The following is a 57671-nucleotide window of genomic DNA, read 5'->3' as shown; positions in this document are numbered from 1 at the left end:
GGTGGAGTCTGCCTCAGCACAACTGGTGGGCTCTGGGCGCAATGCAAGTATGTTGCAGGTTGCCTTAAACAGCGGTTTTAATGGCACCAGCCAGTTTTCACGGGCTTTTAAAGAGGAGATGGGGATCACGGCGTCTGAGTTCGTAAAACAAACTTTCGCTGAGAAGAATGATTTACTCGTATTGGAAGAGTAGCTTTAGAATTTGGGGATTACATCCCAGCGCTATCATAATCTTATCTTAGGTCCCTTGGAGTGCTTTAAGACGGAAGCAAGGGGGGCATCAGCCACCTTTAAGTATGTGAAATATTCCTATGGAAGAAAGCGCAGGCATGCCGGTTCAGAGGACTCAGCTGTATTGTTACCCCACTCATTGGCAAGATTAAGGCATGTTGGGTCGGCACCTGGTGAACTTAGGTCATAGTTCATATTACCCAGTGCGGTGTTTCCTCTAATGATGTTGCTCTCACTACTGGTTTCTTCTATAAGTATGCCAACAGTTTGGTTGCTATTGGCGGTATTTCCCCTAACAATATTATTGGAGCTGTCATCGGCTATTTCTATGCCTTCAGCACCATTATAATTGGCAGTGTTTTGGCTTACTGAGGCATTGTTAGTATCGATTAATATTCCATCCCCGGAATTGTGCTCAGAAGTGTTAAATGAAACTACGCCTCTGGTTCCATCCAGGTCAATACCATCATCACCACTGTATGATATGTAGTTATGTAGTACTGTTGAGTCCTCTCCATCAATTAGTATCCCTTCATCTCCGGCATATTTTATCGTATTGTGTGTAATTAAATTGTAATTTCCATTTGAGTCTATGCCATCATCACCACTATATAACGGGTTTCCAGTGATCGTATTACCTTTGATGATATTGTTGTCACTATTGATCTTTATACCGTCATCCAGGTAGTAATTTTTTATCTCCATATTCAAAATGGAGTGCGAGCCGGAGCCAGAAACAAGGATACCCCCGGGGCAGTTTTCTATAATTCCTCCGCGTACCTGCCGGCCAGTTCCCTCGATTAGTAAGCCAAACTGGTCTTCCATATCTGAATTGCCGGTGCAAGTTATTCCTCCATCCCCCTGTATTTGTAAGTTGCCGGAAGGTCCGCTGACAATTATCGCGTAAGGATTTTCTGATGTTAATTCACAGTGGAGGTTTTCAGTGAGGAAGGCTGTAGTTGTGACGGTTTCATAGCACTCTACAGCGAATGCAGGGGAGATTGAAAGCGCATTGGCTACAACTATGGTAATAGATGAAGGTATGGTATTTAAGTCTATAAGTTTCATCATAATCCCCCTTTAAGTCAGAGTTAAAGTCAATCTATAAGCTGTTGTTCTGGAGTGCTTGTTAAAGCTGAGCTTTAAAACCAATTTGGTTTTTGTTGCTTAATGTGTCTTAAATGGTTTTATAAGGCTATGGTCTGGCAATTTTTGTTAATAAACAAATGATATTTTTGAGTATAAGAGGTATTTTAATTATTTTTAATTATATGGGTTGTTTTGAATCTTTGGTGGTATTTTGTGCTCGTTGCTCTTGATGACTTTTATACTATAGGTTCTCCCAATTTATCCCATGCGTCGAGTAAAATATTAATTAATTTGTTTGTATGGTGATCTGCGGTTAGCACTGAAAAATCAGGGTCTTCCGGCAAGCCAAAAGCTTCAGCACGCCTGCATTGAAATAACCAGTTGTTATTGATTTTTATTAACTTGTCATCGTATTGTCCGGCCATGATGGTGCGATAGCCATGACGTGTGGCGGCGATTACGAGGGTGGTTGCTTTCCCTGTAGCGCTTTGCCCATCAGAAGAAATGGTATACAGAGGCGAGGAGGTTATATGTCGAGTTCCAAGCTGGCTGTGTATAATCAGATATTGACGCAGTTTTTCTCGCCCTCTTATCATCAGGTTTCCATTCTCAAAGCGCCCATTTTCTGTAAAGAGCGATGCCCACCCCTCAGCATCATGGTTGTCGGCTGTGAGGGTGTACTGGGCCAGCAAATCTAAGATTGCTAGTTTCTCAATATTTTTCTGTAGATTATCCATCGCAGATGCCAGTTCAAAATTTATCTGTTGGGGTCAGAAGCATATCTTGGGATTAGTTGGTTATTTTTTCGTGAGTTTAATTGATTTTTTATTTGAGTAATTGCTGCTTCGTAATTTCTCGTTAAAGTGCAATTCCTATTTTTTTTGATTATCGGTTCTCGGGTTTTTGTTAAGCCTTCAAGTGGAGTATATCAGGTAGTTTCTGTTGAGCTACCAGGTATACGTTTTTAGTTTATTAAAATAAAATTGTGTTTGTTATAAATTGGATGTCTGTAATTCTGGATGTGCAACAATTCCGATGTCTTGAAGTCTAAAAGTATATGATTCTCACTGTAACGCTATTTTTGGCGTTAAAAAAGGCTTCTCTGCCTGGTTAGGTGAAATTAACTTAATTGACTTTAATTATTAATAGAGGGGATTTTGCTATGAGTCGTGCTACAGATATTGCTGATGATGCAGAAGTAGATGCAAATAATCACCAACAATATACTTGGGGTCCCACCGATAGAAATATTACTACCTGGGGAGGAGGTACGGGACCTCATGCCCTGTTAGGAAGTCCTGCCCAGCCTATCAACTGTTGGAGTTATCCAATACTGCTTGCAATAAGGCGCGGCTACCTCAATAGGCAAGGAGCTTTAAATCTAGTTCAGGATCTCAATCTAAAGTCACCATCACTTAAGCCCTATGCTTTTAATACTAGTGACCTGACAACCATGTGGACTGACTGGAAAGATTTTCCAGGTTCTTTGTGGCGCCCAAGAAGGGGGGACCTTGTATTTTTCCGGTCCTTTATGGGCGGATTACTAAATCACGTAGCTATATCAACTGGGAGAATACACCCAATGCTGGGTCATAGTGAGATTATTAGTTTTGGTGAAGGTAGAAGTACAGGGGGGCTCGCGACAGTAAATCGAACATCAATTGAGCTGGTTATGCAAACCCATCATACAGAGGTAAAATTTATTGCTCCTAGCTGGGATCATTAGCCTGGCTAATGTTGTTGTCTAGTATTTATACGATTGATGATTTCGTTTGAATAAATGGCGATTGAGGAACAAAATTATAAATTTTTCTTGGCTTTGAAGCTGGTTAGACAATTAAATAGAGTACAAGCAGAGGTTGTTTGTTTTGAGCAAGCAACCTTTGCTTTTGCTATTCATTTTTATGTTTGAGATCTTTCTGTTGGGCGTATTCCCTTAGGTTGTTCTCAAATTTTTTTGAATGTCAGCCTGCAGGTAATGGCGGCGTTTACGAATGATTTATTATGGCAGGTTAAAATAAATCAGTAAGTTGATCATGAGGCAGCCTAAAGCTGATGGTTATCTTTATCTGAATATTTCAGTTGGTCTTTTACCGATTTTATAAATCTCTGGACTTTAACAGGAGGCTTCTTTGGGTAAAGGTGCATATAATGTATAGGGGTTGAGCCGACTTCAATCACCCGCTTCAATAGACCTTTTTCGATACTTTGTGATGCAGTAATATCTGGAATTCTGGCAATCCCTAACCCCATCTCCGTCATTTTTAAAATATCATGTAAAGAGTTGCAGCGAATTTTTGGTATGACTCGTATTTTTCTTTTGCTGCCTAACTCATATTTAATTGGGATACCCTGCCAATCATTAGCGATATGTCGCCAATGGATCAATGTGGAGAGGTCCTCTGGTAAACCACCCTGCTCATCCATATAAGTTTTGCTTGCATAGAGACTTTCCCGAAGTATGCCTAGCTTGGATACTTTGGCTGATTGCATATCGAGGCTGCCCACTCGGATTGCAAGGTCTACTTGAGACTCAATCAGGTCTATGGGGGCATCGTTCGCCAGTAATCGTATTCCAAGCTGTGGATGCTGTTCCGCGAATTGTGCAATTGCCGGAACAATAACTGGCTCACAGAGTGCGTGAGGTGCAGTAATCGTCAGCGTGCCTGATAACTTTTCATTGGTGCTTTTTAAGTCTGCCAAGGCGGAGTTATAGATATCCCGGATTTCGCGGCAGTGAGTGTAGAACTGGGTGCCAGCTTCCGTTAAAGAGAGTGCCCGTGTACTTCGGTAGAGCAGCCTTGTACCAAGATCTCCCTCCAGCCGGGTAACCGCTTGGCTAATTGCCGACTTGGTACGGGTAAGGTTATCTGCCGCAGCTGTAAAACTACGGGCTTCTACTACGGCCAGGAATACTTGCATATCCTCAAGATTAGGCTTCATTGTTTAATTTTACTAAACAGTTATTTGATTGAATACCTGTTTATCATAAGGTAGTAGCTGGGGCAATATGCTTGCAGAAATTCAATACTTAGTTTTTGTGAAGAGGAGTCTGATATGAGTAAGGTGCTAATCGAAAAAACTGTAGTAGCCAGCGAGCAATGGAAGTTGTTTTTCAATCAGGGTAATGCTGAAGGCTGTGCGTCTATGTATGAAAAGGATGCCCAAATGGTGGCCAAACCGTTCGGCCTGTTTCAGGGAAGGGAGCAGATACAGGCCTTTTGGGAAAATCTGGTAGCCCAGGGGTTCTCAGAAGTGTCCTATCTGGATACTAAAATTGAGGTCGTAGATGATGTTTCAACTGTACTTTCTAGCAATTGGAAAATGAACAAGGCGCAAGGGGTGATCACGCGGGAACTCTGGGTTCTACAGGAGGATGGCACTATGCGCCTGCGCGAGGATCATTTTGAAGCTTTAGACCCGAGTGTGAAGTAAAGGAATATAAGATGAACGAATACTGGAATAGTTTTACACGGGAAAAAACAGACGAACAATACAACCCAACGCTGTGGACCCATCGGTTGCCTACAGAGGAGTTACTACCAGCCCATGTGGCATTCACCGAGAGTCATAGCTCCATTTACCGTCAAAAGGTAAAAGATGGGTTGCAAACTGTTCACTTTGGAGAGGGAGAGTTATTGGGTTCTATGGATGTCTTCAGGCCTGGGAATGTTCCTGAAGATGCACCCATCGTAATTTATATTCATGGTGGTTGGTGGCAGTGGTTCTCAAAGGAACAGTTTTCCTTTCTAGCTGAATCTTTTAATAAAAAGGGGGTTGCTGTCTACATGCCTGGATACCGTATGGCCCAGGATTGGAATAATGGCCAGCCAATGGAATCCATTGTAAAACAGATGCAGTGTGCGATGGCTACGGTACTTATAGAAGCTGAACAGAGAGGCTCGTCGGCAGTTTACCTGGTAGGGCACTCGGCGGGTGGTCAGCTTGTAGCGATGCTTCACCAGACCGATTGGGAACAGTTTGGTGTTTCAAAATCCGCACAGAGCAAATTCAAGGCTGCATTTTCCTTAGCCGGGCTTTTTGATATCCGCCCCCTGGTAAAGAGCTTCGTCAATGACACAATTAAGATGTCGATGGACTCAGCGGAGAGGGTAAGTCCACAGTTAATCCCGCTTAGAGAGGGGAGAAAACTCTGCCCGCTACATCTAATAGTGCCTGAGTTTGATACTCCTGAGTTTTTTCGCCAGACAAAGGAGTATCAGGAAAAACTGCTTAAGTCAGGAATCAACTGCTCTTTTTCTCTGGCCAATGACCGAGATCATCTTAATATTCTTGAACGATTGAATAATGTTGATGACAAAGTTTTAAAATATATGTTAGAAAATATGGATTGCCATGGTTGATTACTTTCAGTTGGTTTGGGGTTGATCCAACAGGATAGTTTTAAAGCTTCGAGATCTCTGAGTTATTTTTAAGGGCTTAAATGCCTTTATTAGGTCAATTTATTTTTGGAGAGTATTGATTTCTAAGTTGTGATTTGAGTACAACAGCCATTCAAGGAGAGAGAAATGCCTTTTACAATGCATCAAAGCAGAAGGTTTGTCCGTGAATTTGAAGCTTGTAATGCTTATAGACAGCAAACAGGTGGGGTGAATGAGTATTTGATTTACAGATTTGACAGTGATGACAGCACCCTCAGTAACATATTCTCGATTGACTACAAAACCCCTGTTCGAAGTTCACCTTTACCTGGAGGAATTTACCCTGCTCAAAGGGGTAGGCTTAATAGCAGTAAGACAAAAGTGACCAAGCCACAAAATTATCAAGGTGGTGGGCATGCTGAAGAAATTTTCTTACGGTCACTGGATAAGTTTACTAGTTATGGGCCGGTAGGGAGAATAGAAATGTATATTTCAAAGATTCCATGTAATTATTCATCTGCAATGATGGTGAATGTAAATGGGTCAAATCATCACGTCCCATCTGGTTGTGGGAATAAGCTTCAATTGATGATCGAAGCCTTTACCAATATAAATTGGTATATTTGTTTTGATAGAGAGTACTCAGGTGCGACTCAAGGGCGTGAAACCAAGCAGAAAATGCTGGTGTTAGATGCAAAGATGAATTGTGAAGTTTACCGCTACAATAATGGCGCGCTGAATCGAGTTTCGGCGAATTAGGGGGGGAAGCTGTATCACGTTAACTTAAGAGAGTTATTTGTCAATCCAGATGACTTTCTTGGGTGTGTCGAGTGAGTTTATGACTTTTCCTGACCTGTAATATTATATTTTTTATGAGATTCTTACTCTAAAAATATGTATTGGTTATTGGCTTGGCGAAAGTCAAATCTGATAATTAAAATATTATCTGTTTATTGGTAATAGGCAGAGCCTCTCTTTCTCACTAGATAAACACTATTTGCTGCAGGGCAATGTCGTTATAGTCGTTGGTAGCAATATAGAGGTATCGCTAAGCGCCGCTTGCCGCTTTGTGGAGGCGGGCTAAGGGTAGCTATTCTGATGAATTGTGAGCTGGAGGACGAAAATTCGAATAAGCCTTCTTATACTTCCACCGATGCTGACCAGGTTGGGTGTTTGCCGCTGTTTCCAGTGCCTGCTGTCTCCCTGGCATCTGATAACCCCCTCTTTATGCTGCGGATATGATCAATCTGAATATTGGTTGGGTAACCAAGGTATGTGATGCCGCAGTAGGGCGTTCACCCTGCATATCTGGCTGAGCGTCTATATAAGTCTTTCAGTCTATTTATAATAGGCGCCTAATTTTCCTTCCGGAACCAATTATGCCGAGACCTAAGTCCACAGTTCCATTGGATGAGGTGCATTGGGGCGCACTTAAGACCCTGTTTCCCTACCTGCTGGAGTTTCGTAGAGCTGTTGTCCTGGCAATCCTGTGCCTGATTGGAGCCAAGGTCGCAGGGGTTACTCTTCCATTTATTCTTAAGCACATAGTCGATAATTTGGATAAAGCTGGTGGTGTAGCCGAGGCTATTGCGTTGCCGTTGGGGCTTTTGCTGGCCTATGGTGCAGTGCGTTTTTCCAGCACCTTGTTCGGTGAGTTGAGGGATACCATTTTTGGCCGTGTGACCGAGCGTGCCCAGCGCCGGGTAGGGCTGGAGGTATTTCAGCATCTGCACAAGCTGGATTTGGATTTTCACCTGGATAGGCGCACCGGCGGTTTGTCCCGGGATATTGAGCGTGGTAATAGCGGCATCGGCTTTCTGATGCGTTTTATGGTGTTCAATATCGTGCCTACCCTGGTAGAGATTGCTATGGTGGCGGGGCTTCTTTGGTGGAATTACAGCGGTGTGTTCGCCCTGGTAGTTTTGGCGGCGGTCATTATTTATATCGGCTTCTCCGTAGTGGCCACAGAATGGCGCACCCGCTTTGTACGAGCGCTTAATGAGGCGGAGTCACAGGCCAGTAGTCGTGCCGTGGACAGCCTGCTGAATTACGAGACGGTTAAGTACTTTGCCAACGAGCGGCACGAATCCAGCCATTATGATAAGGAGCTTGCAACTTGGGAGCAGGCCCGGCGTAAGAACCGCTTATCCTTGTTTAGTCTGAATACCGGTCAGGCTCTGATTATTGCCAGCGCCATGTGTGCCGCGATGGTGCTGGCAGCGGTTGGGGTAACGAACGGACAGATGACCATCGGTGATTTTGTCCTGGTTAATGCCTTTATGATGCAGATCTTTATCCCGCTTAATTTCCTCGGGTTTGTCTACCGCGAAATGAAGGGAGCCCTGGCAAATATTGAGAAAATGTTCTCCTTGCTGACGGTAAAGCCCGCGGTAGCAGATATGCTGGAGGCGTCCAAACTACAGGTATTCGAAGGGCGTATCGACTTCGAGCAAGTACGGTTCGGCTACAAGGACAATCGCGAAATTTTGCGTGGAGTAAGCTTCTCAGTGCTGCCACGTCAGAAAGTAGCTATTGTCGGTGCTAGTGGTGCCGGTAAATCAACATTGTTTAAGTTGCTGTTCCGTTTCTATGATGCCGAGGGTGGCAGAGTCTGTATTGATGGCCAGGATATCCGCACTGTTACCCAGGAATCCCTGCGCCGGGCTATTGGCGTGGTGCCACAGGATGCGGTGCTGTTCAACCAGTCAATCAAAGAGAATGTGCGCTACGGCAAGGTAGGTGCCACTGATGAGGAGGTAATGGAGGCGATCCAACACGCGCACCTATCAGACTTTGTCGAGCAATTGCCTAATGGAATAGATACCTTGGTGGGAGAACGCGGCCTGAAACTTTCCGGAGGGGAGAAGCAGCGGGTTGCGATTGCCCGGGCGCTGCTCAAAAAACCACCAATCATGATTTTTGATGAAGCGACCTCCTCCCTGGATAGCCGATCAGAGCGTAGCATTGTTGCCTCACTACAGGAGATTGCCCGGGAGCAGACCACTCTCGTCATTGCTCACCGCCTCTCTACGGTTGTAGATGCGGACACCATCCTGGTAATGGATCAGGGCAAGGTTGTTGAGCAGGGTTCCCACAGCCAGTTGCTGGAACAAGGGGGGCATTATGCGATGCTCTGGCAGATGCAGCAGCAGGAGCGTACCGATGAGGTAGAGATTGTCACGCCCTAGGCTCCTATCTTGATAATTGTGCCCAGCCCGACTAATGTGGCGCCGACACAAAAAAACGATAGGCAGAGCGATATGACCATTCCTTTTCAGTCCTCCAAGATCGCTGCCGCACTGTTGGCGATAGCGCTGGTGGGCGGCTGTAGCAAAAACAAAGAGGCCGAAGAAGTCAAAAAAGATGAGGCCGAAGCCCAGATTGTTGAATCTGAGACTGTGAGCCCGCCTCCTGGCCAGACTGTGGAGAATGCAGATAAGCGTTTTGATATCTATGTGCCTGTAGAGCTTACTGCTAACCTCAGCAGCTTGAGCAATAACCAGCGCAAGATGATTGGTTTGCTGATCGACGCCAGCCAGATTATGGATCGCCTGTTTTGGCTGCAGTCCTACGGCCCCGCAGAAGTACTGCTGCCGGAAATCGAAGATAGCCGCGCGCGCAAGTTCGCCGATATTAACTATGGCCCCTGGGATCGTCTAAACGACAACAAACCGTTTATTGTTGGCTATGGCTCTAAACCCCTCGGTGCGAACTTCTATCCAGCGGATATGACGCGTGAGGAGTTTGAGGACTGGGATCAGCCTGGCAAAGATGGCCTCTATTCCCTGGTCCGTCGCAATGATGCCGGCAAGCTGGAGCTGATTCCTTACAACAAAGCGTATAACGCGGAATTGAAAAAAGCCGCTGATATCCTGCGCCAGGCTGCCGCACTGGCTGAGAGCAAGGAGTTTGCACACTACCTGACCATGCGCGCCGATGCGCTGTTGACGGATAATTTCCGTCCCAGTGATATGGCCTGGATGGACATGAAGGAAAATGAGATCGATGTAGTCATCGGCCCCATTGAGAACTACGAAGACCAGATGTTTGCTTACCGCACCGCTTATGAGTCTTATGTATTGTTGAAGGATAAGGAGTGGAGTGAAAAGCTGGCTAAGTTTGCCGCACTGCTGCCTGAGCTTCAGAAAGGCCTGCCAGTTGAAGAGAAGTACAAATCGGAAGAGCCGGGCACTGATTCTGACCTGAATGCTTACGATGTACTTTTCTATGCAGGGCATAGCAATGCTGGTTCCAAGACCATTGCCATTAACTTGCCCAATGATGAAGAAGTGCAGCTGGCCAAGGGCACCCGTCGTTTACAGTTGAAAAATGCCATGCGCGCTAAGTTCGACAAGATTCTGGTGCCTATCAGCGATGTACTGATTGCTCCTGAGCAGCGCAAGCATATTACTTTCCCAGCTTTCTTCGCCAATACCATGTTCCATGAAGTGGCCCATGGCCTCGGGATCAAGAAAACCGTTGATGGTGGTGCGAATGTACGCACTGCATTGAAGGAAACCTCCTCCTCCCTGGAGGAAGGCAAGGCGGATATTCTGGGTCTGTATATGGTCACCCGCCTGCATGAGAAAGGTGAAATCGAAGATGGCGAGCTGATGGATAATTACGTTACCTTCCTCGCCGGGATCTTTCGCAGCGTACGCTTTGGTGCGGCAAGTGCGCATGGTAAGGCGAATATGATGCGCTTCAACTTCTTCAAGGAGCAGGGCGCTTTTACCCGTGATCCTGAAACTGGTCAATACAGTGTAGACTTCGAGAAGATGCAGCAGGCAATGACTAATTTGTCTCGCCTGATCCTTACCATCCAGGGTGACGGTAACTATGAAGAAGCTAAAGCGCTATTGGCCAAGCAGGGCGTGATTGGTCCCGAATTGCAAGGTGACCTGGATCGGTTGTCTGAAGCGAACATTCCTGTAGATGTTACTTTTATCCAGGGGAAAGAGGTACTAGGCCTTAAATAACAGAGTTTTAGGACTGGAATTAAAAGCCCGGCATCGCCGGGCTTTTTTATTCTTTCTTAAAGCAGATCATTGATTTTGAAGTAAAAGCTATTAAATAATTTTTTCTACTTTGATAACAAATGTTATCTAGAGCTTTCAGTGATTCTCTTCTCCCCCAGGCTTTACTTGTAGTTCTCATTAAGCTTGCTCATTCAAGTCAAACCTGTTGCACTTTGGCTTAAATTTGTTGGTACGTTTGTGCCCTTAAACTGATAGAAAATAAATAGCTTTTTGCATTCTTTCGTTGCTAAATAAGCGCCGGTTATTATGAGGTGGAAATTACTAGTCTTCAGTTAGGTGGAGAGAAAGGATGCGCCGTATTTTATACACCGGTACAAAAAATGCCTCCTCTTGGGCATTCCGCGCTTGGCTCGCTATGCGGGAGCTTGGTATTCAATTTGAAGAGCGAGTGGTGGATATAAGAAAGCCCCAGAGGTTCGAAAATCTGCGGCGAATTGGAGAAATATCACCATCTGCATCCGTACCAGTGTTGGTTGATGGCGATAACATCATCTTTGACTCTTTGGCAATTATGGAATATGCCAATGAAGTAGGTGGGGATGCCCTGCTCCCCGCTGAGCCTTTAGCCAGGGCAAGGGTCCGCTCATTTCTGAGCTGGCAACATGCCGGGTTATCGGGGCTCTGTCCCCGCCTGTCATTTGAAAGTGCTTTTTATCCCAATAAGCGTGAGATGACCTCGGATGAGCATAAGGATACGGAGAGATTATTTTCTGTGTGGGAGTCGGAACTGAAATCCAGTGGTGGCCCTTATCTATGTGGGGAGCTTTCTCTGGCCGATCTGGTACTGGTGCCTACAGTTATTCGGATTTACTCACATTCTCCCCAACTGAATACCTGGCCCCTAACTCACCAATGGATAGTGAAACTGCTGGCAAGAGAGAGTGTGGAAGAGTGGGTGTCCCAAGCCAGGTCTTTACCGCCCGTGATTTTGGACAATTATTGACTGCCAGCACATTGATAACGAGTTTGGAGTTGGGCTGGCGTTGTTTATTTCGCCAATAACTGGTCACTATTGGAAGTGATGCTGGCCTTCCTTTACTGCCCCTTCATATTTTTAGGTACTGATGAACTGGCAGTTACTACCTTTTATCTGTTTATGGCGTTTATAGCTTGTAAAAAGAGGGACGCCGCGTACATTTTGCAGGAAATTCCTCAAATGTGAACCTATAGAAACTCGGTTGTAAAAAGGCGACTAAAATGTCCCTGGGGTAAAGGAAGGTTTGCCCGCTGGAATTGGGCGGCCAATATAAAAATGTTAAGGATAAACATTGGAACAATGAAAATACCAGCCTTGATTCTCGCCTTTGTATTCTGCCAAAGTGTGCAGGCCTCTTGCCAACTGGAGGAGTATGAACGTTTCCTGAATACGCAAAGCCTGGTGATGTTGGAAGCTTCCGTTAAATTGTTCGAAGAAGATAAAGATAAGTTCAAAACAATAAAACCATTCGTGAAGCTGGAAGTCAGGAATAACAAGCTGAAGGTATATATTGCCAGAAAACTGAGTGAGCTGAATCCAGAGGTACTCAATCTAACCGGGCCAATTGCCAATCTGGTTCCCAGTGTGTCGGTGCAAATTATGCCTGACGGGTCCATAAGGGATAAGGTGGATTTGGCGATGTCTGCAGATTCCCACTACCGACAAGAAAAGGCAGCAATGAAGCCTGTAGAACAGTTATATCTGTATCATGAAGGAATGACAGAGTCAGAAAAAAAGCGTTTTCTTGTCGCCAGAAGCTCATTGAGTAAACTTATGGAGACCAATGAGCAATTTGAATTTATGAAGCGTGCATTTACTACTTCGCTTGAAAGTCTTTGTCCCGTTGATTAGTAATCGCTAGTGAACTTTTGGTGATAAGGAAAGCGGTAAATCTCCGGTAATGTTTGAATTAAAAACAATAGCTTTGTTTTTTGTAACTGCACTTGCTGAAATTGCCGGCTGTTATCTTCCTTATCTCTGGATCAAGCAGGGAATGAGTGCTTGGCTTTTGCTACCTGGCGGCATTAGTCTCGCGCTATTTGTCTGGCTGTTAACACTTCACCCGACCGCAGCAGGGCGGGTTTACGCAGCTTATGGCGGTATTTATATCTTTACGTCCATTATGTGGCTATGGTTGGTGAATGGAGTTAAGCCAACTGTCTGGGATATAACCGGTGCCAGTGTGGCAGTGGTGGGGATGAGCATTATTATGTTCTCCCCGCGACAAATGCATTAATATAATGGATTTGCTGCAATAGTATCCGATTTTTTCTTCATAAGAATAAGTTTTATATATAAATCAAGTTTCGTTTGTATTCTGGTTAACATATAAATCTTTAATGAATTGACGCTTTAGCTGTTTTATGGTTTTCAGTGCTTCTGTTTTTTGCTGTAAAATGGTGCGCTTATCTTTTTATGGCTGTCGTGTTGTTTTACGTTTTATGCCCGGAATAAAAGTTTTTCTCATAGGCTTATAATTTTTTTAATCTTCCTAATTTACCTGGGGTCGGGCATTCTACTTACCTGGGCCAATTGAAAAATAGTAAATGGTTATAACAGTATCTGTTGGGGATATTGATTGTTTTGGCTGTTGATAATCCAGGTTGTTTTGCTATCTATTTAGGAAAAATTTCCTATGGCCCTTTCTCAAACCTAGGTCAAACTCTCCTTGGCTTTGGGTGTACTCTCCTTTGAAACAATCAATAAATGAAGGGAATCTAATATGAAAAATGTAAGTGTTAATCCTTTAAAAGCAGTACTGCTCACCGTTGCCGGAGCCGCCAGTATTTCGGTGTCGGGTATAGCTTCAGCTGTCAGCTGTGGTGATGTTCTTACATCCGCAACTGTTCTGTCTGGGGATATTCTTTCATGCGCGATCAATCCTGCATTAACATTAAAAGAAGGTGCAAGCCTGGATTTAAATGGTTATACCATTAGTTGTGATACTCCCGTTGGAATCGGAGTGAGGTTAGTTGGAGCAGGCAGGGTTCTTGAGGATACTGCAGGCGGTGGAAGCATTGAGGGTTGTGCCACTGGAGTATCTGCAGAGGGTGATGGTGGCCATTTTATTATGGGAGTAAGTACCACTCTTAATAGTTTGTCCGGAGTTACCCTTTGGAGTACTGGCAACACCTTGGAGGCTTCTTACGCGAATGGCAATACAGGCATGGGTATTCGTCTGATGGGTGACGGAAGCCAGGTGAGAACTACTGAGGCGACAGGAAATACCCTGATGGGAGTAAAAATTGTCGGTAACAATTCATTGTTGAGAGATAATGATACCAGCTCTAATGGAGCGAGTGGCATCGTAGTTGCCGAAGGAAATGGCGGTATTATTGCCGAGAACTTATCAACGGACAATGGTGTAAATGGAATCATGGTACAGCCGTTTGCTCAGACTGGATGGCTTATTATCGGGAATGATGCCGCAGGTAATACAGGCAATGACCTCAATGATCAAAATGTTCCCCCTTGCACTGGTACTGTTTGGGTGCTCAACACCTTTGACAATGCTGCAGACGCCTGTATTCAGTAGAAGTAAAATCTAATCTTTGGGTGGGCCTATGTGTTGAGGTCGTATTTGATATGTAGGTCCATTATATTTTAATTTGACTTTTCATTCGTTAGTGGTTTGACTTGAGATGGCCAGGCCGCGACATTTGACTGCATTTTATGCTTGGTAAATAGTCAGTCTATATTGCACATCCTTTTGTTACGCTCTAAATCTCCACACTTTTATTTTGTAAGCTGGCTGGGTGATTGCGCCATCGTGTTGTATTTTGCCTGATTTTGATAATTCTCTTCAAGGTCTGAATCTACCTGGGTATTTTTTCCTATATTTTCGGTACTTATCTCCTATTGCGCAAGCACGGCCTGGCTACAAAACTCATCACAGCATCAAGCTGTGGCCTTATATAAGAAGTAACTCGTTGTGTGTTTCTACTGTGAGGAAATTTACAAGGATAGTTGCCAGAGTATCGGTACAACTTTTGTTGAGTATTACGCAGGAAACCCCTTTAAGCATTGGCGTTTGCTTTTGTGCTAGGGCGTGATGTTGATTAGATTCATCTTTAAAGCAGTAACAAGAAGTTTAAGTTTGCTAATTTCATTTCCTAAGGAGATAAACGTGAAAAGATGTACCCCCATAGCAGCCGCTGTTTTGTTCGCTATTGCCAGTCAAGGTGTTTTTGCTGACAATAACACTGCTATTGTTAACCAAAGTGGCAATGCGCACACTAGTGTTGTGGATCAGGTGGACCCAACAGTTACCCATAGCTTGATTTCCCAAACCCAGATTGGCACCAGTAACAGTGCCTTTGGCCAGCAGATAAATAGCACCTCATTTGCTTCTATATTTCAGCTTCAGGATGGGCAGTCAAATACAGCTAATTCTGTTCAGGATTTTGCCACTCTTGGAACGACTGCCGGTATTGCGCAAGTTGGTAACAACAATACCGCAACAACATCTCAGATTACTGCAGAAGCCACTGTAGCGACGATCAACCAGTTTCAGCAAAGTAATACAGCGACAATTATTCAAGCAAATACTTTCGGTGGTACTACTGCGGTAGCTACTCAAGTAGGCACTTCCAATGTAGCCACGATTGGGCAGTTTGTTGTTGTAAGTAGCTCTGCGGATTCAAGTCAAGTTGGTAATACCAATACAGTAAATATCAATCAGTCCAACCTTACAGGTGGATTTATTGATGCGGATCAGTTAGGAAATAATAACTTGTTGAATGCCTCACAGGTTGGCATTGGCCATATTGCCTTTGTTAGACAGGAGCAGGAGTCGAACACTCTGAATCTCTTGCAAACTGGTACTTCTAACTTTGCAAACTCCTTCCAGCTTGGAACCAGTAATACGGGACTCTTAGCCCAGTTTGGAATGATGAATGTTGCAGTTGCTTCGCAGAATGGGCAAAGTAATAATTTTAGTGTGACTCAAACCGGCACTATGGATACTGCAACAGTCGGACAAATTGGTAATAACCATAACAGTACAATAGTACAATAGTTAATCCTTGCCTCAAGAAGTCCCTGGCAATTTTTAGTTTAATTGTTAGGGATTTCTTATTGTTGTGATCTATATTTGATAGCCCATTTCTTGTTGGGCTATTTTTTTACCTGAAAGTAAAGGTTAAGGTTGATTTGGGAAGTTGAGCTCTTTGCTATTTCCTTAAATCCTGGTTGATATGGTTTCTTTAATGTTAGGGTTGAGGGTTTATTTGCTAATGCTCATTGATAGTTAGAAGAAGAGGTTTTAAGAAACAGCTTTGTAGTGTATTTTTCTAATCGGGAGGGAGTTCTCTTATAAGGCCTAAAAGGGTAATTTTTTCTGATCATAAACCGAGAATCTGGTTTTTTAATTTCAGTTAATTGTTGAAGCTATTGTTGCTTCATATACTGAATAGGGGGTGAGGCCAGAATGGTGATCTATATTTATAGTTTCCGACACTCACCGTAGTGCTTTCTGTATACTCCTAAGAACAACCTACATTATAAGTCGAAGGCCGCTGCTTAAAGAGATAGTTATACTATTGTGTGCTTGTTTGTAGCCCTGAGGCGGCTTCGAAGAGTTTAGTTATGAGTTTGTTGACTTTGATTTTGTTGGCGTTCTCAAGGTTGCTATTAGCCAGTAAAATTACTCCAATTTTATCAGCTGGGTTATAGAGTAAGTAAGAAAAAGAGCCTGGATCCCTACCATTGTGGCCATTAAGTTTGTGATTTTTTCCATTGTAATTCCATAGAAAATCAAGACCCCAGAAAATGCCGAAACCATCTTCAATTGGTGTCAACATATTAGAAACAGTTTTAGCCTCTAGAATTCTACTGCCCTGTTTTCTTGATACTAATTCACCACCATTCATAATAGTGGCGAGGAATAGTGCCATATCATAGGCGCTACTCCTTAATCCTCCATCTGGCCAGGTTGCAAGGTCGTAGTGTGGTATAGGTGTTAAATTATTTTCGATTGCATAGTGTGGGCTAGCGATATTTCCTGGGATAAAGTCGGGGAGCTTCCAGCTTGTGTTAATCATACCTAAAGGGGTAAATATTTCTCTATCCGCATAGTCAGCGAGAGAAAATCCGCTGGCGAGTTCCACAGTATATCCAGCTAAGGCTGCTCCTATATTAGAATATTCATATGCTTCTCCAGGTGTCTGCGAGAGAAAGTTGTGCTCTGAATCATAAAACTCTCCCTCGCTGTCGAGGTACGCTCCTAAAAAACCGGCCAAGGTGATTGGGCTGTCTTCTGGACAGATTCCAGGCTCTTTGAGGTTCATCAGTTTTGAGTGGGTACCATCTCCATGATTGATATAGTAACTACATTGATATGTGGGGCCATCATTAATGCCAGATCTATGGGTGACAAGATGTTGGAGTGTAATAGGTTGTGAGCCTGGGTTATCAATGTTGAAATAGCCCCCAGCAAGAAGGTTTTGTACTTCCTGATCCAGGCTCAGGATTCCGTCTTCTTGCGCTTTTGCAATCGCTGTTCCCATAACAACTTTACTCACTGATGCTAGCCAAAAGGCCGTATTCCGGGTAACCAGACCACCCTCTTCCAGGCTTTTTACTCCATATCCTTTAGACCATATGATTGGCATTTCAGGCCTGGCAACCAAGGCAATAGCCATGCCGGGAATTTCGATATCCCGCATGGTGTTTTTAACGGCTTCATCAATTTTGGTGTGGTCAAAAATGCGAGGTTTATTTGTATAAGTTACTGTGGAATCAGCTTTAGTGTATTCAGTGTAGTTGCTGGTATCACTAGCATCCATTGCATTTGTAAGCACGGTTATAGATAGACTTGCACAAATAAAAAGATTAGACAGAATTGAAGTTGTCTGTTTTCCTTTCATGGTAAAACCTCCTTGATTTACTTTTCGTTTGGTTACTCCAGTTTTTTACGCCCGCTATCTATTTTCCTATATTTTTGCTGAAAAAAATTGGAATCAAAACAGCGGTTTAATGCTTCGGAAGATTGTTTCTTTCCTGCTATAGAAGAGGTAGCTCTTCCAGGAAGGGTGTTGCCAGTATGTGAATCGCTGACTTAACCTGTGCTGAATAAGATAGGTTTGAAATTATTCTGGCGGATTTATCTATTAATTAGGCGTGACTGCAGGCTTAATAGTAATCGGCGATTAAATTAAGCTAATACCTTGAAGGGGCTGTGTAGAAAAAATGAAAGGTACTTTTTATGGTGATAGTGAAAGCAGCAGCCCTTTTTAGGGCTGCTGCTTCGATGATTAATAAGCTTATGGTTGCTGGTCAATCGGTACCGCGCAGGCTAGATAAACATCCAGCTTGTTATTAATAGAGTTCAGGCCTTTCAAGCTTAGGCGAACCTGATCAAAGTCAGCCTGGGTATTTGCAAGGAGTAGACGGTGATAGTGCGCTCCGTTCACTTTGAAGGGGGCGAGCATATAACCACTTGTAGTCTCGCCAGTGGCTATGCCATCCAGGTAAGTACCGATAACAATGCTGTTCAGTTCGATCTCATCGAGCGGTGAATTGCCATTTTCCACCAGGAAGCCAATCATGTAGCGGCCGCTCTTAATATTGTCGTGATTTATCTGGATATAGGCGCTGCCTCCAGCACCGCTAACTACCTCTATTCTGGCTGCATCGGAGAGTATTCCGTTGGTTACCTTGTCGATAGATGTTACTGAACATCCATCGCAAGGTGAGGTTATGCCGTTGACCAACTCAGCACTCACACCATCCATAACTTCAAGACCTTCGAAAGAGGTACAGGAAAGTACACTATCGAAATCACAGGCATCTCCTACGCCATCATTATCTGAGTCTTCCTGGTGAGGGTTGATGGTTTGTGGACAGTTATCGATATCATTTTCTACACCGTCATAATCCACATCCGGGTCGCAGGCATCTCCCAGACCGTCACCGTCAGTGTCAGTCTGGTTTGGGTTGGGAATAGTGGGGCAGTTATCTGCGCCGTCATCTGAGCCGTCGTTATCCTGGTCATGATCACAGGCATCACCGACACCATCGTTGTCGCTATCTTCCTGCCCACCATTTGGTACTGCTGGACAGTTGTCGACATTATCTTCAATGCCATCTCCATCAACGTCATCATCGCAGGCATCACCAGTACCGTCGTTGTCACTGTCGGTTTGGTCATTTGGAGTCAGAGGGCAGTTATCGAGATCGTTGATTACTCCGTCGCCGTCGCGATCGTTATCACAAACGTCGCCGATATTGTCTCCATCTTGGTCTGCTTGATCGGGATTTGCATCTGCCGGGCAATTGTCCTCACCATCGTCATGGCCATCGTTGTCGCTATCACTGTCCAAGTCACAAGCATCACCAATACCATCGCCGTCCTGGTCCTCCTGCAGTGTATTGCTGACAAGGGGACAGTTATCGACCTCATTTAATATGCCGTCGCCATCTAGGTCGGAATCACAGGCGTCACCAATGCTATCGCCATCGGTATCTGTTTGATCGGAGTTGGGAACAAGCTGGCAGTTATCGGTGAGGTCATCTACGCCGTCATTGTCATCGTCGGAATCGCAAATGTCTCCCTGGCCATCACTATCATTATCCGCTTGATCCTGGTTGGGAATATAGACGCAGTTATCGCTATTGTTGTCGACGGTATCTCCATCGAGATCGCTATCACAGGCGTCGCCTACGGTGTCACCATCCAGGTCTAGCTGGTCGGGGTTGGGTACATTAACGCAGTTGTCGATACTATCTGGAATTAGGTCCCCGTCGCTATCGGTATTGTCGTCACAGGCATCACCGTAGCCATCTCCGTCTGTGTCGGTCTGGTCTTCATTGGGTTCCAGCGGACAGTTATCATTGCTGTTTTCTACACCGTCATTATCGCGGTCGCTGTCACAGATATCTCCGGTGCCGTCATTGTCGGTGTCGGTCTGGTCCTCATTGGCATCTGCGGGGCAGTTGTCGGAGTCATCTTCAATACCGTCAGCATCATCGTCGCTGTCACAGGCATCCCCTTCGCCGTCAGAGTCGATATCACTTTGGTCGGGGTTGCTAATAGAAGGGCAGTTGTCGGTATCATTTTCAGTACCATCATTGTCGAGGTCGGAGTCGCAAGTGTCACCAATACCATCGTTATCCTGGTCATCCTGCGAAGCGTTGGGGACATTTGGACAGTTGTCAGAGTCGTTATCAAAGCCGTCGCCGTCTCTATCGCTATCGCAGGCATCGCCTATGCCGTCTCCATCGGCGTCTTTCTGGTCGGGGTTTGGTGTATGTGGACAATTGTCGGCGCCATCGTCCAGGCCGTCATTGTCACTATCACTATCGGCGTCACAGAGGTCGCCAATGCCATCATTATCCTGATCCGCTTGGTCGGGATTGGCTGTATCCGGACAGTTGTCCAGGCTATTGGTGTAATCGTCGCCATCACGGTCATTATCGCAGGCATCACCGACGCCATCATTGTCTATATCGCCCTGCTCATGATTTGCGTCAGCGGGGCAATTATCGCTGTCATTATTAATTTCATCGCCGTCAAGATCTTCATCACAGGCATTGCCAATGCCATCGCCATCACTATCTGCTTGGTCAGAATTGGCTGTTAGCGGGCAGTTGTCGTCGGAGTCTGGATGGGTATCACCGTCGTCATCGCTATCGCATGCGTCACCATTGCTGTCTTTATCGGTGTCATCCTGGCTGGAATTGCTGATGCTTGGGCAGTTATCCCTGCTGTCTTCAATACCGTCTCCGTCAGTGTCCACAATACTGGCGCCTGGCAATAGATCTTCGGCAGCATCTCCCCGGCCACCGTCGGATCCACAGGCACTTAAAAATAATATTGAGAGAAAAAATATAATTAGCGGTATTTGGGGCATGGTTAAAGTCTCCGAAAACAAATTTTATTTTTGTTATCTGTCGGAGAAGAAGAGATGGATCTCGTCGGTTAACGTCGGAAAGTATAAAAATTATTTTCACTAGTTTCCCGGTCTCTACTTCCCTGTAGATAGTTCCGGGGTCGTGCAGATAAATCGCTAATACTTTTGTATGTAACTACGGCACCGGACTTTGTGCCGTTTAATATGCGTTGTTTTGGTGTTGGATGTGTGAAGGTCGATGAAAAAATGGCGGGCTATTTTCCGGGTTATATCTCTTGTAATTTTAAAAAATAAAACTCCGCCATTTGGTTGGGAACGTTCGCGCAGATGTTGTGTTAAACATGTTTAGGCAAAAGTGTCAGGCAGATATAAGAAAAGGACTATGAGTCGAAGATACTTTTAAATTCATACTTGTATTGTTATTTATGCTTTAGCCTGATTTTTTCCAGTAAGCGAAAAAATTTATGCATTCTCTGCGCAAGTGTTACTGCCGTTATTGCTACTGTATATAAACCTACTTCCAATTGAGTGAGACCAGTTAGTCAGCTTTTTAAAAATGGCCAGTTCCGTTTTTGACTAGTTCCATGGGCGTGGAATCCATACACTGGTAGTCAGAAACGGGAGGGGTTTATGAAAATTGATGCTGCAGTTTGCTCCAGTGCGCGACTGGCTCGCGATCGTCGTTTCGATGGACGTTTTTTTACAGCGGTGAAAACCACCGGGATTTTTTGCCGTCCCATCTGCCCCGCACGCCCCCCCCTCGAGCAGAACGTTACTTACTTTGCCACTGCGGCAGAGGCCGCGAGTGCTGGCTTCAGGCCCTGTTTACGCTGCCGGCCAGACTCTGCCCCAGGCAGTCCGGCCTGGGAACTGGTCTCTACCACCGTACAGCGGGCACTGAAGTTGATGCGCAGCGAACGGGAGCCTCATTCAGTGGAACGGCTGGCGGAGCGCCTTGGGGTCAGCAGCCGTTACCTTCGACGTTTGTTTGCTGAGCACTTGGGTGTGAGCCCTTTGTCGGTATGGCAGACTGAGCGGGCGCTCTTTGCCTTTCGTTTATTGCGTGATACCAATTTGCCGGTAGCAGAAATTGCTTATGAATCGGGATTTAACAGCTTGCGTCGATTTAATGGTGTGTTTAAACAGATTTACCAACGCACACCATCCGAGGTGCGCAGGGAGGGCCATAATAGGCGGCTGAAATGTGGTGTTTCTACAAAAGTACAGCTCTATCTCGATTACCGCCCACCATTGGATTGGCAGCAATTACTGGCATTCCTCCGTACCAGAGCCCTGACGGGGGTAGAGCAGGTAAGGGACTGCGAGTATTTACGCAGTTTTGCGTTGGAGGGGGGGCGTGGAGTGATGCGGGTGACCCACGATCCAGAGAGAAACCGCTTGGTAGTGGAGGTATCCGGGCAGGAGGGTGGTACCGGCTTGTACCTGCTTAATCAGCGTCTTCGTCGATTGTTTGACCTGGATGCTGATACAGCGGAGATCCAGGCAGTGTTAAATGAAGACCCCTTGCTGAAGAGACAGCTGGCACAGCGACCGGGCCTGCGCTTACCCGGAGCCTGGGACCCATTTGAATACGCTTTGCGGGCAATACTTGGGCAGCAAATCAGTGTGGCAGCGGCTACCACGATTGCGGGGCGCCTGGTGGCTCGCTATGGGGAGTCCTTTGTGGATGACTCTGGAGTTGAGAGGTTCCTGTTTCCCACTGCAAAACAACTTTCTGAGGCGGATTTTACCGGCTTGGGGCTGACACGTACCCGGGCCAATACTTTGCGAGAGTTTGTTGACGCAACACTTGATGGCCGGGTTAATTTTGGCGAGCAGTCCCTGGAGGATTGGTGTACGCAGGTCACTGCATTGCCGGGTATCGGCGATTGGACAGCGCAATACATTGCCATGCGCGGGCTATCCATGCCGGATGCCTTCCCATCCTCAGACCTGGGAATTTTGCAAGCACTGGGCAGTAAAGGTCTAAAGGCAAAACCAAAAGAAGCCCTGGCGAGGGCTGAAAAGTGGAGGCCCTGGCGGGCTTACGGGGCAATCCTGCTGTGGCAGTCCCTGAAATCTGGAGAGCAGAAATGATTTTTTATGAGAGTTACACCACAGAACTGGGTGAAGTTGCCATAGCGGCCTCTGGTCAGGTAGATGAGGGTGAAGCCAGGGGTATTGTTTCGTTGCAGTTTTGCGATAGTGAGCGCCCGCTTCGCGCTGGGCCGGGTTGGAAAAGAGAAACCTCTGATCTTATCGAAAAAGCTGCTCAGCAGTTGCGAGAATATATTGCCGGGAAGCGGAAAAATTTCGATCTGCCCCTGGCCCCGCGGGGGACCGAATTCCAACGGCGAGTATGGGACGCCCTGTTGCAGATTCCCTTTGGTGAGACCCGCAGTTATAGCCAGCAGGCACAGCTCTTAGGGCAGCCTCGTGCTATTCGCGCGGTAGCGCGGGCCAATGGTGCCAACCCGGTAGCGGTGATAATTCCCTGTCACCGGGTAATTGGTGCGAATGGCAGCCTTACCGGTTATGCCGGAGGCCTGCCACTGAAGGCTCGGCTTTTGAAGCTGGAAGGAGCCAACTTTGTAAGTCAGGGTGAGTTGCTTTAGTGCTCGGAAAGTGAAAAGCACAAGTGCCACCTGCTAGCCATAGACCCTTTGGCGCGGGATAATAAGCGGTTCATAATCATATTGAGCCGGAGGCCAAATGCTGTACAGATTGGGGGATAAACAGCCGCAACTGGAAGGTGAGAGCCACTATATCGCGCCCGGTGCCCATGTGATTGGCGATGTGCGTATGCTTGCGAACAGCTCTGTGTGGTTTAATGCGGTGGTGCGTGGTGACTGTGCGCAGATCACCATCGGTGAAAATAGTAATGTGCAGGATGGCTCTGTGCTGCACGCCGATCCGGGTACGCCGTTGACAATCGGTACCGGTGTCACCGTAGGCCATAAAGTGATGCTGCACGGCTGTGATATTGGTGATTACAGCTTGATAGGTATCAACGCCGTGATCTTAAACCGGGCCAAAATCGGTAAGTGCTGTATTATCGGCGCCAACGCGCTGGTGACCGAGGGCACGGTGATTCCCGACTATTCGATGGTTGTGGGTACTCCCGGTAAGGTGATAAAAACTCTCGATCCCGCTGCCTATGCGCTGCTGAAAGCCAGCAGCGATCACTATGCGGCCAACGGTAAATATTTTGCCAGCGAGTTGGCTCTGCTCGAGGCTGAGGATGTCTGAACAATCTGTAAAAACTGCGGTGCCTGAAGAGCACCCGGTTAAGTCCCCCTGTATTTCCGTATGTGCACTCAACGACCAAGATGTTTGCGAGGGTTGCTTTCGCAGTGGTATGGAGATCAGTCGTTGGGGCTCCATGAGCAACGATGAGCGCCGTGCAGTTCTGAAGCTCTGCACCGAGCGAGCGCGGCAAATGGGCCGACTCTGGTAAATCATTGAATGCGCTTTGCGGGGGCCTAGCTCCGCAGGGCCTGGAATCAAACGCGAATATGACCCAACCTTTTGTCCATTTAAGAATCCACTCTGAATTCTCTCTGATTGATGGCCTGGTACGTATTAAGCCGGCAGTTGCACGAGCGCAGGAGCTCGAAATGCCTGCCCTGGCTCTTACCGATCAGTGCAATCTGTATGGCCAGATAAAATTCTACCGGGCCTGCCTCGGGTCCGGCATTAAACCTATAACTGCTGCAGATTTCTGGCTCAGTGAGGGCGGCGAGGGTAAGCCTACGCTGATCACCCTCTATGCCATGAACGGCGATGGCTATCGCAATATCACTGAACTGATTTCCCGCGCCTGGATGGAAGGGCAGTACCACGGCAATGCCTATATCAAACGTGAATGGGTGAAAGAGTACAGCGAAGGGGTGCTCATGTTGTCCGGGGCCAAGTACGGCGATGTGGGCCGCGCCCTGGTTGCCGGACGCCGTGCTCAGGCTGAGGAACTGGCCAGTGAATGGGCGGATCTATTCCCTGGTCGCTATTACCTGGAGCTGCAGCGCACTGGTCGCGCCGGGGATGAAGATTACCTGCATGCTGCAGTGGAATTGGCCCGGGCCCTGAATTTACCTGTGGTTGCCACTAACGACGTGCGCTTTATGGAAGAGAGCGAGTTTGAGGCCCATGAAGTGCGTGTATGCATCCATGAAGGCCGTGCTCTTGATGATCCACGCCGTGAGCGCCGTTATTCCGCCGAGCAGTATTTCCGCACATCGGAAGAAATGTGGGAGCTGTTCAGCGATATTCCCGAAGCTTTGCAAAATACTGTAGAGATCGCTAAACGCTGTTCCGCACCGATTCAGCTGGGTAAGTACTTCCTGCCTGAGTACCCGATTCCCGAGGGTATGACTGAAGACCAGTTCTTTGAGAAGGTGTCCTATGAGGGGATGGAGCGGCGACTGGAGAAGATCCTGGATAAGACCGCTGCCGATTACGCCCAGCGGCGCCAAGTGTATGAGGATCGCCTGCGTTTTGAACTGGATATCATCATCCAGATGGGATTCCCCGGCTATTTCCTGATCGTGATGGACTTTATCCAGTGGGCCAAGGACCACGATATCCCAGTGGGGCCGGGGCGTGGTTCCGGTGCAGGCTCCCTGGTGGCCTACTCTCTGGATATTACCGATCTTGACCCGCTGCAATACGATCTGCTGTTTGAGCGATTCCTCAACCCGGAACGGGTTTCGATGCCCGACTTCGATATCGACTTCTGTATGGAGAAGCGCGACCGGGTTATTGGTTATGTAGCGGATAACTACGGCCGCCAGGCGGTGAGCCAGATTATTACTTTCGGCACCATGGCTGCAAAGGCAGTGGTGCGTGATGTGGCGCGGGTGCAGGGCAAGTCCTACGGCCTAGCCGACAAGCTGTCTAAGATGATCCCCCCCGATGTGGGTATGACATTGCAGAAGGCCTACGATCAGGAGGATGTACTCAGGGAGTTCCTGGAAAGTGACGATGAGGGCCAGGAAATCTGGGAGATGGCCCTGCAGCTGGAAGGGGTTTCGCGCAATGTGGGCAAGCACGCCGGTGGTGTGGTTATCGCCCCCACCAAGCTCACTGATTTTGCTCCGCTTTATTGTGATGAGACCGGCGCTGGCCTGGTAACCCAGTTCGATAAAAACGATGTGGAAGATGCCGGCCTGGTGAAGTTCGACTTCCTCGGCCTGCGGACACTGACCATTATCGACTGGGCCAAGCGCATGGTGGATGAGACGCGCGCGCGCGAGGGGTTGGAACCTCTGGATATCGCCGCGCTGCCGCTGGACGATGATGAAACCTTCAAGATGCTCAAGCGGGCAGAAACTACAGCGGTGTTCCAGTTGGAATCCCGGGGTATGAAGGATCTGATCAAGCGCCTACAGCCGGACAACCTGGAAGATATGATCGCCCTGGTGGCCCTGTTCCGCCCGGGTCCGCTGCAATCGGGGATGGTTGATGACTTTATTAACCGGAAGCACGGTCGCGCCCAGGTGGCCTACCCGGATGCCAAATACCAGCATGAAAAGTTAAAGCCGATCCTGGAGCCCACGTACGGGGTAATCGTTTACCAGGAACAGGTCATGCAGATCGCCCAGGAGTTGGCGGGGTATACCCTTGGTGGCGCTGACCTACTGCGCCGGGCAATGGGTAAAAAGAAACCGGAGGAAATGGCCAAACAGAGGGCCACTTTTGAAAATGGGGCAAAAGAGCAAGGAATTGACCCCGAACTTGCGATTAAGATCTTCGACCTGGTAGAGAAGTTCGCGGGTTACGGTTTTAACAAGTCTCACTCGGCAGCTTACGCCTTGGTGTCTTATCAGACTGCCTGGCTGAAAGCGCACTACCCAGCCCAGTTTATGGCTGCGACCATGTCTTCGGATATGGATAAGACCGATAAGGTGGTGACCTTTATCGAAGAGTGCCGGGCCATGGAGCTGGTGTTGGTGCCGCCCGATGTGAACCTGGGTAGTTTCCAGTTCTCGGTGGATATCGACAACCGAATTATCTACGGTCTTGGTGCCATTAAAGGACTTGGAGAGGGGCCTATCGAGAATATTATCGCGGCGCGGGAGGAGGGCGGGCCCTTTAGTGATCTGTTCGACTTCTGCTCGCGGGTTGATCCTCGCAAGGTAAACAAGCGTGCTCTGGAGGCGTTGGTTCGCTCTGGTGCTCTAGACAGTATTGGGCCGGATACCGGCGGCAATGATGGTCTGGATTATTCTCGTGCGGTGCTGTTTAACGCCCTGGACGAGGCAGTGAAGGCTGCTGAACAGCAAAAGGCCAATGCCAATGCAGGCATGATGGACCTTTTTGGCGAAGTGGTACCCCAGGCATCCGATGGTGATGTTTACGAAGATTTTCGTCGCACCCGTTGCTGGAGTATTCGTGAGCGCCTGGAGGGTGAAAAAAATACTCTGGGACTTTACCTGACGGGCCACCCTATTGATGAGTACGCTGATGAGCTGCAGCACTTGGTTAAGGCGCGCATTGCCGACTTGAAGCCGGGGCGCGAATCGCAAAAAGTGGCGGGGTTGGTTGTCGCTTTGCGAGTGATGAAGACCAAGCGTGGCGACTCCATGGCAATTGTCACCCTGGACGACCGCAGTGGTCGTATTGAGGCGGCTATGTTCAGCGAGGCTTTTGGTGAGCATCGGGAAAAGTTGGCCAAGGATGCGCTGCTGGTGCTGGACGGGCCTGTGGCGAATGATGATTACAGTGGCGGTCTGAAAATGACGGTCAATGGAGTGTCAACTCTGGATGAATTGCGCCAGAGCAGCGTGAGTGGTTTGCGTTTACAGGTTGTCAGTGGCACTGCGACGCCGGGTTTGGCAAAACGATTGGCCTCCTGCTTGCAGCCTTATACCGGTGGTAAATGCAGGGTCAGCCTGGAAGTCGTGCGTCACGATGCGCGAGGTCTCTACCGCCTTCCACCCGAGTGGAATGTTGAGCCGAATGACCAGATGGTTCAGTCCCTGCGAGAGTTGTTGGGAAGAGAGCAGGTGGCGCTTCAATACGCTGAAAGGCGTTAAAGTCCACCGGACTCGACTGGTCGGTTCTGTACAGTTAAGCTATGCCGCTGTGAATGCCCGGTGGCGTTGGAAAGAGTTAAAGGCGCAGATTTCATGAATTTCAACTTTCTCGAGTTTGAGCAGCCAATTGCAGAGCTGGAAAGCAAAATTAAAGAGTTGCAGCTGGTCGGTGACGACAACGAACTGAATATTGCCGAAGAGGTTACCCGGCTGAGGGAAAAAAGCAGAAACCTGACTGAGTCTATCTACTCTGAGCTCACCCCCTGGCAGGTTGTGCAGGTAGCGCGTCACCCACAGCGTCCCTATTCCAAGGACTATATAGAGCGCTTATTTACCGACTGGGATGAGCTGCATGGCGATCGCCACTTTGGCGACGATAAGGCAATTATTGCCGGTATCGCCCGCCTAAACGGCAAACCGGTGGCGGTGATTGGGGAAGAGAAAGGCCGCTCCGTCAATGAAAAAGTTGCGCGCAATTTTGGTATGCCGAAACCAGAGGGTTACCGCAAGGCTCTGCGTATCATGGAAATGGCCGAGCGCTTCAAAATGCCGGTGCTCACCCTGATTGATACCCCGGGAGCTTACCCCGGTATTGATAGTGAAGAGCGCGGTATTAGTGAAGCCATCGCCCAGAATTTAGCTGTGATGTCCCGTTTGCGCACGCCGATTATTTGTACCGTGATTGGTGAAGGCTCTTCAGGTGGTGCATTGGCTATTGGCGTGGGAGACCAGCTCAATATGCTGCAATACTCCACTTACTTTGTGATCTCCCCGGAGGGCTGCGCCAATATTATCTGGAAAACGGTGGAAAAAGCCCCGTTAGCTGCTGAGGCTATGGGGGTGACCTCCAGTGTGCTGGAAGAGCTGGGTATCGTAGATGAAACAATTCCCGAGCCCCTCGGTGGTGCACACCGCGACCCCGATGCCATGGCTTTGAGTCTGAGAGAGCGTCTCGGTGAACAGCTGGATCAGCTGAGCAGTATTCCAATTGATGAATTGTTGGAGAAACGTTATCAGCGCCTGATGAGCTACGGTAATATCGTTTCCTAACCCCTTAAGAAAAGAGTTTTGTGGCCGGCGTCTTACTGGAGAATCGAGGGCCGGCTACAGACCTTCCCCTTCTTTTTTTTCCTCTGTTAATGGCCCTTAGCTAGCTTCTCAGCTTGCAACTTGGCGTTGTCTTTTGATTGTTTCCCAAGACATTAAGCCGCTGGTTTTGTCTTCCTCCAAACGATCTGCTCCTTAACTTGCTGGTTTCAATTGCTTTTGAGCGCTTTTCTTAAGCAGCTGGGTATGGCTAGCGGAATAGTTACCTGCGTGTCCACATTGCCCCTGTTTTGACCCCCCTTATCGAAAAGACCTGCGGAGTTGATGTAGCTCCATGTTAGAAAGCTGGAAGAATAATGAGTGGTTTGATTGGCAATGATCTCCAGCTATGGGTGGGCGATATTGCTGAGGTCTGTGGAACAATAATTATGGCAATTTTGCAGAGTAATACAGCAACGGATACCGAGCAGTTGCAAACTGGTGAAAAACCTGGAAATAGTTTTGCGTTGGTGGCTTTAACCTCCCTGTTTTTTTTGTGGGGGTTTATTACCTGTTTGAATGATATTCTGATTCCCTACCTCAAAGAAATATTTAGTCTGAGTTATACCCAGGCAATGTTAGTGCAGTTCTGTTTCTTTGGGGCCTATTTCCTGGTTTCCTTACCTGCTGGTTTTTTACTTTCTCGTATCGGTTACCAAAAAGGGATAGTAACTGGGTTAGCTGTTTCGGTAATTGGATGTCTAATATTTATTCCCGCTGGGCGTATGGAAACCTATGCGCTATTTCTGGGGGCGCTTTTTATTTTGGCCTCTGGTATTACCATTTTGCAGGTGTCGGCAAACCCTTATGTCGCTGTGCTAGGTAAAGAGAGTACTGCTGCCAGTCGTTTAACAATGACCCAGGCATTTAATTCTTTGGGAACAACTGTGGCTCCACAATTTGGGGCGCTGTTAATTCTTCCCGCTGCAGGTGTTGCTGCTGGTGCCGTCGGCGCCACTTCCGTAGAAATCCCCTATTTGATATTGGCCGTGGCCCTGGCATTGTTGGCAATTGTATTTGGATACCTGAAACTACCTAATATCGTCAGTGCCAACAGGCTGCCCGAACCTGAAGAGATTACCGGGTCGGCTTGGAACCATCGCCACTTGGTACTTGGTGCTGTAGCCATATTTCTTTACGTGGGTGCAGAGGTATCCATTGGTAGCTTTCTGGTGAATTTTATAGCGGAGGACTCTATTGCCGGGTTGGAAGAGTCCGAAGCCGCATTTTATATTTCCCTTTATTGGGGCGGTGCAATGGTGGGACGTTTTGCTGGTGCGCTGGTAATGCACTATATATCTGCCGGAAAAGTGCTGGCTATCTGTTCTATTGGCTCTTGTTTACTTCTAATGATCACGATTACCGGCAGTGGGCATCTCGCAATGTATGCTGTGTTGGCGGTTGGTTTGTGTAACTCCATTATGTTCCCGACAATATTTAGCCTGGCCCTGGCGAAACTGGGCACGGCTACCAGTCAAGGGTCTGGTATTTTATGTCAGGCGATAGTTGGCGGGGCTGTTGTGCCATTGTTGCAAGGAGTACTTGCCGATCAAGTGGGTGTGCAGCTTGCGTTTGTCCTACCGATTTTTTGTTATCTGTATATCCTTTACTACGGTGTGATCGGACACCAGCCAAATAAGTGCGCTTAAGTTGTTTTTATACTCTCAACTGAGCTCGTTTTGCCGGCATTTTATGTCGGCTTTTTTCTGTTCCTAAGAAAAATATTAGGCTTAGGGTTGATTTAGATAAGCGAGCTTAAGCTCCTTGATAAGGTAGGTTTAATGATGTCCACCCGCGTGCATTGATTGACGGGATTTATCTTTATGTGACATTGATTTTTTATTGAACTCTTGTGCCTCCCTTGACACTAAGCTGGATTAAATTTTTGAGTGAAGCTTCTGGATAAATATTTTGGTTCCGTGTGGCCGCTTTCTTTCGTGAGAGCTTTGTGAAAAATTTCCTGTTTTTTGATTTTTCGTAGGTTGAAGTTCCAATATAAGAGTAAGTCAAGAGTGATTAACCGGGAAGGAAAGATAATTATGAATATCTATGATGCTCGGAAGGCTAGAGTGCAATACCTTTCAACCAAACTGTTTTTCAAGTACTTAAACCAATTGCGCAAGCCGATTAAGGTGGGTGTTATTTTTTGTGCTGTGTTTTTTCTCTCTGCTAACCATGCCGTGGGTTTGCAGGCGATACAAAATGGAATTGGCGGTATTCAATTTACAGATGAGGGCTCAGCTGAATTTTTTGTTAATGTCGGTAGTTGGGCCGATGTGCATTACCAAGTAAATGGTGGTGTGCAACAAAATGTACGGATGCAACAATCCGGTAACCGCCAAACACTCTTTCTGGATGATTTACATCTGGGTGCCACGGTGAGGTACAGCTTCACCTATTTCGATCAAGAGTGTAATTGTGCTATCGATAGTGATTTACGAGATTATGTTCATGGCGATGGCGATGGCGATGGCGATGGCGATGGCGATGGCGATGAAACTGATGGGCAAAATAGTGATACAGGTATACAAGCCCAAGATATCAACAGTGCACGGTTTTTTGTAAATGGCCAGGGCTGGGCCGATGTTCACTATACACTCAATGGCGCTGGTCAATTAAATCACCGTATGACCCAGGCGGGAGGCATAAATAAATTTGATATTACCGGCCTCTCAAATGGTGATGTTGTCCGCTATCGTTTCACCTACTGGGATGTAGATTGTAATTGTGCCAAAGTTACTGAGTGGGCAACTTATACTCACAACGGTGACGGTGACGGTGACGGTGACGGTGACGGTGACGGTGACGGTGACGGTGACGGTGACGGCGTAGTTGATAGTGTCGATCTCTGCCCTAATACGCCACAGGAAACATCTGTAGATATCCACGGCTGTCCGCTGGCGGTTGATGTAGCTGAAGTCAGCATAATGAATGGCTTCCTGGTTGGGGGTAGAGGCAGTGAATTTCCCGGCTATGCGCTCTACTTTTTTGATGGCGATTTAGGGTCACCAAATAGTAATTGTAGTGTTGAGTGCTCTGATAGCTGGCCTCCATTGTTAGTAAATGATACGGCAGCTTCAGGTACTTCTGGCCTAGACGTTATTGTACGTGATGATGGTCGTCAACAGGCTGCTTACAATGGCCGTCCTTTATATTTCTTTTCTGGTGATTCCCAACAGGGTGATCAAAATGGTCATGGTGTAGGTGGAACTTGGTGGCTTGCAGAGTTGTTTGATCGCAGTGACATTGTTCCCCTGTTTAACGGTGATACCCCCCTTGAACCTGATACGGTTATCGAAACGGGAGATGCGATCATTACTCGTTTTGCTGATAGAGCCCGGGATAGACATGCCAGGGAAGATCAATTCCAGGCTTATGACCATTACCTTACTTTTTATTGGGAGCACCGCACAGCGCAAGTTGAGATTATCGACCGGGTTGCAAAGGGTGGTAATGATATTACCATCAACGTGATCACAGAGTGGGAGTTGGGCCAACCCGAGTTCCGCGCTTTTTATCGGGGAATCAATACCGTTGCTGAGTACTACCATAATGTCTTTTTAGACCGCGATCCTGAGGATGTAACCCGGTATAGCACAACGATCCATTTTAACAGTAAAGAAGGTCGCCCCCTTCAAGCTGGCGATCGTATGGAAATGGAGGTGAGTCAGTTTTTACTTAATCCACCCAACGGCCGGGCCAATTATTATGGATCTACCGTGCTTTATATTGTGGGACAAGGAGGGTTGGTGCCTTGGGAAGCAAAGGGCACCTTTGGTGACCCCGCCACAGAACGAGAGGATTCCTATCCTATCCCTACTAAGGGGTGGTTGGGAGGGGGCACTACTCTCCCCTATCAATATTCAGGTGAAGCAGATAACCATTTTATGCAAATGGCTTCGAATCTTGCTCCGCAAAACGGTCAAATCTTTGTGCGGGGTCGTCGAATTCATCATAGCGATTTTGGTGATGGATCCCACAATGAGAGTAGTGAAAATCCTGGGCTCATTGAGGTTGCCAATAAATTAGGCCCTCAATATATAAACCGATCCTGCGTTAGCTGTCATGAAAAAAATGGCCGGGCCCCATCTGCAACTACCGGCTCTGATCTATCCCAGTATGTAGTCAAAGTGGGTTCTGTTAGCGGAGAAGCGGATCCACTTTTAGGTCATGTATTACAGCCTAAAAATATCAATGGTAGCCCGGAGGCCACAGTTACTCTCAGCGCGTGGGTGGAAAATAACGGCTTACGCCGCCCCGTCTACAAGTTTAGTGGAAATAGCCCTGCGTATTATTCCGTCCGTATTGCTCCACAATTAGTAGGCATGGGTCTATTGGAAGCAATTCCTGAAAGCGCTATCGTGGCCCAAGCGGATCCAGACGATAGTAATGGCGATGGTATTAGTGGTCGTTTGCAGGTTGTCAGTGACCCGCAGAGTGGGGAGCAGCGAATTGGTCGTTTTGGCTGGAAAGCGGCTCAAGCCAGTGTTGCTTCGCAAGTTGCCGCAGCTCTCAATACCGATATGGGAGTAATGACTTCGATATTTCCGCTACCTGATTGCGGTAGCGCCCAATCAGGCTGTGGCGCTGCTGGTAGTGAATTAAATGAACAGAATCTTAGTGACTTAGTCGACTATGTATCACTATTGGGCGTTAGTGCACGCCGAAACCTGAACAACAATACTGTGCTGAAGGGTGAAGAGTTGTTTACTAATGCTGGCTGTAGCAGTTGCCATACGCCTACCGTGGTTACCAGCGCTTATCATCCAAAGGCGGAACTTCGTAACCAAATAATTCACCCTTATACGGATTTATTGCTCCATGATATGGGTCCAGAGTTAGCAGATAATCTTCCGGAGGGGGTAGCTTCAGGTTCTGAGTGGCGAACCCCTCCACTTTGGGGGATTGGGCTGGGAGTCGATGTTAGTGGAGATGAGAGTTATCTTCATGATGGTCGTGCCCGCACCCTTGACGAGGCAATTTTGTGGCATGGGGGAGAGGGGAATAATTCGAGACAAGCTTATGAGCGAATGTCGGCGGATGAGAAGAATGCGTTAATTATGTTCTTGCAATCACTCTAATAAAAATAGCCCCTCTCAAGTAAGAGAGGGGCTATTTTTAGAATATTTCCGGCCCCTATGCTGCTGACCAAGTACTAGAGAGTGCTAGCTTACTGTAGTAAGGGAAACCCATATGAATTTGATGATCCTTATATGGCAGTTAACATTGACACCTGGAATGTAAGTTTTTCGAATGATTCGTTTTATAGGTGCGTGTAATCGGAATCGCTGGAAAGTTGACTATATGTGAAAAAGAAATTATTTGTCGTAAAGATATTTCGATTTTATTAACAGATAGAAATACCAGCTAATCCCTGTCGGTATTTCTCGGACTCGAATTATCTTTTGTCAAAAGAATACTAGGAAGCTTGGGGAGCGGCTAAATTTTTGTGCCGATTGGACTCCAGGAACTCTTTGATTGGCAAGCGATAGTTTCTGCTAACCTTTACTTTCGCGCCACTGGTCAAGGTGAGAAAATATTCTCCTTTGGTAAGAACCTTAATGTGCTCAATAAAGTTAAGGTTTACCAGCGTGGAGCGGTGAATACGTTTGAAGTTCTTAGGACACAATTTTTTCTGTAAGTCTTTAATAGTGCTACGCATAACATGTGTCTCTCCTTTTACATGTACGCACATATAATCCCCGGCGGCATCAATCCACTCAATATCCTGCTGGCTCACCATAGTGATACTACCGCGGTCTTTGATGGCCAACCGGTTGGAAGCGTTTTGAGGCAGAGTAGCCCCTCTGTGGGCGTTACCCTGGTTTACAGTATCGTCAATGGAGCGCATCAGCCGGTTTTTCTCTGTCTGATGGCTATGTTTAGTAGAGGTATTCACCAGTTGTAGACGTTGCCGAGCCCGTTCCAGGGCTGTGCGGAGACGCTTACCATCTAACGGCTTGAGTATATAATCTACTGCGTGGACTTCGAAGGCTTTGAGAGCGTATTGATCAAAAGCAGTGGCGAATATAATTTGGGGCATAATGTCTCCCTGCAGGTTATAAACTACATCGAAGCCATTCATTCCCGGCATTTGCACATCCAGCACCAGCAAGTCGGGAGTGTGATCGGATACTGCTTGCAGCGCTTCTCTGCCATTTCGGCAGCAGGCAACAATTTTTATATCGGAAAACTCCTCAAGCATGCTTTTTAACAGCCGGAGGGCCAGGGGTTCATCATCCACTAGCACGACGGTGTAATTATTCATAGGGCTTCTCCCTGTGTCTGGTTTATGGGGGAGGTGGAAATTTCCAGCGGGATATCAATATGCACCATCATCCCGCAACCGGTCTTTTGGAACTGCTTTATTTGGAAGTCTTGTGGATAGAGGCTGGAGAGTCTCTCGCGCACGTTCTTTAATCCAACGCCGGTAGAGGTTGTGTGGCCGTTCTGCTGCTCTGGAGAATCATTCGAGCAGCCTGAATCATTGACTTTCAGTACTAGGCGGTTACCCGACCGGTGGGCGCGAATTGCTATAGTTCCACCTTTTTCATTGGGGGCAATAGCGTATTTAACTGAGTTTTCGACCAAAGGCTGCAGTAGCATACTGGGAACCCGAGCTTTGCGGACTTCTTCATCAATAGCGATATCTACACTGAGCCGATCGACAAATCGGGTCTTCTCAATTTCCAGGTAGAGTAGAACGGCTTCAATTTCCCTTTCTAATTCTACTTTTTGCATTGGCCCTTCTTTTAGGGATAGGCGCAGGAAGTCGCTTAGCCGGATTACCATCTCCCGGGCTTCGTCGGCTTGCTGAAAGCGAATTAAGGCATTAATGGAGTTCAGGGTGTTAAAAAGGAAGTGAGGGTTCAATTGATAACGTAGCATCGTCAGTTGGGCTTCGTTGGCAATAGCTTCCGCCCGGAGTCTACGCAGCTGCTCGCGTTCGTTGACTGCAGCTACATCAAGCATTTTCCTGTGCTCATCCTGCAGGAGCATATAGTATTTCACTCCACAGTACAGGGCGCTCCAGAATAAAAACACAAAGAGTGAGGCGTAATACCAACCCCCGAATTCGGACCAGATAGAATGCTCACCGCTCAGGCGGATATAAGCCTCCATTCGTACCAGTGTCCATATGCCTGAAATTACCGCTACAGCGAGCAGGTAGATGACGGTTCGTACCGCGAGCTCCGAGTCCCAAGCTATATCAAAAATGGGCCTGAGAAATAGCGACAATACAAAAGCAACTGCGCATTGGAACACGGTGTTTGCTGGTTCAAATTTCGGCCATTCAGAAGGGGAGTGCCATAGTGTGAGTGAGAGAAATGTAACCAGCAGGATGCCGGCCCAGCTGACCAACTGTAACTTCCAAAACCAGCGAGTCGACTGAACATCAGCGTTAAGTTCTATAGTTTGACGGGGGGAGTACTGCATGATGTCCCGTTTATTTAGTATTGTGAAAATGACGGGATAGGCGCTGATTATTGCGCTTATTATTATCCAATAGATACTACCTTGGCTTGGCGGGCCCCGCCATAGCTGGTGAGCGCCAGCTTTCCGGCTTACCTTTTAATTGGTCCTACTTGTCGCTTTTTGGGGTGATTAGTCAAGTAACTTTCGGCAATCTGGGTCCATAAGGCAAATATACGTGTTGAATGATATTTTTACTGGTTAATACCCTAAACCCGTTAACCATTTTTAATGGTGATGCGATATTTTAGATTGGAATCAAGGACAAAAGAAGAAAGTCGATGACTGGAATAGGCCATTCTGCTGCATTAATTTTCCTTGTTTATCCTTAAGCGACTAAAAAGGGTTTAGGATAAACAGTTTCATTGCCGATATATAAAGAAGAGATTTGGGGATTGGTTTCTAATGAGCCAGATGTTGCCCGGGTCGAGGCTTCCCTCGAACGATATGGCTGTAAATGGTATTGGTGCTTCGGAACAATCTGCCGTGGCTCCAGGTCCTTTCAATTTGGCCGCCTTGACTTCACTGTTTTTACTTTGGGGCTTTATCACTGGTCTGAATGATGTACTGGTGCCCCACTTCAAAAATGTTTTTGAGCTGAGCTATACCCGCGCAGTACTGGTTCAATTTTATTTTTTTGCTGCCTATTTCCTGGTATCCGTTCCAGCAGGCCTACTATTACGGCGGGTAGGTTACCAGTTAGGGTTAGTACTGGGCTTGTTAGTAGCTTGCGCGGGTTGCCTGATATTTATTCCTGCTGCGCGCCTCCAGATCTATGAAGTTTTCCTGCTGGGATTATTTGTGCTGGCTTCAGGCATTACAGTACTTCAGGTGTCGGCAAATCCCTATGTTATTGCCCTCGGACACAGTAGCACGGCACCCAGTCGATTAAACCTTACCCAGGCATTCAACTCTTTGGGTACCACGTTGGCACCTATAGTTGGCGGAGCTGTTTTTTTTACCGCTTTTTCCATCACTTCTGATCCGGATACAGCGGTTACTCTGTCTGACTTCCGTGCGCGGGAGGCAGCCCTGGTAGAGAAGCCATATTTTTGGCTGGCAGTTATCTTGTTGCTGCTTGTGGCTTTCTTTTCCTGGATACGCCTGCCCGTTATTCCAGGGCATCAATTAGCTCCCGGGGCTGAGGCTAATAAAAGTGATGTTTTCTCTATATGGCGCTTTCCGAGATTGACGTTGGGTGCGGTGGCGATTTTTGCCTATGTTGGAGCTGAGGTGGCTATAGGCAGTTTCCTGGTCAGTTTTTTTGGCGAGCCCTCAGTTGCGGAAATGCGTCCCTTAGAGGCTGCACACTTTGTCTCCTATTACTGGGGAGGTGCCATGTTAGGTCGTTTTGCCGGCGCTTTGTTATTGCGATATATACCCGCGAACAAAATGCTTGCAGTCTGTGGGTTAGGGTCGGTTGTTCTGATTGTAGCGGCAATGCTTTTCTCCGGGCTGGTGGCAGTTTGGGCGATTGTTGCTGTAGGTCTGTGTAACTCCATTATGTTTCCAACCATTTTTAGCCTCGCTCTTCGTGGTTTAGGTAGGCATACCAGCCAGGGCAGTGGTGTGTTGTGTATGGCCATTGTCGGAGGAGCGATGATTCCGCTTATGCAGGGTGTTCTGGCTGATAATGCTGGTATTCAACTTTCATTTTTAGTGCCGATGTTGTGCTATTGCTACATCGTTTACTACGGTGCTTTTTCTCCAACTTTACGCGGCGCGGCAGTGGAATAGGGTATGTCTATATTTCCACTTTGTCCGTATTTTGAACCAGTCCATCGGATTTCTATTGGCGCTTCAGGTCAAGTATTGCACTTTGGTTGAATTCATCCTTTTCAGGCGGTTTCTGGTTAGAGTGGGTTGTTAAAAGTTGTCAGATATTTACCTGTTTGTATTTTGGACATTCTGTAATTATCCAGAGCCGATAAATTTATAAAAGTAATAAAATTAGCCTGTTTCCAATTTTCTAAAATTGAGCTTGAAGCCCGCAATACCAGTGGGTAGCTGGAAAATAGTAGCTGGTTAACAAGATAGGAAAAACTTGGGAGTTATCTGTGAAATTTAGTAAAAATTTTTCACTGGGTATTGTGCTCTGTGCGTCAGTATTTGCTGGTTGCCAACAGCAGAATAATGAGAGCCAGGCAAGAAAAGGTGAATCCCTGGTAAGTGATGGCGGTGGCAATCTCGAGAACTGGCCTGTACTTGCACCAGCGTTCATACGTGATGAAAAACTGGAAGCGCGTATTAATGAAATAATGTCTCGCATGTCTCTGGAGGAAAAAGTAGGCCAGTTAATTCAGGCGGAAATTCGCCATGTAACCCCAGAAGATGTGAAGAACTATCACTTGGGCTCGGTACTCAATGGTGGCGGTGCTTTCCCGAACAATGACAAGTTTGCTACTCCCCAGGATTGGCTGGCACTCTCGGATGCTTTCTTTGAGGCGTCTATGGACACCTCCGATGGCGGTGTCGCTATTCCTCTGATTTGGGGTTCCGATGCGGTTCACGGTCACAATAATGTAATTGGCGCTACCCTGTTTCCTCACAATATTGGCTTAGGTGCTGCCCGGGATCCAGATTTGATCGAGCGTATCGGTCGTGCGACAGCTCGCGAGGTCGCTGTTACTGGAATTGACTGGACCTTTGCACCAACAGTTGCAGTTGTTCGCGATGATCGCTGGGGACGAACTTACGAAAGCTACTCTGAAGATCCTGTGCTAGTTGCCGATTATGCGAAAGCTATGGTTAATGGGCTACAAGGAATAAAAAGCAGCGTGGGTTTTTTGCGCGGTGAGAACCTGGTAGCCACTGCCAAGCACTTTGTCGGTGATGGTGGTACTACCCGAGGAATAGACCGGGGTGATAATGCGGTACCCGAGCGTGAACTGGCTGAGGTGCACGCGGCTGGTTACCTGACGGCGCTCCCCGCGGGTGTGCAGACTGTGATGGCTTCTTTTAACAGTTGGAATGGTGAGAAGTTGCATGGCCACAAGTATCTGCTGACAGATGTCCTGAAAGGGCGTTTGGGCTTTGATGGCTTTGTTGTAGGCGACTGGAATGGCCACAGCTTTGTGCCAGGTTGTACCTTGGAGAGCTGTGCCGCAGCAATTAATGCCGGTCTGGATATGTTTATGGTTCCGGCAGACTGGAAAGCGCTCTACAAGAATACGCTTACTCAAGCCAAGAGCGGTGAAATTCAGCCTGAGCGTCTAGAAGATGCGGTGCGTCGTATCTTGCGAGTGAAGCTTCGCGCAGGCCTATTTGAGCGTAACATGCCGTTGGCTGGTAAAGGTGGCATTTTAGGAAATAATGAGCATCGCGCGATTGCCCGGGAGGCGGTGCGCAAATCTCTGGTGTTGTTAAAAAACAATGAACAGCTACTGCCGTTGGCTGCCAACCAGAATGTGCTCGTGGTGGGAGACGGGGCGGACAACCTTTCCAAGCAAAGTGGTGGTTGGACTATCTCCTGGCAGGGAACTGGAAATACCCGAGCTGATTTTCCCGGTGCAACCTCGATTTATGAAGGGATTGCTTTGGCAGTAAAAACGGCTGGTGGTGAAGCTATCCTGAGTGTGGATGGATCTTTCGGGGCTGATACCTTTGCAAATGGCAAGCCACCTGGAGTAGCGATCGTCGTTTATGGTGAGGATCCCTATGCAGAGTGGCACGGAGATATCACCAATATTGAATACCAGCGCGGCGGTAAAAAAGATTTGGTACTACTGAAAAAACTTCGTGAGCAAGAAGTGTCGATAGTCAGTGTTTTCTTGTCTGGACGTCCACTATGGGTGAATAAGGAGCTAAATGCGTCAGATGCCTTTGTAGCGGCGTGGTTGCCGGGCTCAGAGGGCGCGGGTGTAGCAGATGTATTGTTCAGGGGAGAAAATGGTGAGGTGCGCTATGACTTTACTGGCAAACTACCTTTTAGCTGGCCTGTGTATATTAACCAAGCCGTTCTCAATCCTTACCAGGAACACTATGAGCCACTTTTCTCGTTGGGTTATGGTTTAACAGCTAAAGAGGAGTCTCTGGTGAGTAATGAATTGCCTGAAGTCAGTGAAAATTTTGCTGGGGGAGTCCTTGAAGATGCCTGGTTAATGGTTTCCCGTCCCAGGGCTCCCTGGGTATTGAATATCGTTGAAAGGGATTCCAAGACAGTTCCAGTCACGGGTAATTACACAGCTAGTGACGATGATGAAAATGTCGTTGTTACCTCAATTGATATGTCCTCTCAGGAGGATGCCCGTCTGATCAAGTGGAAAGGTTTACGTCCTGGAGCCGTAGAGTTGTCTGCAGAATATATGCAGAACCTGAATATTTACCTGGAGGAAAAATCTGCTCTTAGCCTAAATATCCGGGTTGACCGGGAGGTGGAAAAGCCGGTATTTGCCGGGATGACTTGTGGTGAGGGCTGTATTGCCAAGGTACCTTTACATTCTGCCTTGAAAACCATGCCTCTGAAAGACTGGACTCGTATCTCTGTGGACCTGCGGTGTTTTGCTAATGCGGGCGCTGACTTTGGAAAAATTTTCAGTGTTTTCCGCTTGGAAAGTGAAGGCGCTATGGAAATTGCGGTGGCCAATGTGAAATTGATTCCAGAAGCGGCAAAAACTGCAACTGTTCAGTGTAAAAGTTAATAGCGAGATATTTGAGGGGGTCAAGTAGGTTCAATAAAATGGACTGGTTCAGGCCAAATCTGAACTACTACAAATAAAAGCTTGATTCCCTTTAGAGATTTTGAAAGCCCGCATTCAACTCTGAGGTGCATCACCCTCTAGGCCGCTGTAGCACTCGCATTGTCTTCCATAATCTGTCGAGGAGTTTTATAACCTCAGTGGTTCAACCATGGAAGATGCACTTTACGAAATTGAATCAACAATTAAATTTGTCAAAGTAACCTTGGGGAGCCGATCCCCAGAGTAAACAACCATCCTTGACAACTTTTCCTGCTAGCCCATTAACCTCCTAAATGCCGTCAAGGATTTCAGGAAAGCTTTTTCATATTCTCCAGCTACAAGGAGTATCAGTAAGTCCCTAAGTCAGGGGCGCGTTAGCGCCCCAGGCACATCGGGTTACCACCCTGTGAGAGTGATCAATTGCAGGTTGCAGGACCAATTTCCTCCCAAACTGTGGAAGCACCAGGTTCGTCACCCTGGGTCCACCACTTGGCACGGTAACGGGCATCGCCGTGATTTACTTCGTCCCCACCGTTGTAACTGGTCGTTGCATTCCATGGCATTTCGACTTCACTGACCAGTATCCAGTCAGCTGCAGTTATCCCCGGCTCCATCTGGGTCCAGTACTTGGCCTGCCAAACGAGATTCTGATGGCTTACCTGGTCACCGCCCAGGTAAGTGCCCCCCATTTGCCAGGCAGGGTAATTATCTGCGTTGGGGTCGGACTGGTTGCAGCTATCCCCTGTATCGGTCACATTCACCTGCACTGCGGCAGAGACACTGGTGAAGCCATCGCTGACGGTCACTGTCGCGGTGAAAGCAGTATTCGCTTGAACCTGGGGTGCAGTGAAGGTAGCACTGGCACTATCGCCATTGGCTACAGTAAGACCCGGTGCATTCCAGTTGTAAGTAAGCGTATCGCCATTGGGGTCACTAGCATTGGCAGTAACACTGACACTCCCTCCTTCAGCAACAGAGACACTGCCTGGGACGGAAACGACGGGGGGCGCATTATCTCCCTCTGGTAGCAGAGTCACTAAGACATTATCGGTATTCGATAACTCACCATCGCTCACAGTGAGTTCAAATTCCAACTGCGTCTCCATAGTAACCTGCGGAGCGGTAAACTCTGGAGAAGCACTATCCGTACCCTGTAGGGGTACTGTGGGGGTACCGATCTGAGTCCAGGAGTAGGTCAAAACATCACCATCTGGATCACTGGAAGCACTACCATTCAAAGTCACTGAAGTACCGCTCACCACAGACTGATCAACTCCCGCATTGGCTGACGGTGCTCGATTGGCCATGCCATCATCGTGGCCCAGGCTCTCATGCATGGCATTGAGTATGTCACCGTTGTCTGCATCAATTTCCCAGGCAAACAAACCTGCGAGACCATTGCTTCGTGCGTAAGTACCTTTTTGCATGACGGAGGTGACATTGTCATAGGTAATCAGGTCACCGGTATCAGCCTTGAAGATATAGGCGCCCTGAGCAGTACTGTCGTAGTGCTCCTGCCACTCACCGCTGGCAATCTTCCCGGCAATATCACGGTAGTCCACAATGCCGGCTTCCCAGGTGCCTGGAGTCGCTCCGGTCGCTGTTCCTGTCAGGTGATCAGCACCCGTCCAACCGGTAACCCCGGTCCAACCGCGACCATACATTGCAGTACCCAACACCAGCTTTGACGGTGGTACACCTGCGCCGATCAATGTCTGGATACCGGAATGAGCATTGTAGTCATCTGTCGGATTCCAGCTCGGAGCATAAATCGCCGTCTGATGCCCAAGAGTCTCGTTACTCCAGGCTCCGTAGAAGTCATAGGCCATCAAAAACAGATAATCCATGTACTGTTCGACATTCGAGTAATCGACATCTTCGATCTTGTCAGCCCCAGCACCAATAGCAGAAGTGAGCTCGTACTCACGGCCGGTTTCCTGCTCGAGCTGGTCCAGCATTGCGCGCAGTTCTTTCATCAGTAAGCGGTAAGTTTCACCATCGGTATTGGGATCGCCAAGATTAGGGTTCGCGCCCTGGCCACCAGGGTACTCCCAATCAATGTCCACACCGTCAAAGAATTTCCAGGTACGCAGAAACTCCTCTACTGAATCCACAAAGCGGGTACGAAGTTCAGGATCATCAAAGAAGTAGAATGGATCGGATAGGGTCCATCCACCGATCGACGGTAGTACCTTGATATCTGGATAGGCCTGCTTCAACGCCATCAACTGGCCGAAGTTACCCTTGTAGGGATCGGACCAGCTGTGCCCTGCTTGTGATTTCTGCAGTGCCGCAAATGGGTCGTGAATAGCAACTTTGAAATCTTCCCGCCCAGAACAAGAGCGCTGTAGTGCCTGGAAGCTGCCTTCAATGTCCTTGAGGCTGTCGTTGATGCCGTCGCCGCCACAAATAGGAATAAAGCCGTACAAGATATGGGTGAGGTTATAGGCTGGGATTTTGTCAACCGGGAACTTTCGACCGTACACACCCCACTCTACAAAGTAAGCACCCACAACAGATCCGCTGGTATTAGTGTAAGGCTGGTTATTCTCTCCATCATTGAGCACGATTGGGTCCAAGTGGCTCCCGTCAGTATCAGCTACGACGATGTCAGTTACTTCTGAACTGCTGCAACCGGAGAAGTTACATAGGGCGACCTGCAGTTCGTATCGGCCTCCTTCAGTGATCTGCAATGTGGCAGTTCCGCTCTGGTTGCCGGCGCCATTTACTGGCTGCTCGAATACAACTTGTCCATCGAGCAGATACTGTGCAGTGTCGGCATCGTCGCCTGAAAATTTGGACCAGGACACAGGTATTTCAGCCTGGTCTTTGATGGTCACCAGCTGCTCGTAGGCGGTAGCTGTGTCGTCAACTTCAATAATGGCAAAGCGGGTTTCCATATTGTTAATGGCGGGTACACCGGGGACTGCGAGTGCGGTCGAACTGACTAAAGCAAATATCAATGGAGTTTGCGACCAGGTCAGGAATTTAGGCGTTTGCATAGGGTTTACCTTGAGCAAGTTATTTTTATTGTTGGCCATCGGCAGTTAGGTGATGCGATTGCCAAAATGACACCGCTGTCAAAATATCATCGCTTATGGGGAGTCGCAATGCAGAAAGGGATGAATTGCCACGGGGTAAAGAGAATTCGAATGAAAGTGCCGCCATTGGAGGCAATATGAGACCCGTATCACGAAAAAAACGGAACTTTACGAGAATATGACTGAGGCAAGACATTGCGCCTTTTCCCAGGGGGGGAGGTTTGATCAACCCGGATCAAGGGGAGAAAACGAGGAGTACTGGTGGGCGACTTTTCTGCATCGAGCAGGAGCTTTACCGGTGGTGATCGTTACGGTTCACCGACCAGCTTGCCAGCCGGTAAGGGAGGTGCAGGAATAACAAAGTTAAGGAACCTCTGATTAACGAAGCATTTTTCTAGAATTAAGCTGAATCACTTATAAAACTCACTTTTTTACGCGCAAACGCTTAATTTTCGCGTACTAGCTCCCTGATTTTTCACCAGAAGTCCTCAATAGGCGAATCACGGGCGCCCCCCCTAGGCAGCCAAGTATTTTTTCCCTATTAGTAAGTAAGTGAAGCCTGCGAACAAGCACAGCCGCTCAGTATTTTTTACCAGTCCTCGATAGCGGACCTTGTCATAACCCAATACCCGCTTGATGTAGCGAAAGGGGTGCTCGACCTTCGCTCTTATCTGCGCCTTGATCTTTTCCGCAAGGCGCGACTGTGGAACTAAAGTGTCCATTTCTTCAAGGAATTTTTCCCTACGGGTCTTGCGGCGCTTATTCAGAGGTTCCTTAAATCAATATCTAATATGGCATAACAACGTCAATTCGAACTGTTTACGAATATCTTAAGCTCTGTGGAGGGGGTACGCTAAAGAAATCTGCCTAACAGGCCTGTGAGCAAAACACAATTCCTGCATGAATTAATTTAATATGTAGTGTAAATGCTCATAAAAAATAAAAGCATGATTATGTTGGAGGTTGGTAATCTTCTGTTTTTGTATGTTAATCGTTCCTACTCAAATCATTACATTCCAAGCAGAAGATTACACTTGATTTTGTGATCGGCCACCGGGTAACAGCGGGGGTGCCTATAAAAACGATCACGTAGATATAGAAATTACTAAAGATCGTGGCGACGGCTTCAATGTTGGCTGGATTGATCAGGGAGAGTGGCTTGCCTACAAAAATTTACAAATACCCAGCACAGGAAACTACAAAGTTCATATGCGTGTTTCCAGTCCCTCAGGTGCCACAGTATCTGTTGATTTAAACGGTGTGCAATGTATTGGATCGAGCCGTCACCCCCAATACCGGCCGTTGGCTGGCAGAAATGGCTGACTATCGACTTCACCGCCAAAATAGAGGCGGGTAATTATAATTTACGCGTTTATGCAGAGTTTGGAGGTTGGAGTTTCAATTGGATCGAAATAATTGCCGTAGACTTTAAGAGTCTTGTGTCGGCCGACGAGCTCAATAGTACCGATAGCAGCAGCTGGAGTTTCTAAACCAATTATGGTGGTTGCGAGATACAGTATTACACTAACGGGCAGAATGTGACGATTCAATATGATCGCGCTGTGGGTTGTAAGGTGCTGGCAATCGAAGCCGGATAAGAGGAGCACAACAATTAGAATTGCTGATAGGGGCCGTGACCTTCAACTCCTTTTCCAGTGGAATGGTGGGGGTGGCGACGACGGAATATCGTCGGCTTAATGAAGGTGAAGTCAGTAAAGGAATTTGCTTCTGTTGAGGTGGGTTAGTGGTTTAACGGTTATGGTGGGTCCTCACTTTCTGCCCGGGTAGGTATACTGTTGCGGATTTTACTTCCAGGCTCTCCTGTCAGTGACAATTTCAACTTACCAAAAACGGCTACCAGAGCTTATCCAAGCTTCGCTGCAGTGCTATCCCGCACAGGGGCGTCTTTGGGTGGGGTTCTCTGGTGGCCTCGACTCCACTGTGCTTCTTCACGTATTGCATAAATGTGAGATTCCGGTGCTGGCTGTGCATGTACACCATGGTCTTAGTGAAAGCGCGGACAGCTGGCAGGCCCATTGTCAGGCATTTTCCAATGGGCTAAATATCCCTTTTACAGCGCTTCGCGTGGCAGTAGATAAGAAGGGTGGTGGGCTTGAGCAGGGCGCACGCCTGGCCCGTTATCGTGCCTTTGGCGATGTCATGTCCCCAGGTGATCAAATTTTGCTCGGTCATCATGGGGATGATCAGGCGGAGACCTTCTTGCTTCGCTTACTGCGAGGTGCCGGTGTGCTCGGGCTTGCTGGTATGGCCAAATGGCGCCCATTGGGGAGTGGCGCATCCCTGCTTAGACCTCTGCTTAAGGTTGGTCGGGCTGAACTGGAGGATTGGGCCCGGGAGCATAACCTCAGTTGGATTGATGATGAAAGCAACAGTGATGAAGGCCTGGATCGCAATTTCTTACGTCATCGCATCATGGCTCCGCTTGGTGAGCGCTGGTCGGTTAGGCAGAGGGTTGCTCAGGCCGTGGATAACCTCAGGGAATCCGTCGAGCTGTTACAGGAGTTGGCACTTGCTGACCTGAATACATGTGACCTAAAGCGAGAGCGTTTAGGCGAAAGCCTGTCCCTGAAAGTATTTTCCGCCTTGAGTATGGCGAGACGTAAGAACCTGTTGCGATACTGGGTTCAACGCCAGGGGGGGATGCCACCAGAATCTGTCTCGCTGCAAGAGGCTCTGGCGCAAGTGAGTGGTGCAGCACAGGACGCCCAGTTGGTTGTGCATTTGGGGGGGCAGGTAGTGAGGCGATATCAAGACCGGCTTTACCTGACCCCGAAGCTGGCTCCTCTATCTTCCTGTAAGAATACTCTTTTGGCTTGGGATGGTATTTCCAGCCTTGCGCTGCCAGGAGGGGCGGTATTGGAGCCGGTGACAGGGTGGCCGCAGGCAGATTACCTGGTGCGCTATCGCAGCGGTGGAGAACGCGCACTGCCAATAGATCGTACCCATTCCCAAACTCTCAAAAAGATTCTGCAAGAGCGGGGCTTGGAACCCTGGCTGCGCGACAGGGTGCCACTGGTATACAGGGGAGAGGAGTTGGTGGCTGTTGCCGGGCTCTTTTCCTGTAAAGTAAATAGCGATATCCCCGATCGGCCTCCAAGCTGGCGGTTTTTCGATTGAGTGGGAAGGGGTTTTCTGCTACTCTGGCGCCCCGTCTCAAAGGCACCGGGAGAAGCTGGATTATCCGCCCGGGCCAGCCCTGTAAGCTCGACATTCATCGAGCGCTCAACTGACCAAGGTTTTGCATGACGCGCTATATTTTTGTAACTGGTGGCGTGGTTTCCTCGTTGGGGAAAGGTATCGCCTCCGCCTCTCTGGCCGCCATTCTCGAGGCCCGCGGCCTCAAGGTTACCATCCTAAAACTGGACCCTTACATCAACGTAGACCCAGGTACCATGAGCCCCTTCCAGCACGGTGAGGTGTATGTCACCGAGGATGGTGCCGAGACTGACCTGGACCTGGGTCACTATGAACGCTTTATCCGTACCCGGATGTCCAAGCGTAACAACTTCACCACCGGCCGTGTGTACGAGACCGTACTGCGTAAAGAACGTCGTGGTGACTACCTGGGTGGTACCGTACAGGTGATCCCCCACATTACCGACGAGATCAAACGCCGCGTCGTGGAAGGTGGCCGCGATGTCGACGTCGCTATTGTTGAAATCGGTGGCACCGTAGGTGATATCGAATCCCAACCGTTCCTGGAATCTGTGCGTCAGCTGCGTGTGGAAATGGGCACCAACCGCGCCCTGTTGATCCACCTGAGCTATGTGCCTTTTCTTGCCACTGCTGGTGAAACCAAGACCAAGCCGACCCAGCACTCTGTTAAAGAGTTGCGTTCTATCGGCTTGCAGCCGGATATTCTGCTGTGCCGTTCCGAGCGCGAGATCGATGAGGACTCCCGCCGCAAGATTGCACTGTTCACCAATGTTGAAGAGCGCGCTGTGGTACCGCTGCCCGATGCCAAGACCATCTACGGCGTACCGCGTCTTCTGCACAGTTACGGCCTCGACGATATCGTTGTGGAAAAGCTGCAGCTGGAATGCCAGGCTCCAGACCTGTCCGAGTGGGACGAAGTGGTCGATGGCAAGCTGAACCCACAGCACGAAGTGAAAATTGCCATGGTTGGCAAATACATGGAGTTGCTGGATGCCTATAAGTCCCTGATCGAGTCCCTGACCCATGCGGGTATCAAGCATCGCTGCAAAGTGGATATCGACTTTATCAACGCTGAAGACGTTGAGGGCGAGAACGGCATTGACCTGATCAAGGATGCCGATGCAATCCTGGTTCCCGGTGGATTTGGTGAGCGCGGTTTAGAGGGCAAGCTTGAATCTGTTCGCTACGCCCGTGAAAACAATATTCCTTACCTGGGCATCTGCCTCGGTTTACAATCTGTGGTTATCGAGTTCGCGCGCAATGTGCTCGGCCTCGAAGGTGCCAACAGTACTGAATTCAATACTAAAACCCCGCACCCTGTTATCGGCCTGATCACAGAGTGGATCGATAGCGAAGGCAATATCGAGAAGCGCGATGAGCAGTCCGATCTGGGCGGCACCATGCGCCTGGGCGGCCAGGAATGTCGCCTGGCTAAAGACACCAAGGCCCGCGATATCTACGGTGCAGACGTGATCGTAGAGCGCCACCGCCACCGCTACGAAGTGAACAACAACTACGTTGATCGCCTGCAGCAAGCCGGTTTGAAAATTGGCGGCTGGTCTGCAGACGATACCCTGGTAGAAATGGTTGAATTGCCGAACCATCCCTGGTTCGTTGCTTGCCAGTTCCACCCGGAATTTACTTCAACCCCGCGCGACGGCCATCCGCTGTTCGAAAGCTTTGTTGCCGCGGCAATGAAGCAGCGTGAAAACCAGGGTTAATCAGTAATTCCATCCCCGGCGCCTGTGGCTGGGGGTGAGATGACAGGGAGCTGACAGTGAAAACCATTGAAGTCGGAAATATTCAGGTCGCCAACGATAAGCCTTTTGTGCTGTTTGGCGGTATGAATGTACTGGAATCCCGCGACCTGGCGATGCAGGTGGCTGAGCACTATGTAAAAGTCACTGAAAAACTGGGTATTCCCTATGTTTTTAAAGCGTCTTTTGACAAGGCCAATCGCTCTTCCATCAACTCTTATCGCGGACCGGGAATGGAAGAAGGCCTGAAGATTTTTCAGGAAATCAAAGACACCTTTAAGGTCCCCTTGATTACCGATGTCCACGAAGTACACCAGGCTGCTCCGGTTGCCGAAGTCGTGGATATTATCCAGCTGCCGGCCTTCCTGGCCCGTCAGACTGATCTGGTCGCCGCTATGGCAGCGACTGGTGCAGTGATCAACGTCAAAAAGCCCCAGTTTATGAGCCCGCCGCAAGTTAAAAATGTGGTGGAGAAATTTGCTGAGTGCGGCAACGAAAATATTCTTTTGTGTGAGCGCGGTGCCTGCTTTGGCTACGACAACCTGGTTGTCGATATGCTGGGCTTTAGCACCATGATCAATGCCTCCGGCGGTGCGCCGCTGATTTTTGATGTTACCCACTCACTGCAAATGCGCGATCCTTCCGGCGCAGCCTCCGGTGGTCGCCGTGCACAGGTCACTGAGCTGGGCCGCGCAGGTTTGGCTATCGGGATTGCCGGCCTGTTCCTGGAAGCACATCCGAATCCAGACAAAGCATTGTGTGATGGCCCCAGTGCATTGCCATTAGAGAAGCTGGAGCCATTCCTGGCGCAGATGAAAGCGGTAGATGACCTGATCAAAGGTTTTGAGCCGCTGGATACGAAATAAAAAAGAGAGTTTTTTGCGCGCCCTGATCGGGCGCGCGGCACTTTCCCCTCTGCTATTTAGCTTTAGTGCTGTAGCAAAAGTGCATAACGTCTGATTTACGAAAACCTATTTTCAGTAAGTACCAATACGGAGCCCATTGTAAATGAGCAAGATTGTCGCTGTTAAAGCCTTTGAAGTAATGGATTCTCGCGGTAACCCTACCGTTGAAGCCGATGTAATCCTGGAAGACGGTTCCATTGGCTCCGCCTGTGCTCCTTCTGGTGCCTCTACTGGTTCTCGTGAAGCTCTGGAATTACGCGATGGTGATAAGAGCCGTTACCTGGGCAAAGGTGTATTAAAGGCGGTTGAAAATATCAACACCACTATCGCCGATCTGCTCAAAGGTATGGACGCAACTGATCAGCGCACCCTGGATAAAGCGATGATCGATGCCGATGGTACTGAAAACAAAGCCAAGCTGGGTGCCAATGCTATCCTGGCTGTTTCCCTGGCGGCAGCCAAGGCCGCTGCAGCCTCCAAGAAAATTCCACTGTATCAGCATATTGCTGAGGTGAACGGCACCCCCGGTCAATACTCTATGCCGGTGCCGATGATGAATATTCTCAACGGTGGTGAGCACGCTGATAACAATGTGGATATCCAGGAATTTATGGTTCAGCCCGTTAAAGCTGAGTCTTTTGCCGAAGCCCTGCGTCAAGGTGCTGAGATCTTCCACTCCCTGAAAAAAGTACTGTCTAGCAACAGCCTGAATACGGCAGTTGGCGATGAAGGTGGCTTTGCTCCGAATCTGCCTTCCAACGAAGCAGCTTTGAAAGTCATTGCTGAAGCGGTAGAAAAAGCCGGTTACACCCTGGGCGATGACATCACCCTGGCTTTGGACTGCGCTTCTTCCGAGTTCTACAAAGATGGCAAGTACGACCTGTCCGGTGAAGGTAAGCAATTCGATAGCGAAGGTTTTGCCAGCTACTTGGCCGAGCTTTCCGCAAACTACCCAATCCTGTCTATTGAAGACGGTATGGACGAAAGCGATTGGGACGGCTGGAAAGTGCTCACTGACAAAATTGGTGACAAAGTACAGCTGGTAGGCGACGATCTGTTCGTAACCAACACCAAGATCCTGAAAGAAGGTATCGAGAAAGGCGTGGGTAACTCTATCCTGATCAAGTTCAACCAGATCGGCTCCCTATCTGAGACTCTGGACGCGATCAAAATGGCAAAAGATGCCGGCTACACCGCAGTGATATCCCACCGTTCCGGTGAAACCGAAGATACCACCATCGCCGACCTGGCTGTTGCTACTGCTGCTGGCCAAATCAAGACCGGCTCCCTGTGTCGCTCCGACCGCGTAGCCAAGTACAACCGTCTGCTGCGTATTGAAGCTGAGCTGAACGGTGCCGCTCCTTACCGTGGCCGTGCTGAATTTAAATAATCAATATTTGAATCGCACATAGATATTGCAGAGGACTTCCTCTGCAATATCTATAATACGAACAAGCGAAATATCGTAATCTCGTATGAAATGGCTGCTGGCAATTCTCACTATCATTCTGCTTACCACCCAATATCGACTTTGGGTTGGTGGAGGCAGTCTCGCCGAAGTTACCCGTCTTAAACGACAACTCGACCAGCAACAGGAAAAAAATGCTGCTCTCGCTCGGGAAAATCGTCAGCTATTGAGGGAAGTAAGGAGCCTCAAAGTGGGCACCGATGGTGTTGAGGCTAAAGCACGCTATGACCTGGGACTCATAAAAGAGGGGGAAACCCTTTTTATCTTCCTGGATTCGGAAGAGGGTAAAAAGTGATTACAGATTATTGGGTGATTGTACCCGCTGCGGGAATTGGCAAACGCATGGGCGCGGATCGGCCAAAGCAATATCTGCCTTTGCTTGGGCAACCCCTGTTATCCCTAACCTTACGTAATATTTTAAGTTGGCCCGGGCTCGCTGGAATTGTCGTAGCCCTTTCTGGTGATGATCAACTCTTCCAGCACTTGAGGGAGGCGGAGCATCCATTCGTGCACACTGTTACCGGTGGTGCTGAGCGTTCTGATTCTGTTCTTGCTGCATTAGAGTTTCTTTCTGAACGGGAATTGGCTGATACCCCTGTGCTGGTTCACGATGCTGCACGCCCCTGCGTGACCCTGGATGACATTAGCGCACTTCTGGATGAGAGTGTTTCCCCTATGGCTCTCCTGGCAAGACCTGCCAGTGATACGGTAAAGCGCGGTCATGAATCGAGTGGTGTGCCCTGTGTGGAGCAAACTCTTGACCGCACACAGATATGGTTGGCACAGACACCCCAGCGCGCCCCATTGGGAGTGTTGTATTCCTGTCTCAATCGCGCGCTGGAGCAAGGTGAAGCGGTGACGGATGAGGCGAGTGCACTTGAGACTTTTGGCCACTCGCCGCAACTTGTTGAGGGGCAGGGCGATAACATTAAAGTGACCCATCCTTCAGACATCATGGTAGCTGAGGCCATACTCCGCCTGCGTTATGCACCCACTGAGGATAAACGATAGTGAGTTTTCGAATTGGTCAGGGCTTTGATGTACATGCATTCTGCCCTGGCGATCATGTTGTGCTTGGTGGGGTAAAAATTCCCCATACGTTTGGCTTAAAGGCCCATTCAGATGGGGATGTGCTTTTACACGCCCTAGCAGATGCTCTACTTGGAGCTCTGGCCCTTGGAGATATTGGTTACCACTTTCCTGATACGGATAAACGCTATGCGGGTGCTGATAGTCGCACATTGCTGCGGCATGTCCTGTCCTTGGTTAATAGTAAGGGTTATCGTTTGGTGAATGTGGATACCACCCTGATAGCCCAGGCCCCCAAGATGGCACCATATATCCAGTCCATGCGAGAAAATATTGCCGGGGATTGTGATGTGGATGTTGAGAGCATCAGTGTAAAAGCCACAACCACTGAAAAGCTTGGTTTCACTGGGCGTGGAGAGGGCATTGCTGCTCAGGCTGTGGTATTGCTAGAGAATAGCCATGTCTGAGGCCTGGAACCTAAATTGGCCCCGGGCTTTGGGAGGGGCAGAAATCTCCGCAGATTTCCGTACTGAGCCGGAAGACTTTGTTGTCGATGAGTTGGCCTTTCCAGAACCCTGTGATGATGGCGAGCACGTATACCTGCACATCCGGAAGCGAGGTGCCAACACTGCCTGGGTTGCGAAACAATTGGCCAAACTCGCCGGCGTACGTCAACTGGATGTCAGCTATTTTGGTTTGAAAGATCGGCATGCAGTTACCACCCAGTGGTTTAGCGTGTGGCTTGGACAAAAACCTGAGGCCGATTGGTTGCAGATTAATGGTGATGAGGTTTCTTTACTGCAGACATTTCGCGGTGCCCGCAAGCTACGTCGCGGCGAACATGCCGGTAACCGATTCAAAATTCGCCTGCGCAATATTCGGGGAGATCGCCAAGCTGCAGACAAGGTTCTGGAGCAAGTTAGGGAGGGTATACCGAATTATTTTGGTGAACAGCGCTTCGGTGTTTCTGGCGGTAACCTGGATCTGGCGCGCCAATTGGCGGAAGAAGAAGGTCGATGCCGCAAAAGTGAGAAAGCCTTTGCCATGTCGGCAGCGCGCAGTTGGTTGTTCAACCAGGTTCTGGCGGAGAGGGTTAATTCAAAAAGCTGGTTCGAGTGCCTTGATGGGGAGCCAGAGGCCACTCCCAGTGGTCCCTTGTGGGGGCGCGGACGCAACCCAACTGTAGGTATTGCAGGTGAGCTTGAGGAAAGGGTTCTTGGAGAATGGCAACCCTGGTGCAACTGGCTGGAACATTGTGGCCTAAAGCAGGAGCGAAGACCGCTGGTATTACGTCCGGAGGCTTTTCGCTACCAGTGGTGTGGCGATAACCTGGAACTTGAATTTGCTCTTCCACCAGGCGCGTTCGCAACCGCCTTGCTGAGGGAAGTCGCCAATCTGGTCAATGTGAACTCGGGCACATAAAATTCAGTAATGGAAGCGACGGCTGCGATACAGGGGATGGAATCAAACAGCTTATGGACCGCTTGAGACACGAAGGTTTGGGAATGACTTCCCAGCGTACCCGCAATCGTCTGATACAGCGATTGCGTGAAGAGGGCATCAGTAATGAAGAAGTCCTCAATGTAATGGCATCAACACCGCGACACCTGTTCCTGGATGAGGCTCTGGCCATTCGCGCCTATGAGGATACGGCCCTGCCTATTGGTTACGGGCAGACTATTTCTCAGCCTTACATTGTTGCGCGAATGACAGAGCTACTCTTGAGCCGAGCCAAGTCTTTGCACAGCGTTTTGGAAGTGGGGACGGGTTCCGGGTACCAAACAGCGATTCTCTCTCGTTTGGTGGAACAACTTTATTCTGTAGAGCGTGTCGAACCATTGCTGGAGAAGGCACGTAAGTGTTTGACAGAGCTGGGTCACCATAATGTTGAATACAAACTTAGCAATGGCGGCTTTGGTTGGCCAGAAAAAGGTCCATATGATGCAATCCTGGCTGCGGCAGCACCGGCAGTAGTTCCCGATGAGCTGAAGCAACAGTTGGCACCTGATGGTGTGTTGGTGATTCCTGTTGGTTCAGAGCATCAGTATTTGACGATGGTGACCCGTCGCCAGGATAGTGATCAATTTGATGTGGAAAAATTGGAGGCGGTTCGCTTTGTACCGCTGCTCAGTGGTGTTGTTCGATGAAGTTATATGAAACCCTCAGAGGTCGCTATCCTGGGGTGGTGTTACGAGGTATGGCGATGGGGGCTGCAGATGTGGTCCCCGGGGTTTCTGGGGGAACTATCGCCTTTATTACGGGGATTTACCAGGAGTTACTGGACTCTCTCAGCCGAATAGGCCCACACTGCATCACTCTCCTAAGGAAGGAGGGCGTTGCAGCAACCTGGAAATATATAAACGGTGGTTTCCTGTTGTCCCTGTTTTTGGGAGTGCTGATTAGTATTTTTAGTCTTGCCCGATTAATAAGTGGACTGCTGGAGAATTACCCGATTGTTGTCTGGTCTTTCTTTTTTGGTTTGGTTCTGGCATCCACTGTTCCGGTTATACGAAATATTCCGCGGTGGTCCCCTTCAGTTATAGTTTTTTTGTTCCTGGGCATAGCTTTGGCGGTTACAGTCAGTGAGCTACGTCCGGGAGAAATCCCGGCAACGCCTCTGACATTATTTTTATCTGGAGCTTTGGCTATTTGTGCAATGGCACTTCCGGGTATTTCCGGCGCCTTTATTTTGTTGATGATTGGGATTTACCCCAAGGTGCTTTCCGCCGTTCATGAGTTACAGATAACAAATTTAATTTGTTTTGCCGCAGGTGCAGCCATTGGGTTGATGTTATTTAGTCGATTACTTTCGTGGTTGATGCATAGGTTTGTCGCTCGTACACTGGCTTTTCTTGCTGGAATCTTGCTGGGAAGTTTGAAAATAATTTGGCCTTGGAAACTGCCTATGCCCGGAGAGGCAGAAACGTCCAGTAAGTTGGCACCGCTGTTAACAAATACCACTCCGGCAGATTTTGTGACTCAAACAGGGGATTCGGCACAACTTGGTGGGGCTATTACAGCTGCCCTGGCGGCCATGGTGTTGGTTCTCACAATAGACTTCTTGGGAGGGGCTCATCGGGGAACATCTAGCGCCACACCGCAATAAGATCTGGAAAATCTCGGTATGGCAGCGTTTTATGAAGCGTTCACCGGAATTTTTGGAGCTTTTCTTTAGACACTTTTTCCATAAATGCCGTGGTCTGATGTAAAAAGAGAATAATGGAATGTCATCTTTTGCTACGCTCTAAAGGCCTGTTTTGGCGGAACAATTCCCCCATTTCTGGTCATTTTTTGTTTGGGGTGTTAAAAATATTAGGCATCAGTATCCTGTTATTGCTTCTGGTTTCCTGTGGTAGCCATATGGCTCCCACCAGTTCCCTGAAGCAACCCCCCAGTATCAGGCTCAACTATCACACAGTGAGTAAGGGCGACACCCTCTATTCAATTGCCTGGCGATACGGCAAGGATTTTCGGCAGCTGGCGGCGCTTAATGGCATTAGATCTCCCTATAATATCTATCCTGGTCAGCGGCTTAAACTGACGGGAAAAGTACCTCCAAGTGCCTCCTCAAAGGCTCCCATCGCCGCAAAGAAAACTGTGAGTAAACCGGTTTCCTCAAAGAAGCCAGCCGCGACAGCAAGTAAAAAATCCTTAACGAAAGCTCCTCGACGCCAAACGGCTCAAACCAAGCGCGCAGGCTCTATTCGCTGGCGCTGGCCTGTACAAGGCCAACTGATCAGCCGCTTCCGCTCAGGGGATCCTTTGCGTAAGGGTGTTGATATCGCAGGAGAAAAGGGTGAGTCTGTATTGGCAGCAGCCGATGGCACCGTTATCTACGCGGGAAGTGCATTGAGAGGTTATGGAAAGCTGCTGATCGTTAAGCACAGTGAAGTTTACCTGAGTGCTTATGCCCACAATCACCGTTTGTTGGTGAAAGAGGGCAGCAAAGTCAAAGCTGGGCAACGGATAGCGGAACTGGGTTCGAGTGGTACCGACCGCAACAAGCTCCACTTTGAGATTCGCAAAAACGGTCAGCCAGTAGACCCTCTTGCTTACTTGCCGTAAGCCGGATGGGTGCAGTAAAGCTCTGTAAATAAAAATGGACTTTTAACTAATACCACTTGAGGTAGTCACTGTAATCGTGACGACTGAAGGGTCTGGCCGATTCAGTGGCTGTCGCCATACACTCATGGTGCCTGATTGTATTTTGATCAGCTTCTTGAGTGTTTGGGCGGCTGATATTGGCAAAGTACAAGGAGCAGGGGAAATGGAAGCACAACGGCAAGACCAGTCTTTGGCTGGCCAGGCAGAAGACTTTCCTCCTGAGTTGGCGGTAGAGAATGAAGAGCAGAAACTAAGTAGCAGCGAAGAGAGAGGTAAAGGCCGTACCCGGAGAAATGCGGCAAAAAATAACTCCGTCTCCTCCCCCGGAGAGAAGAGTAGGGTCACCAGATTGGATGGCGACAGCCATTTGCAGAAGAATTTGGATGCTACTCAACTCTATCTGAATGAAATTGGTTTTTCCCCCTTATTGACCGCTGAAGAAGAGGTGTATTACGCACGTAAGGCTTTGCGTGGTGACGCTGCGGCGAGAAAGCGCATGATTGAGAGTAATTTGCGCTTGGTAGTAAAGATTGCTCGTCGTTATGTCAGCCGTGGCCTGGCGCTGCTAGACCTGATCGAAGAGGGTAATTTGGGGCTTATCCGCGCTGTTGAGAAGTTCGACCCTGAGCGGGGTTTCCGCTTTTCTACCTACGCTACCTGGTGGATACGTCAGACAATAGAACGAGCCATTATGAATCAGACTCGGACTATTCGCCTGCCAATTCACGTTGTAAAGGAATTAAATGTGTACCTCCGGGCATCCCGTGAGCTGGCGCAGAAGCTGGATCACGAGCCGTCCGCAGAAGAGATCGCTAATTTATTGGAGAAGCCGGTTGAAGACGTTGAGCGGATGTTAGGGCTCAATGAGCGGGTAACTTCAGTAGATACTCCGATAGGTCCCTCTTCGGAAAAGACACTGGTGGATACGATTCCCGACCAGCAGGAGTCTGATCCGGCTGAGTTACTTCAGGACAGTGATCTCTTTGATAGCATTAATCGCTGGCTCGGGGAGCTTCCCGACAAACAGTGTGAGGTTGTTTCCCGGCGATTTGGGTTGCGTGGCTTTGAAGCGAGCACCCTGGAAGAAGTTGGTAGGGAAATCGGCCTAACGCGTGAGAGGGTGCGCCAGATCCAGGTTGATGCACTTAAGCGCCTGCGTGAAGTCATGGAAAAACAAGGACTTGATGGACTGTCTTTGTTTGGAAACCTATAAACTTGGTCCTTAACCGAGGAAACCCCACGAAGACAATGTATCCGTGGGGTTTCCGTTAGCGATTCAATTTGAGGTTAATAGATTGGGTCTGATCTATTTCCTGACCCAGCGCCCAAGATTGTCCTGGTAATACTCC

Annotated in this window: 47 protein-coding genes (2 of these 47 running past the window's edge); 37 read left to right on the top strand and 10 right to left on the bottom strand. The window is 48.3% G+C overall.

The genetic code is table 11. From position 1 onward, the window contains the following. Nucleotides 1-193: the 3' portion of a helix-turn-helix transcriptional regulator gene (locus ACJJIP_RS14670; protein ID WP_444945437.1), read on the top strand. 848 nt of this gene lie to the left of the window's left edge; 193 of the gene's 1041 nt are visible here — the last part of the coding sequence; the start codon falls outside the window, past its left edge; it ends in the stop codon at nt 191-193. A 116-nt stretch (nt 194-309) separates the two neighbouring features. Here the strand turns inward: ACJJIP_RS14670 and ACJJIP_RS14665 are convergent, their stop codons facing one another. Both ACJJIP_RS14665 and ACJJIP_RS14660 read right to left on the bottom strand, forming a co-directional pair. Next, nucleotides 310-1302 (bottom strand): right-handed parallel beta-helix repeat-containing protein, encoded by a 993-nt coding sequence (locus tag ACJJIP_RS14665; RefSeq protein ID WP_282951271.1) that lies wholly within the window; start codon nt 1300-1302, stop codon nt 310-312. A 254-nt stretch (nt 1303-1556) separates the two neighbouring features. Continuing rightward, nucleotides 1557-2057 (bottom strand): nuclear transport factor 2 family protein, encoded by a 501-nt coding sequence (locus ACJJIP_RS14660; RefSeq protein ID WP_282951270.1) that lies wholly within the window; start codon nt 2055-2057, stop codon nt 1557-1559. 392 nt (nt 2058-2449) lie between these two features. Here ACJJIP_RS14660 and ACJJIP_RS14655 point away from each other — a divergent pair, with 392 nt between their 5' ends. Beyond that, a complete protein-coding gene (locus ACJJIP_RS14655) occupies nt 2450-3046 on the top strand; it encodes a hypothetical protein (protein WP_444945436.1) in 597 nt (198 codons plus the stop codon). A 320-nt stretch (nt 3047-3366) separates the two neighbouring features. On the opposite strand, the gene ACJJIP_RS14650 is transcribed toward ACJJIP_RS14655, so the two are convergent. Then, nucleotides 3367-4263, bottom strand: a complete 897-nt coding sequence (locus tag ACJJIP_RS14650) for a LysR family transcriptional regulator (RefSeq protein WP_444945435.1) — start codon at nt 4261-4263, stop codon at nt 3367-3369. A 114-nt stretch (nt 4264-4377) separates the two neighbouring features. Here ACJJIP_RS14650 and ACJJIP_RS14645 point away from each other — a divergent pair, with 114 nt between their 5' ends. The 10 genes from ACJJIP_RS14645 (at nt 4378) to ACJJIP_RS14600 (ending at nt 15735) form a co-directional block, all read left to right on the top strand. After that, nucleotides 4378-4755: a YybH family protein gene (locus ACJJIP_RS14645; RefSeq protein ID WP_444945434.1), complete on the top strand. Its 378-nt coding sequence runs from the start codon at nt 4378-4380 to the stop codon at nt 4753-4755. Between the two features lie 11 nt (nt 4756-4766). Then, the gene (locus tag ACJJIP_RS14640; protein ID WP_444945433.1) at nt 4767-5684 is read left to right on the top strand and encodes an alpha/beta hydrolase; all 918 of its coding nucleotides are present in this window, start codon (nt 4767-4769) and stop codon (nt 5682-5684) included. Between the two features lie 165 nt (nt 5685-5849). Beyond that, nucleotides 5850-6461: a hypothetical protein gene (locus ACJJIP_RS14635; protein WP_444945432.1), complete on the top strand. Its 612-nt coding sequence runs from the start codon at nt 5850-5852 to the stop codon at nt 6459-6461. A 620-nt stretch (nt 6462-7081) separates the two neighbouring features. Continuing rightward, nucleotides 7082-8890, top strand: coding sequence for an ABCB family ABC transporter ATP-binding protein/permease (locus ACJJIP_RS14630; protein WP_444945431.1), 1809 nt, complete (start codon nt 7082-7084; stop codon nt 8888-8890). A gap of 72 nt (nt 8891-8962) precedes the next feature. After that, nucleotides 8963-10681, top strand: a complete 1719-nt coding sequence (locus ACJJIP_RS14625) for a DUF8614 domain-containing protein (RefSeq protein ID WP_020411706.1) — start codon at nt 8963-8965, stop codon at nt 10679-10681. Between the two features lie 349 nt (nt 10682-11030). Then, nucleotides 11031-11684 (top strand): glutathione S-transferase family protein, encoded by a 654-nt coding sequence (locus ACJJIP_RS14620; protein ID WP_444945430.1) that lies wholly within the window; start codon nt 11031-11033, stop codon nt 11682-11684. 333 nt (nt 11685-12017) lie between these two features. Next, on the top strand, nt 12018-12569 hold the full coding sequence (locus ACJJIP_RS14615; RefSeq protein ID WP_020411709.1) for a hypothetical protein: 552 nt from the start codon (nt 12018-12020) through the stop codon (nt 12567-12569). Nucleotides 12570-12618: 49 nt separating this feature from the next. Further along, the gene (locus ACJJIP_RS14610; protein ID WP_020411710.1) at nt 12619-12954 is read left to right on the top strand and encodes a YnfA family protein; all 336 of its coding nucleotides are present in this window, start codon (nt 12619-12621) and stop codon (nt 12952-12954) included. Nucleotides 12955-13440: 486 nt separating this feature from the next. Further along, nucleotides 13441-14253: a right-handed parallel beta-helix repeat-containing protein gene (locus ACJJIP_RS14605; RefSeq protein WP_444945429.1), complete on the top strand. Its 813-nt coding sequence runs from the start codon at nt 13441-13443 to the stop codon at nt 14251-14253. A gap of 516 nt (nt 14254-14769) precedes the next feature. Continuing rightward, nucleotides 14770-15735, top strand: a complete 966-nt coding sequence (locus ACJJIP_RS14600; protein WP_282951263.1) for a hypothetical protein — start codon at nt 14770-14772, stop codon at nt 15733-15735. 520 nt (nt 15736-16255) lie between these two features. On the opposite strand, the gene ACJJIP_RS14595 is transcribed toward ACJJIP_RS14600, so the two are convergent. Continuing rightward, a complete protein-coding gene (locus ACJJIP_RS14595; protein WP_444945428.1) occupies nt 16256-17584 on the bottom strand; it encodes a serine hydrolase domain-containing protein in 1329 nt (442 codons plus the stop codon). A 396-nt stretch (nt 17585-17980) separates the two neighbouring features. Next, the gene (locus ACJJIP_RS14590; protein WP_444945427.1) at nt 17981-20569 is read right to left on the bottom strand and encodes a thrombospondin type 3 repeat-containing protein; all 2589 of its coding nucleotides are present in this window, start codon (nt 20567-20569) and stop codon (nt 17981-17983) included. Between the two features lie 630 nt (nt 20570-21199). Here ACJJIP_RS14590 and ACJJIP_RS14585 point away from each other — a divergent pair. From ACJJIP_RS14585 to ACJJIP_RS14550, 8 genes are all read left to right on the top strand, one after another. Then, a complete protein-coding gene (locus tag ACJJIP_RS14585) occupies nt 21200-22666 on the top strand; it encodes a DNA-3-methyladenine glycosylase 2 family protein (protein WP_444945426.1) in 1467 nt (488 codons plus the stop codon). Further along, entirely contained in the window at nt 22663-23184 is a 522-nt protein-coding gene (locus ACJJIP_RS14580; protein ID WP_444945425.1) for a methylated-DNA--[protein]-cysteine S-methyltransferase, read from the top strand. Before ACJJIP_RS14585 ends, ACJJIP_RS14580 begins: the two co-directional genes overlap by 4 nt. Before the next feature lie 97 nt (nt 23185-23281). After that, nucleotides 23282-23818: a gamma carbonic anhydrase family protein gene (locus ACJJIP_RS14575; RefSeq protein WP_444945424.1), complete on the top strand. Its 537-nt coding sequence runs from the start codon at nt 23282-23284 to the stop codon at nt 23816-23818. Then, entirely contained in the window at nt 23811-24026 is a 216-nt protein-coding gene (locus ACJJIP_RS14570) for a DUF1289 domain-containing protein (protein ID WP_020411718.1), read from the top strand. Before ACJJIP_RS14575 ends, ACJJIP_RS14570 begins: the two co-directional genes overlap by 8 nt. A 58-nt stretch (nt 24027-24084) precedes the next feature. Next, nucleotides 24085-27603: a DNA polymerase III subunit alpha gene (gene dnaE / locus ACJJIP_RS14565; RefSeq protein WP_444945423.1), complete on the top strand. Its 3519-nt coding sequence runs from the start codon at nt 24085-24087 to the stop codon at nt 27601-27603. Between the two features lie 93 nt (nt 27604-27696). Next, nucleotides 27697-28653: an acetyl-CoA carboxylase carboxyltransferase subunit alpha gene (locus tag ACJJIP_RS14560; protein ID WP_020411720.1), complete on the top strand. Its 957-nt coding sequence runs from the start codon at nt 27697-27699 to the stop codon at nt 28651-28653. Between the two features lie 353 nt (nt 28654-29006). Continuing rightward, entirely contained in the window at nt 29007-30338 is a 1332-nt protein-coding gene (locus tag ACJJIP_RS14555; RefSeq protein WP_353374960.1) for a sugar MFS transporter, read from the top strand. Nucleotides 30339-30728: 390 nt separating this feature from the next. Then, on the top strand, nt 30729-33770 hold the full coding sequence (locus tag ACJJIP_RS14550; protein WP_444945422.1) for a di-heme oxidoredictase family protein: 3042 nt from the start codon (nt 30729-30731) through the stop codon (nt 33768-33770). Between the two features lie 338 nt (nt 33771-34108). Here the strand turns inward: ACJJIP_RS14550 and ACJJIP_RS14545 are convergent, their stop codons facing one another. Further along, nucleotides 34109-34957 carry a LytR/AlgR family response regulator transcription factor gene (locus ACJJIP_RS14545; RefSeq protein ID WP_020411722.1) on the bottom strand — a complete coding sequence of 283 codons (849 nt, stop codon included), beginning with the start codon at nt 34955-34957 and terminating at the stop codon, nt 34109-34111. Further along, nucleotides 34954-36126, bottom strand: a complete 1173-nt coding sequence (locus tag ACJJIP_RS14540; protein WP_020411723.1) for a sensor histidine kinase — start codon at nt 36124-36126, stop codon at nt 34954-34956. The genes ACJJIP_RS14545 and ACJJIP_RS14540 overlap by 4 nt, the downstream gene beginning before the upstream one ends. Nucleotides 36127-36567: 441 nt before the next feature. Here ACJJIP_RS14540 and ACJJIP_RS14535 point away from each other — a divergent pair, with 441 nt between their 5' ends. Both ACJJIP_RS14535 and ACJJIP_RS14530 read left to right on the top strand, forming a co-directional pair. Beyond that, nucleotides 36568-37899 carry a sugar MFS transporter gene (locus ACJJIP_RS14535; RefSeq protein WP_353374962.1) on the top strand — a complete coding sequence of 444 codons (1332 nt, stop codon included), beginning with the start codon at nt 36568-36570 and terminating at the stop codon, nt 37897-37899. 320 nt (nt 37900-38219) lie between these two features. Further along, a complete protein-coding gene (locus ACJJIP_RS14530; protein WP_444945421.1) occupies nt 38220-40802 on the top strand; it encodes a glycoside hydrolase family 3 protein in 2583 nt (860 codons plus the stop codon). A gap of 455 nt (nt 40803-41257) precedes the next feature. Here the strand turns inward: ACJJIP_RS14530 and ACJJIP_RS14525 are convergent, their stop codons facing one another. After that, nucleotides 41258-43843, bottom strand: a complete 2586-nt coding sequence (locus ACJJIP_RS14525; protein WP_051089467.1) for a glycosyl hydrolase family 18 protein — start codon at nt 43841-43843, stop codon at nt 41258-41260. 217 nt (nt 43844-44060) lie between these two features. Between ACJJIP_RS14525 and ACJJIP_RS14520 the strand changes: the two genes are divergently transcribed. Beyond that, complete coding sequence (locus ACJJIP_RS14520; RefSeq protein ID WP_157533316.1) at nt 44061-44240, top strand: hypothetical protein; 180 nt, start codon at nt 44061-44063, stop codon at nt 44238-44240. A gap of 157 nt (nt 44241-44397) precedes the next feature. Here ACJJIP_RS14520 and ACJJIP_RS14515 read toward each other — a convergent pair whose 3' ends face one another. Continuing rightward, nucleotides 44398-44604: a transposase gene (locus tag ACJJIP_RS14515; protein WP_020411727.1), complete on the bottom strand. Its 207-nt coding sequence runs from the start codon at nt 44602-44604 to the stop codon at nt 44398-44400. Between the two features lie 373 nt (nt 44605-44977). Here ACJJIP_RS14515 and ACJJIP_RS14510 point away from each other — a divergent pair, with 373 nt between their 5' ends. The 14 genes from ACJJIP_RS14510 to rpoS all read left to right on the top strand — a co-directional run bounded on the left by ACJJIP_RS14510 (nt 44978) and on the right by rpoS (nt 57535). After that, a complete protein-coding gene (locus ACJJIP_RS14510; RefSeq protein ID WP_083922665.1) occupies nt 44978-45205 on the top strand; it encodes a carbohydrate-binding protein in 228 nt (75 codons plus the stop codon). Next, nucleotides 45148-45372 (top strand): carbohydrate-binding protein, encoded by a 225-nt coding sequence (locus tag ACJJIP_RS14505; protein WP_444945420.1) that lies wholly within the window; start codon nt 45148-45150, stop codon nt 45370-45372. The genes ACJJIP_RS14510 and ACJJIP_RS14505 overlap by 58 nt, the downstream gene beginning before the upstream one ends. A 337-nt stretch (nt 45373-45709) precedes the next feature. Next, nucleotides 45710-47020: a tRNA lysidine(34) synthetase TilS gene (tilS, locus tag ACJJIP_RS14500; RefSeq protein WP_353374966.1), complete on the top strand. Its 1311-nt coding sequence runs from the start codon at nt 45710-45712 to the stop codon at nt 47018-47020. A gap of 125 nt (nt 47021-47145) precedes the next feature. After that, nucleotides 47146-48780 (top strand): CTP synthase, encoded by a 1635-nt coding sequence (gene pyrG, locus ACJJIP_RS14495; RefSeq protein ID WP_252085084.1) that lies wholly within the window; start codon nt 47146-47148, stop codon nt 48778-48780. 56 nt (nt 48781-48836) lie between these two features. Continuing rightward, nucleotides 48837-49682 carry a 3-deoxy-8-phosphooctulonate synthase gene (kdsA, locus tag ACJJIP_RS14490; protein WP_020411730.1) on the top strand — a complete coding sequence of 282 codons (846 nt, stop codon included), beginning with the start codon at nt 48837-48839 and terminating at the stop codon, nt 49680-49682. Nucleotides 49683-49824: 142 nt separating this feature from the next. Beyond that, complete coding sequence (gene eno, locus ACJJIP_RS14485) at nt 49825-51111, top strand: phosphopyruvate hydratase (protein WP_020411731.1); 1287 nt, start codon at nt 49825-49827, stop codon at nt 51109-51111. A gap of 85 nt (nt 51112-51196) precedes the next feature. Beyond that, the gene (locus tag ACJJIP_RS14480) at nt 51197-51484 is read left to right on the top strand and encodes an FtsB family cell division protein (protein WP_020411732.1); all 288 of its coding nucleotides are present in this window, start codon (nt 51197-51199) and stop codon (nt 51482-51484) included. Further along, entirely contained in the window at nt 51481-52200 is a 720-nt protein-coding gene (gene ispD / locus ACJJIP_RS14475; RefSeq protein WP_020411733.1) for a 2-C-methyl-D-erythritol 4-phosphate cytidylyltransferase, read from the top strand. Before ACJJIP_RS14480 ends, ispD begins: the two co-directional genes overlap by 4 nt. Continuing rightward, the gene (gene ispF, locus ACJJIP_RS14470; RefSeq protein ID WP_444945419.1) at nt 52200-52685 is read left to right on the top strand and encodes a 2-C-methyl-D-erythritol 2,4-cyclodiphosphate synthase; all 486 of its coding nucleotides are present in this window, start codon (nt 52200-52202) and stop codon (nt 52683-52685) included. The genes ispD and ispF overlap by 1 nt, the downstream gene beginning before the upstream one ends. Next, a complete protein-coding gene (gene truD, locus ACJJIP_RS14465; RefSeq protein WP_444945418.1) occupies nt 52678-53640 on the top strand; it encodes a tRNA pseudouridine(13) synthase TruD in 963 nt (320 codons plus the stop codon). Before ispF ends, truD begins: the two co-directional genes overlap by 8 nt. 53 nt (nt 53641-53693) lie before the next feature. Then, entirely contained in the window at nt 53694-54365 is a 672-nt protein-coding gene (locus ACJJIP_RS14460) for a protein-L-isoaspartate(D-aspartate) O-methyltransferase (protein ID WP_020411736.1), read from the top strand. After that, nucleotides 54362-55324 (top strand): DUF368 domain-containing protein, encoded by a 963-nt coding sequence (locus tag ACJJIP_RS14455; protein ID WP_020411737.1) that lies wholly within the window; start codon nt 54362-54364, stop codon nt 55322-55324. The genes ACJJIP_RS14460 and ACJJIP_RS14455 overlap by 4 nt, the downstream gene beginning before the upstream one ends. Nucleotides 55325-55578: 254 nt before the next feature. Beyond that, nucleotides 55579-56283 (top strand): peptidoglycan DD-metalloendopeptidase family protein, encoded by a 705-nt coding sequence (locus ACJJIP_RS14450; protein WP_353056844.1) that lies wholly within the window; start codon nt 55579-55581, stop codon nt 56281-56283. A 202-nt stretch (nt 56284-56485) separates the two neighbouring features. Beyond that, nucleotides 56486-57535: an RNA polymerase sigma factor RpoS gene (gene rpoS, locus ACJJIP_RS14445; RefSeq protein ID WP_040628155.1), complete on the top strand. Its 1050-nt coding sequence runs from the start codon at nt 56486-56488 to the stop codon at nt 57533-57535. Between the two features lie 93 nt (nt 57536-57628). Here the strand turns inward: rpoS and ACJJIP_RS14440 are convergent, their stop codons facing one another. Next, a protein-coding gene (locus tag ACJJIP_RS14440) for a YdbL family probable chaperone protein (protein WP_020411740.1) crosses the window boundary here: on the bottom strand, nt 57629-57671 show its 3' end. 284 nt of this gene lie beyond the right edge of the window; the window shows 43 of its 327 coding nt (coding positions 285-327); the start codon falls outside the window, past its right edge; its stop codon occupies nt 57629-57631.

The sequence above is a fragment of the Microbulbifer variabilis genome, assembly GCF_052467165.1.
Note: the sequence above shows the minus strand (reverse complement) of the source record. Positions and strands in the feature narration are given on the sequence as shown.

Excerpts from the sequence above, each read along its gene's own strand:
- ACJJIP_RS14665 (WP_282951271.1), bottom strand. The coding sequence starts at position 1,302 with ATGATGAAACTTATAGACTTAAATACCATACCTTCATCTATTACCATA.
- ACJJIP_RS14660 (WP_282951270.1), bottom strand. The coding sequence starts at position 2,057 with ATGGATAATCTACAGAAAAATATTGAGAAACTAGCAATCTTAGATTTG.
- ACJJIP_RS14650 (WP_444945435.1), bottom strand. The coding sequence starts at position 4,263 with ATGAAGCCTAATCTTGAGGATATGCAAGTATTCCTGGCCGTAGTAGAA.
- ACJJIP_RS14645 (WP_444945434.1), top strand. The coding sequence starts at position 4,378 with ATGAGTAAGGTGCTAATCGAAAAAACTGTAGTAGCCAGCGAGCAATGG.
- ACJJIP_RS14640 (WP_444945433.1), top strand. The coding sequence starts at position 4,767 with ATGAACGAATACTGGAATAGTTTTACACGGGAAAAAACAGACGAACAA.
- ACJJIP_RS14635 (WP_444945432.1), top strand. The coding sequence starts at position 5,850 with ATGCCTTTTACAATGCATCAAAGCAGAAGGTTTGTCCGTGAATTTGAA.
- ACJJIP_RS14630 (WP_444945431.1), top strand. The coding sequence starts at position 7,082 with ATGCCGAGACCTAAGTCCACAGTTCCATTGGATGAGGTGCATTGGGGC.
- ACJJIP_RS14625 (WP_020411706.1), top strand. The coding sequence starts at position 8,963 with ATGACCATTCCTTTTCAGTCCTCCAAGATCGCTGCCGCACTGTTGGCG.
- ACJJIP_RS14620 (WP_444945430.1), top strand. The coding sequence starts at position 11,031 with ATGCGCCGTATTTTATACACCGGTACAAAAAATGCCTCCTCTTGGGCA.
- ACJJIP_RS14615 (WP_020411709.1), top strand. The coding sequence starts at position 12,018 with ATGAAAATACCAGCCTTGATTCTCGCCTTTGTATTCTGCCAAAGTGTG.
- ACJJIP_RS14610 (WP_020411710.1), top strand. The coding sequence starts at position 12,619 with ATGTTTGAATTAAAAACAATAGCTTTGTTTTTTGTAACTGCACTTGCT.
- ACJJIP_RS14605 (WP_444945429.1), top strand. The coding sequence starts at position 13,441 with ATGAAAAATGTAAGTGTTAATCCTTTAAAAGCAGTACTGCTCACCGTT.
- ACJJIP_RS14600 (WP_282951263.1), top strand. The coding sequence starts at position 14,770 with ATGTTGATTAGATTCATCTTTAAAGCAGTAACAAGAAGTTTAAGTTTG.
- ACJJIP_RS14595 (WP_444945428.1), bottom strand. The coding sequence starts at position 17,584 with ATGAAAGGAAAACAGACAACTTCAATTCTGTCTAATCTTTTTATTTGT.
- ACJJIP_RS14590 (WP_444945427.1), bottom strand. The coding sequence starts at position 20,569 with ATGCCCCAAATACCGCTAATTATATTTTTTCTCTCAATATTATTTTTA.
- ACJJIP_RS14585 (WP_444945426.1), top strand. The coding sequence starts at position 21,200 with ATGAAAATTGATGCTGCAGTTTGCTCCAGTGCGCGACTGGCTCGCGAT.
- ACJJIP_RS14580 (WP_444945425.1), top strand. The coding sequence starts at position 22,663 with ATGATTTTTTATGAGAGTTACACCACAGAACTGGGTGAAGTTGCCATA.
- ACJJIP_RS14575 (WP_444945424.1), top strand. The coding sequence starts at position 23,282 with ATGCTGTACAGATTGGGGGATAAACAGCCGCAACTGGAAGGTGAGAGC.
- ACJJIP_RS14570 (WP_020411718.1), top strand. The coding sequence starts at position 23,811 with ATGTCTGAACAATCTGTAAAAACTGCGGTGCCTGAAGAGCACCCGGTT.
- dnaE (WP_444945423.1), top strand. The coding sequence starts at position 24,085 with ATGACCCAACCTTTTGTCCATTTAAGAATCCACTCTGAATTCTCTCTG.
- ACJJIP_RS14560 (WP_020411720.1), top strand. The coding sequence starts at position 27,697 with ATGAATTTCAACTTTCTCGAGTTTGAGCAGCCAATTGCAGAGCTGGAA.
- ACJJIP_RS14555 (WP_353374960.1), top strand. The coding sequence starts at position 29,007 with ATGAGTGGTTTGATTGGCAATGATCTCCAGCTATGGGTGGGCGATATT.
- ACJJIP_RS14550 (WP_444945422.1), top strand. The coding sequence starts at position 30,729 with ATGAATATCTATGATGCTCGGAAGGCTAGAGTGCAATACCTTTCAACC.
- ACJJIP_RS14545 (WP_020411722.1), bottom strand. The coding sequence starts at position 34,957 with ATGAATAATTACACCGTCGTGCTAGTGGATGATGAACCCCTGGCCCTC.
- ACJJIP_RS14540 (WP_020411723.1), bottom strand. The coding sequence starts at position 36,126 with ATGCAGTACTCCCCCCGTCAAACTATAGAACTTAACGCTGATGTTCAG.
- ACJJIP_RS14535 (WP_353374962.1), top strand. The coding sequence starts at position 36,568 with ATGAGCCAGATGTTGCCCGGGTCGAGGCTTCCCTCGAACGATATGGCT.
- ACJJIP_RS14525 (WP_051089467.1), bottom strand. The coding sequence starts at position 43,843 with ATGCAAACGCCTAAATTCCTGACCTGGTCGCAAACTCCATTGATATTT.
- ACJJIP_RS14520 (WP_157533316.1), top strand. The coding sequence starts at position 44,061 with ATGACTGAGGCAAGACATTGCGCCTTTTCCCAGGGGGGGAGGTTTGAT.
- ACJJIP_RS14515 (WP_020411727.1), bottom strand. The coding sequence starts at position 44,604 with ATGGACACTTTAGTTCCACAGTCGCGCCTTGCGGAAAAGATCAAGGCG.
- ACJJIP_RS14505 (WP_444945420.1), top strand. The coding sequence starts at position 45,148 with ATGTATTGGATCGAGCCGTCACCCCCAATACCGGCCGTTGGCTGGCAG.
- pyrG (WP_252085084.1), top strand. The coding sequence starts at position 47,146 with ATGACGCGCTATATTTTTGTAACTGGTGGCGTGGTTTCCTCGTTGGGG.
- eno (WP_020411731.1), top strand. The coding sequence starts at position 49,825 with ATGAGCAAGATTGTCGCTGTTAAAGCCTTTGAAGTAATGGATTCTCGC.
- ACJJIP_RS14480 (WP_020411732.1), top strand. The coding sequence starts at position 51,197 with ATGAAATGGCTGCTGGCAATTCTCACTATCATTCTGCTTACCACCCAA.
- truD (WP_444945418.1), top strand. The coding sequence starts at position 52,678 with ATGTCTGAGGCCTGGAACCTAAATTGGCCCCGGGCTTTGGGAGGGGCA.
- ACJJIP_RS14460 (WP_020411736.1), top strand. The coding sequence starts at position 53,694 with ATGGACCGCTTGAGACACGAAGGTTTGGGAATGACTTCCCAGCGTACC.
- ACJJIP_RS14455 (WP_020411737.1), top strand. The coding sequence starts at position 54,362 with ATGAAGTTATATGAAACCCTCAGAGGTCGCTATCCTGGGGTGGTGTTA.
- ACJJIP_RS14450 (WP_353056844.1), top strand. The coding sequence starts at position 55,579 with ATGGCTCCCACCAGTTCCCTGAAGCAACCCCCCAGTATCAGGCTCAAC.
- rpoS (WP_040628155.1), top strand. The coding sequence starts at position 56,486 with ATGGAAGCACAACGGCAAGACCAGTCTTTGGCTGGCCAGGCAGAAGAC.